Origin of the sequence: Actinoplanes utahensis (assembly GCF_016862455.1) — a bacterium.
Classification (GTDB): domain Bacteria; phylum Actinomycetota; class Actinomycetes; order Mycobacteriales; family Micromonosporaceae; genus Actinoplanes; species Actinoplanes utahensis.
Map to the genome: position 1 here is coordinate 53,965 of NZ_BOMZ01000082.1, position 55,576 is coordinate 109,540.

A 55,576-nucleotide genomic window follows, 5' to 3' on the forward strand; every position below is an offset into this window, starting at 1 on the left:
CGAGTTCCGGTCCGTCGTTCGCGGCCTCCCGCACGGCCGGCACGTCGGCGAGGGTGTCCGGATCGGCGACGGCCCGGTCGAACACCTCGCGGCCCTGGGCGATCAGCCAGCCGCGGAAGTATTCGAAGCCGTCGTCGGAGCAGCCGCCGTTCAGGTGGTAGGCCGCCGCCCACAGATCATGCCGGTAGGACACGGCCATCAGCTCCCACGACGCCCGGGCCAGTTCCGCGACGTGCGGTGCCGGGAGCCGCATCAGCAGCTCCAACGCGCGTTCGGCCACCTGCCCGGCATCGGTGGCGTCGTCCACCGACGATCGCGCCGCCTGAACCACATCCCAGAACCCGTCGACACTCACGACTGGCGATCATGACAGACCGGCGGCGTGGATGACGGACGCGAGGGTGGTCGGGGTGGGCCGCTGGTGGACGAAGTGACGCTTCCGCTGGTGCGCCATCGATTCATCGTCGTTGGAGATGGCTGCCCTGCCGCGTACCGCCGAACCGGGCTGACGCTTTTGCGCCCGTCGTCCTTGATGTGGCCTCCACGTCGTCACTACGTCCGGCTGGTTGTCACTGCTGTCTCAACGGCGTCGCGACAGCAGGGACAACCAGCCGGACGGCATCTCCGGTCGGCTGTTGATCGAGGAGGCCGATCACGGAGCGACTCGCCTCGCCGCCATTTCGGCGCCGGGGCCGAGGCTCCGGCCGCCGATCTAGGTCGCCGGGTTTCCGGCCAGCAGCGCGAGCGTGGTCGGGTGGGGGCCGAAGCCGGCCCAGTCACGGGCGGAGTGGCCGTGGCCGGCGTCCTCCCGCAGGTCCGGGTCGGCGCCGGCGGCGAGCAGGACGCGGACCGTGTCGTCGTGGCCCCAGCAGGCGGCGCCGCACAGGGGCAGGCCCTCCTCGCCGGTGCCGCTCTCCCGGTTGGGGTCGGCGCCGGCGGCGAGCAGCGCCGCCACGATGGCGGCCCGGTTCTGGACGCTCGCCCGGTACAGCGGGGTGGTGCCGTCCCGGTCGGGCAGGTCCGGGTCGGCGCCGGCGCGGATCAGGCGGGCGACCCGGGCGGGTTCGGCCCAGGCCGCCGCCTGGACCAGTTGACGTTGCAGCTTCTTACGGCGGCGCCGATTCACGTACCCCAGTGTGGCAGTCTTGTTCGGACCGTTGCTTAGGGTGGGCGGATGAGTGAGCTGACCTGGGATCAGGTGCGGTCGTGGCGGATGCGCCGGCAGTTCCTGGACCGGCCGGAGGGTGTCGGCGCCGAGCGGATCGTGGAGCGGCTGTGCGGGGTGCAGGCGCAGGTGGCGTCGGCCGCCGAGCATGCCGTCGCCGCGCGGATCCCCGAGCCGGGCACGGGAGCGGCCGCGGCGGCGCTGACGAGCCGGCGGCTGATCAGAGTGTGGGCGATGCGGGGCACGTTGCACCTGCTCACCGTCCGGCAGGCGGCCGACTTCCTGAGTCTGCTCGCTGCCGCCCGGACCTGGGAGAAGGGCTCGTGGCAGCGTACCTTCGCCACCACCGAGCAGGTCGCCGCGCTCGCCGACGCCACCCGGGAGGCGCTGCACGGCCGGGTGCTCACCCGGGAGGAGCTCGTCGCGGAGATCGTGCGGCACACCCGCGACGACTCGCTCGCCGAGCTGCTCGGCTCCGGCTGGGGCGCGATCCTGAAGCCGCTGGCCTGGCAGGGACTGCTGTGCAACGGGCCGTCCGACGGCAACCGGATCACCTTCACCAGCCCGGCGACGTGGGCCGCGGACTGGCCGGGCCTGCCCGACCCGGATCAGGCGGCGATGCGGGCGATCCCGGCCTACCTGGGCGCCTACGGCCCGGCCACGATGGACTCCTTCGACCAGTGGCTGCTGCGCGGCGCGTCCCGGCGGGCGTCGCTGAAAGGCTGGTTCGCGTCGCTCGTGGCCTCCGGCGAGCTCGCGGCGGTCACCGTGGAGGGCCTTCCGGTGTACGCCCGCAGCGCCGACGTGGATGACATCGGCACCGCGGAACCGATGCCGGACGTACGGCTGCTGCCTGCCTTTGATCAGTTCGTTCTGGGTCCGGGCACCAAGGACGAGCAGATCGTCGCACCGCACCGGCGGGCCGAGGTCAGCCGGGCGGCCGGCTGGATCTCCCCGGTCGTGGTGCACCGGGGCCGGGTCGCCGGGGTCTGGGAGCGGGGCGACACGGTGACCGTCACGCTCTTCCCGGAGGCCGGCGACGTGCCGGAGAAGGAGATCGCGGCCGAGGTCGCCCGGATCGAGGGGATCTGATCGTGGACCGGATCCGGGATGCGTACGCCTCCGTCGCCGACCTCTACATCAGCCTGTTCGGCGCCCCCGCGAAGGTGGACCCGGACGATCTCGACCTGATCGGCCGGCACCTGACGATCCACGACGGTGAGGTGCTCGATCTGGGCTGCGGGCCCGGCCACCTCACCGCCCACCTGCGGTCGCGGGGCGTCGACGCGACCGGGATCGACCTGGTGCCCGAATTCGTCGCCCACGCGCGGGCGGCCCACCCGGACGGCCGGTACCGGCTCGGGTCGATGACCGGGCTCGGCGCCGCCGACGGATCGATCGCCGGCATCCTGGCGAACTACTCGCTGATCCACCTGCCGCCCGCCGACCTCGACGGGGTGCTCGCCGAGTTCCGGCGGGTGCTACGGCCCGGCGGCACCCTCGTGGTCGGCTTCGTCGACGGTGACGAGGTGTCCGCGTTCGATCACAAGGTGACGACGGCGTACCGGTGGCCCGCCGACGAGATGTCCCGGCGGCTGGCCGCGGCCGGCCTCGCCGAGATCGAACGGTTGCGGCGGCCCGCCACCGGAACCCAACGGCCGGCACTCATAGCAGCACGTCGATGTCCGTGAGGATCCGTGCGGTGTCCTCGTCGTCGGTGACCTCGAACGCGGCGAAGAGCGCCAGTTGCAGCTCGGGCCCGGCCAACCAGGCGAGGACCTGTGCGTGCTGGTCGGGACGCCCGTCCCAGAAGGCGTTGACGAGCCGAGGACCCTTGCGGCCGCGCTCGTAGTCGTCGCGCAGCAGGGTCAGCAGGTGAGCCGCCTCCGCCGGCCTGGTCGCCGGGTCGGTGAGGGCGGACAGCCAGGCGGCCAGGTACGGCGTGAGATCGTCCTCGGCGTTGCCGATCGCGCAGAGGACGTCGCCGTTCCGTTCCTCGGCCCACAGCGCGGTCAGGAAGGCCCGGACCGCGTCACGCTCGCCGGGCTGCCATCGGTGCCAACCGGCGTGGTACATCCGGTTCAGCAGCGGCTCCAGGTCGGGCCGGTCGAACCCGTCACCGGCGGCGATCTCCAGCATGCGGGGCAGGAAATACCGCAGGTCGGCGGGGCCGCCGACGTTGAAGATGACGTTGGCGGTGTACGGCCGAAGCGCCTCGACCGGCAGCGACCGCAACGGAACGTCCGCCAGCACCGCCCGCTCCTCCTCCGGGTTGAAGCAGCAGGCGCAGTAGTCGAGGGCGACCGGCCGCGGCACCCGGCTGAAAGCGTCGTACAGCGAGGTGATCGAAGCGGTGAGCGACACGGTCACGGCGCCACAATAGACTGCGTCGCACAGACCGTCGTTCCGCCCGGACCGCCCGGCTGCACCCCCTCGACAGGAGAAGGATCCCCGGTGAGCGAACACCCCACCACCGCCGAGCAGGTCCACGCGTTGCGTACCGAGATGGATGCCCGCATCCGCGCGCAGCGCGAAGCCCCGCTGCCCGGCTGGCTCGCCGGCCGCACCGCACGCCGGATCGTCGCGGTCGTGCCGCCCACCGCGGTCCTGACCTGCGGTCTGCTGACCGCCACCCGGCCCGACGACACGATCGGCACGGTCCTGCTGGCCGTCACCGCGGTCCTCGCCGTCGGAGCTCTCCTGCTGCTGCGCAAGGCGGTCCGGCTGCTCGACAGCGTCCCTGACCGGCTGCTCGGCGAACGCGAGATCAGCGAGCGGAACGCCGCGCACCGCCGCGCCCACGGGCTGACGATCGGCCTGTTCACCCTCCTCACCCTGGTCGCGATCGCCGACGGGGTGATGGGCCGGTCCGGCGGGACCCCGCTGATCCCGGGTGACAACTGGATCCAGGTGCTGGTCACCGCGACGCTGGTGGCCGGCATGATCCCCGCCGCCGTCATGGCCTGGGGCCGGACCGAGCGGTCCGAAACCTCCTGACGATCGGGAGACCCGCCGGTCCGGTCACGGCCGGCGGGGCTTGCGGCGGCTCGCGGGGGTACGCCGTGCGCACCGCTCCGGCACTCACCAGTGACCGGCGGCGCGGTCGTAGGCGACCCGGCCGTCCGGCACGAACAGCCACCGCTCCCGGGCCTCCCGCAGTTCCGGCTCGGTCAGCCAGCCGTGCCAGGCCACCGCCTCCGGGTCGGGACGCAGCCGGCCGAGGTCCGTTCCCGGCACCCGGGCCCCGTACACGGCGAGGTGGTACGACCCGGTCCGGCCGTGGCACAGGAACGTGACCAGATGCCGGACCGGCAGGTCCAGCCCGGTCTCCTCGGCCAGTTCCCGGCGGGCCGCCGCGGTGTACGTCTCGCCGGCCCGCACCGCCCCACCGAAACTCGTCTCGTAGTGACCGGGGAACCGGCCGGCGTCGTCGGGCCGCCGGTGCACCAGCACCCGGCCGTCGTCGTCACGGCAGATGGTCGTGGCGATCCGGTGCAGCCAGCCGTTCCGGACGGCATCCCGGCGCGACACCACCTCCAGCACCCGATCGTCGGCGTCGACACGTTCGACGTATTCGGTCGGCTCATCGTCTCCCGGCGCCCAGCCATCGCCGCGTCGCCGCCCGGTCCCGGTCATCGGTGCAGCGACTCCCGGAGGAAACCCAGCATGTCGGCGCGGCGCCGCCACGGATTGCGGTAGACCGGATCGCCGCCGACCCGCAGCCGCAGCGCCTCCCGGACGATCGGGTGCCAGCGGTCCCCGTACGTCACCTCGGCGAACGCCGCCGCCTCGGTCTTGCTGGTGATCCGCCCGGCGGCGAGGGTGTGCCGCAGCCGGGCCACCCCGAGCACACCCCAGGTCGTCGCCCGACCCGACAACCCGGCCGGCGACCGGGTCGTCCGCGCCGCCCACGGCCTCCAGTAGTCGTCGAGGTTGCGGCGGGTCGTCGCGGCCAGCGCCGGCCAGTCGGTGTGGACCATCCCGTCGAGCGTGGGGCCGCGAACCGCCACCCCGCCCTGCGCCAGCACGTGCCAGGTGACGAGGTTCCGCTCGAAGTCCGACCCCTCCCGCACCCGCCACTCCTGCACCGCGACCCCACCCGGCAGTGTCCCCGGATCCGCCCGCAGATCGTCCCCGCTGACGTAGAGCCCGTCGAAGTACGGCTTGCGCCCGTGCCGCCGCCGCAGCTCCCGGTGGATCTCCCGAACCGTGCCGGGCTCGGCCGGCCGGCCGGTCACCGCGACGAAGTCGATGTCACTGACCCCGGCCCGGTAGTCCCCGAGCGCGATCGACCCCTGCAGGTACAGACCCTCGACCAGGGCGGGATCGATCCGGTCGGCGATCTCCAGATAGCTCGCGCACACGGCCGTCACACGGTGATCCAGTGAAGTGGTCATCGGCGGGAGCGTATCCGCCCGGCGTTCATACCGGGGGGGCGCGGACCCGGCGGCGTCGGCCTCCGCGGGGAGAGCAGGCCGGTGGTGGTCTGGCGAGGGGCGGCCGACGGCGTACCGGATCAGGGTTTTGGAAGTGCCCGGAAAGCGGCGGCGAGAAGCCAGGCGCAGTAGACGGTGATCATGAGGCGTTCGCCGAGGCCGTAGGCGATCGGCTCACCGATCAGGCGGGAGATCGGTGGGCGGTTGGTCAGGGTCAGCAGGAAGAGCAGCAGCGCGAACGGGGTGGCGTAGCCGAGGATCCGGAGCATGCGGTATGCGGGCGGGGTGGTCCGGGTGATCAGGACGGCGGCTGCCGGCAGTGCCAGGAAGGCGATCGCGCCGGCGGTGAGGTGCACGGTGCCGGCGGTGGTCAGGGTGACCGGGCGGCCGGGTGGCGCGGGGTCGGTGGGGACGGCGGCGACCACCAGCATCGCCAGGCCCCAGACGGTCAGCGCGATCAGGGCGGGGCGGGTGATCAGCGGGGCCAGGGCGTGCGCGACGGCGAGTGAGCCGAGCCCGATGCCGAGGCCGGCCAGGGGGAGGAGCCGGCCGTAGGGCTCGTCGACGTATTCGCTGATCGTCCGGCCGATCGGGTCCAGGCCGGTGGGCAGCAGATGCAGGGCGGTCACCGCGGCGAGGAAGACGGTCACCCCGCCGGCGCCGGCGAGGGCGGTGACGCTCCGGGAGATCCGCATCGGGGGATTATCCGTGATCGATGCGTCTAATGGCAGCCCGTGATCTCCGCGGCGAGGCCGGCGAAGGTGGCGCGGTCGTCGGCGGGGAGGTCCGCGACGATCTCCGGTAGGCGGGCGCCGACGTCGGCGTGGAGGGCGTCGCCGATCTCCTTGCCCAGCGGGGTGCTGGTCAGGTCGCAGGCGCGGCGGTCCTGGGCGCAGGAGACCCGCTGGACCAGGCCGCGGCGCTCGGTGCGGTCGATCAGGCCGCTCAGTCCGGGTTTGGCGAGGCCGAGCAGGTGGGACAGCTCGCCGAGGCGGCGTGGCCGGTCCTTGACCAGGCACAGCAGCTGGGCCTGGGCGACGGTCAGGTCGTGATCGGCGCAGATCTGCGCGTAACGCCGCTGGATCATGGTGGACAGGCACACCAGGGTGTTGCCGAGTCCCGGGATGTCCGTCATGTGCTCCACCCTACCTTGCGTTACTTCGTGCCGCGAACTAACTTGGTTCGCGCCACGAACTTTATCTGAGGGGTACGGCCATGGCTGACGCATTCGACTCGTACGATCTCGCCGGCACGAAGCTGGCCAACCGCATCGCGATGGCGCCGATGACCCGAAGTCGCGCCTACGGGCCCGGCGCGACGCCGACCGAACTGACCGCCACCTACTACGCGCAGCGCGCCTCCGCCGGCCTGATCATCACCGAGGGTGTGCAGCCGTCGGTCGTCGGCCAGGGCTACGACGACACCCCGGGCCTGCACTCGGCCGAGCAGGTCGAGGCGTGGCGCCAGGTCACCGGCGCGGTGCACGCCGAGGGCGGCGTGATCTTCGCGCAGCTGATGCACAGCGGCCGGATCGGTCACCCGAGCCTGCTGCCGGACGGCCTGATCCCGGTCGCGCCGTCACCGGTCCGGGCCGCCGGCCAGCTCTACACCCACGACGGCCCCAAGGACTTCGTCGTCCCCCACGAGCTGACCGAGGACGAGATCACCGCGACCATCGCCGACTTCGTCACCGCGGCCCGCAACGCGATCGCGGCCGGGTTCGACGGTGTGGAGATCCACGGCGCCAACGGTTATCTGGTGCACCAGTTCCTGGCGTCCGGCGTCAACCGTCGCACCGACGGCTGGGGTGGCAGCGTGGCGGGGCGCATCCGGTTCGGCGCGGAGGTCGCGGCGGCGGTCGCCGATGCGATCGGCGCCGACAAGGTCGGTTTCCGGATCTCTCCCGACAACCCCTACAACGACATCACCGAGGAGGGTACGGAGGAGGTCTACACCGCCCTCGTCGCCCGGCTCGCCGCGACCGGCCTGGCCTACCTGCACATCGTGGAGAGCCCCGACCGGGAGCTCACGCGCAGGCTGCGGGCCCAGTGGCCGGGCACGTTCATCGTCAACCCGGCCACCTACCCGGACGTCACCGGCCCGGACGCACTCGCCCTGATCACCGACGGTCTCGCCGACCTGGTCTCGTTCGGCGCGCTGTTCCTGGCCAACCCGGACCTGCCGGCCCGGCTCGCGGCCGGTGGCCCGTTCAACACCCCGGACCGCGCGTCGTTCTTCGGCGGCGACCACCGCGGCTACACCGACTACCCGGCCCTCAGCGCCTGAACTACCACCACGGTGGGAGGCGGGGTCAACCCCGCGTGGGACGACGATGCCGGCTCCGGTCGGTACGGTCGGTGATCAGGTGTCCGGGGAACGGGCGAGGGGGCCGTTCCCCGGACACCCCGGTCCGCCGGACCGGCGTCTACTCTCGACGGCATGACACCCCGCGAGGCGGAACAGAAGCTGCTGGGTGACGGCTGGACCCCGGGCGGCGCCGGCGACTGGGCCATCGCGCTGCGTTCACCCGACGGCACGAGAGCCGCCCGGATCAGCCCGTTCGACCCGACCGGGCCGTACTCCGCGGCGTTGTACGCACAGGCCGCGCACACCCGCCAGGTACCCGTCCTGTACGCCCACCGGCGCCTGACCGGCGGCGGCGACCTGCAACTGCTGGAATGGCTCACACCCGTCCCCGAGCCCGACGCCGCCGCCTTCCACCGGGCGCTCGCCGCCGGCGCGCCGGAAGTCGCCGAACTCGCCGCCATCGTGCGGCGCGTCCATGCCCAGGCACGGTGCGAGCTGCCCTGGTGCGGCCCGCTGGACCGCAACCCGGCCAACGTGATGCGCGCCGCCGACGGCCGGCTCGTGGTCCTCGACCTGTTCTACGCCGACGGGCCCGCCCTCTACGCGACCGCGGCGGCCGACCCCGACCGGGTGGCCGCCCTGATCCCCGAGGCCGAGCGCCGGTTCATGACCGAGATTCCGATGGCCTCCTCCGGCCCCTGGGACCCGGCGGCGCGGGAATCGATGCGCGCCGCGCTCGCCGCCGCCGACGCCCGGCGAGCCGCCGTCCACCCGACACGTCAGACCTGAGAGGCATCCTGGTGCGCAACGTCTACCTGGTCACCCATCCGGAGGCGACCCATCATGTCGACGACCTCGTCGGCGGATGGTTCGACTCCGACCTGACGGACCGCGGGCTCACGCACGCCGCCCGGATCGCGGAGGCGCTGGCCGGCCTGCTTCCGGCGGACGGCCCGGTCGAGGTGCACTCGTCGGACCTGCTGCGGACCCGGCGTACGGCGGAGATCGTCGCGAAACGGCTCGGGGCCGACGTGGTGCTGGACGCCGATCTGCGGGAGAAATCCTACGGGGAGGCCGGCGGCCGTCCACAGGCGTGGCTCGACGAGCGGTTCATCCCGCCGCCCGCGACCGGTGAACGGATGCGCCACGACGAGGGGGTGCCGGGCGCCGAGACCAAATGGGACCTGGCCGTACGGGCGTACCGGGCGCTGGACCGGATCCTGCGGTCCAGCGCGGAGAACCAGGTCGTGGTCGCGCACGGCGGCACGGCCACGTTCCTCGTCGCGGCCTGGATCGGCATGCCGATCGACGCGGCGGGTCTCGTGAACTTCCGCTTCTCGTCCGGCGGGATCACGTCGCTGCGTGAGGACGATTTCTTCCACAACCGAGGCGTCGTACGCCTCGACGACACCACGCACCTGGACGTCACACTCGCCTGACCACCACACCGGGTGACTCGATGCGGACGTCACGCGCGATGATCATCATCGGCACGGTTCCGGCGGCCGTCTCGGCGTCCCACGCGAACAGCCGATACTCGTCGTCGCCCGTGACCTGCCCGGCGAAGCCGCGCTCCGCCGGGGTCGGATCCCGGAAGACCGGATGGTGGAAGAGATCCGCGCAGGACACCCAGGCGACATCGCTGAACGTCACCTCGACACTGTGGTGATAGGTCAGGTCGTTGTCCGCCACCAGCCGGAGCGCGGCCACGTCCCACCGCTCCACCTGCCAGTCCCACCAGCGATCGTTCAGCTCCCGTAGATCATCCATCGAACGATCATCCGACAATCGGCCCCCAAGAACCTGGGCTGGGACAGCCCGCCCAACGGTTCACCCGACGGCTCACCCGGCCGCATGACGGTTCGGGAATGGTCTTCACGGTGTGGTGGCCGCGCGTACGACGGGAAATCCGTGCCTGCGAGCTGCGACGACGAGAATCAGGGCCGGCGTCAGAAGCAACAGGACACTGATGGGGAAGGAGTCCGCGCCCAAGGAGCGGAGCAGAAGACCGCCGATCATTCCGCCGGCGGCCATGGCGACGTTCCAGAGCGTGACGAGCATGGCTTGTACCGAGTCGGCAGCTTCGCCCGCGGCATCCGCGGCCGCGGTCTGCAGCAAGGTGGGGACGCCGCCCCATCCGAGGCCCCACAGCACGGCCGCGGTATAGACGAGGGCGTCACTGTCGGCCAGGACAGCCAGCAGCTGCAGCGATACCAACCAAGAGCACACTGACGACGGTCAGCCCGGGCCAGCCCGGTGGAGGATCGGGGATCGGCGGGCCGCCGTGGAGTTCGGTGGGGTCGGGGGCCTCGAAAAGATCACGGCCGTACGTGACCTCGGTGTCGGAGATCGGGAACGTGGTGTGCGGTGCGGTCGCCTGGCGGTGGGCGATCCGGGCCCGCTGGACGTCCGCGCTGACCGGCAGATAGATGATCGGGCAGGTGGCGCCGGCCGTGGCCGCCAGCCAGCGCAGGGCGGAGCGTTCGTCGTGGCTCCAGAGACCGAAGTCGAGGACGACGCTGGTGCCCAGGCGCAGCGTCTCCAGGGCGACCCTGATCAGCAGGCCCTCCAGCAGATCCCGCTTGCCGTCCGGCTGGGTGCCGTCGAACAGCGGGATCATCCACTCGTCAGGGGTCAGGCGCAGCGCCCGGTGCGTTCGCGCGAGAGCTTCGGCGCGGGTGGTCTTTCCGGCGCCGGGCAGCCCGACCAAGGACCAGGACGGCAGCCGGCGATGGGTGACGGGACAGTGCCGTCACGATGACCGGCCGCCGGCGGCGAACGCGGCCATGTCCTCGGCGGTCGTCGGCAGGCCGTAGCCGCCGACCATGCCCATGAAGTTGCCGAAGGAACCGAAGTCGCCCCACTGCCAGGTCGACGGGGAGGCGGCGAGGGCCCGGACCAGGCGCTGCTGGCGGTCGGTGAGGTCGGCGAACCGGGTGCCCGCGGCGACCCGGCCGGCGGGGAAGGCGTGACGCAGCGCCTCCTTGACGACCGGCATGGCCGCCGGGCCGTCGACCGAGGGAATCCGGGTGAGCAGCGTGTCGAACGCCGTGCCGGCGTGGGCGTCGCCGAGCTGGCGCAGCGCCAGAGCGGCGTAACCGGACAGGTCGCCCTCCAGGTAGGGGATCCCGCGGCGGGCTCGGTGGTCGCCGGCGGCCCAGGTGTGCAGCTCGGCCACGGCGGCCGGCTCGGTGTCCGGGCCGTGCAGCGCGGCCAGCGCGACAGCCGCGCCCCAGCGGGGCAGCTCGCGAGCTCCGGCCACCGCCGCGCGCAGAGCGGCCGGCGAGCCGGCGTCGGCGGCGCCGAGCAGACCGAGAGCGACCAGTGCGGAGGCCGCGACCGTGTCGGACGGGTCGGTGGCGGCGACGGTCAGCGGGCCGATGCTCCCGGCGGCGTCCTCGGGGAACCAGGCCACCGCGTACGCCGCGGCGGTCCGCACCGCGGGATCCGGGTCGGCCAGCAGCTGCCGATAGAGCGGGACGCCGGCCTGGACCGCCTGGTAGGCGCACAGGTCGATGTAGGCGTACATCCGCTCCTGGTCGTCCTCCTCCAGGGAGTCCTGGTACTCGTAGTCGCCGGAGTCGTCCTCCTCGCCGGTGGGCAGCGGCTTCCCGGCCAGCACCGCCTCGCCGCCGGCCGCCCGGCGCCGCAGGTCGGCGATCGGGAACGGATGCGGCAGCAGGGACTCGTCATAGCTGACCGCCAGGGCCGCCAGCAGGTCCAGGAGCCCGGCCCGGTCCGGGGTGGACGGGTCGGCCAGCAGCTCGATCAGGAACGGCACGGCGAACGCGGTCGCCTGATATCGGGTGCCCTGGTGGAAGATGTTGCCGTAGGAATCGTGATAGGCCTGCTTGCGCACCGCGGGGTCGGGGGACCCCAGCGCCCGGATCTGCTCGGGAACGTCGGCCGCCGATCCGTAGGCGTGTGTCAGCTCGGCCCACGGCACCTCATCGAGTCTCTCCAGCACGCCCCGGACCCTAGCGTCACCCCCTGACATTTCCGATGAGCCCGAGCAGCAGGGCCTCGGCGGAGGACCCCGGCCTCGGCCCGGAACCGTTCCTCCGGATAGTCGACGGTCGCGGCCGTGTGCCGGGTCAGCCCGGGGACCGCGACCGCCCCGTCATCGTCGTGCAGGGTGCTGAGCAGCCGGGTCAGCACGGTCCGCGCATCGGGCGCCGGTCCGCCGAACATGCCGCTGTGCACCGCCGCGCGCAGTGGCCGGACCTCGACCAGGAGACTGACCGTGCCGCGCAGCGACGTGGTCGGCGCGGGCCGGCCGATGTCCCAGTTGTCGGAGTCGGCGATCACGATCACGTCCGGGTCGAGAACGTCGGCGTTGTCGGTCAGCAGCCGCTCCAGGGAGGCCGAACCGTACTCCTCCTCGCCCTCCACGAACACCGTCACGCCGACCGGAAGATCGTCACCTCAGGCCCGCAGTGCCGCGACGTGCGCCATCACCCCGGCCTTGTCGTCGGCGGCGCCACGCCCGTAGAGCCGGCCGGCACGTTCCACCGGCGCGAACGGGGGAGTGGTCCACAGCCCCGGATCGCCGGCCGGTTGGACGTCGTGATGGGCGTAGAGCAGGACGTTCGGCCGGCCGGGCCGCCATCCGGTGACCGCCGGCTGCCCGCCCGAGCGGGCGATGCGGACCTGCGGACCACAACCTGCCGACAGCGTTGCGACGTACGCGGCCGAGCGCTCCAGAACGCGGTGGTCGAACCCGTCGAACGCGGTCCCCGGGATGCGGATCAACTGTTCCAGGTCGGCGCGGACCCCGGGCGTCTCCCGCTCGATCGCGGCCCGCAGACGGGTGCTGTCGGTCATGCCTCAGCGGCTACCCGATCAGCGCCGGATCAGTCAGCGCACGAGCAGCGTGTAACTGGGCGCGAACCCGGTGCGGCAGCGGAACGACACCCACACCCGGCGGGCGACACCGTCCGCGCCGACCTTGCGACACTCGGCGGACGCGTCGGCGACCTCGGTGAAGGCGGCGGTGTAGACCTGGGTCTCGTGTCTGGCCGGCCGGGTCCGCGGCTGGTAGGTGACGATCAGGTCGTCCCCGGCGAACCCGGACCGCACCGAGTACGACCGCCAGACCCCGGCCTGCTTCCCGGACTGGCCGATCACCCCCGCACGCCCGAAGTCGTACGTGCCGAGCAGCGCGGTGACGGTCCGCGCCGGCTTGGCCTGGACGGCGGTGCCCGGCGCGAGCACGGCAACGGAGGCGGCGACGAGTGCCGCCTTCTTCAGGATCGTACGCATGGACTGCCTCTCCTCCGGTCGCCGGAACATCAGCGACATGAGGAATAACCCGGACTTGCGCCCTCAGGTTTCGGCCCTGCGCTGGTCTCCTGACATCGGCCTCGGGGGCTCGCTGAGCAGCGCCCTGAGCGCGTGCGCCAGCTGCGCCGGTCGCTCGACGGGACCGAGGTGACCGCCCGGGAGCTCGGTCAGGGGCAGGCCGAGGCGGGTGGCGAGCGCTGCGGCGGCCCGGTACGGCAGTTGGCCGCGGGAGTCGATGCCGGCGGCCGGGACGAGGCGTGCGGAGGATGCCGCGAGCGCGGTCAGATCGGGTTCGCTGGTGGTGAACGGGATCAGGATGTGCTCCAGGAACAGCGGCTGGAGGGCGGTGAGGCGGGTGAACAACTCCCGCAGTTCCGGGGTGGGTGGTTCGGGCCGCGTGCCGGCGTAGCCGTCGAGCCAGTCGCCGGGGTGGTGCAGCGTGGCGGGGGTGGCGCCGGGGCCGGGGGCCGTCATGGCGGCGGTCATGAGCTGGGCCGCGGCGGCCGGGCCGTCGGTGCGCGCGGCCGCCCGGACCGCTTCGAGGGCGCTGCGGTGACGGGCGGCGTCGGGCAGCAGGGCTGTCACCGGTGGCTCGTGGACGACCGCGAGGCGAACGTGCCCGGGGTGGCGGGCGAGGAGTTCGAGCGTGGTGATGGCGCCGGCGCTGAAGGCGAACACGGCCGGTGGCTCGTCGAAGAGCTCCGTGATCAGGGCGCGGGTGTCGTCGGCGTGGATCCTCGGGTGCTGGTCCGCGGTGATGCCGCCGGGTCGCGCCGCCGAGGCGACGCGGCTGGACATCGCGACGACTCGGTAGCGGCCGGCCAGGTGTGCGGTGAGCCGGTCGAGGACACCGGCGTGACCGGAGCCGCCGGGCAGGAGCAGCAGGGGCGGGCCGTCACCGCGCTGGTCGTAGTCGATGGTGGTGCCGTTGACGGTGAGCGTGGCGGTAGGGATGGGTCTCTCCTGTCTAGATGTCGGACCAGTGGGTCAGGGTGTGGTGGAGAGCCTCGACCGCCCGGTGCCACGAGGTGTCCAGGCTGTGGTCGGCGGTGAAGCCGCCGGTGGCCTCCAGATCGCTGAAACCGTGCAGGGTGCTGCGCAGCAGCCGGACCGCGTCGGTGGCGTCCGGTTCGGACAGGTCGTAGCCGCGCAGCAGCGCGTAACAGACGTCGATGATGCGCGCGGCGTCACCCGACGCGGCGAGCCGATCCGGTGGGACGGGGTGCCGGGTCGCGGCGTAGCGGCCGGGCCGTCCCATGGCCAGGGTGCGGTAGGTGTCGGCGAAGGCGGTGAGGGCGGTGTGGCCCGATCGTCCGGCGATGGCCTCGCCGAGCGCGTCGGCCCATTCGCCGAGCGCCAGCATCGCCACCCGCTCCCGCAGGTCGGCAAGGCCGCCGATGTGGGTGTAGAGGCTGGCGTCGCGGACGCCGGAGCGCTTGGCGAGCGCCGACAGGGTCAGATGGTCGAAGCCGATCTCGTCGGCGAGGTCGGCGGCTGCGGAGACCAGAGCGTCCGGGGTGAGTCTCTCGCGGGGCATGGCCGTCCGCCTTCCTAATGATCCTAGGGAAGGTCCTAACATACACAGGATTCTCGTGAGCGGCTGCGGGTATGCGGTGTCCGACGACCGGTCCGAGCGGAAGGTGGCAGTGATGGGCGAGGAGCGGAAGGTTCACGGCGAGGACGCGGGCAGCAGCACCGACCAGCACGTCACCGGAGCCGAGGAGACCGAGGCGAGCCCGGTGGACACCGAACCCACCGCGGACACGCCCGCGCACGGCAGTGGCAACGCCGGGATCGACGTGATCCGGGAAGGGCGGGAACGTCTCAGCTGAGCCGGTCGGCGGCGCGCTGGACCGCCCAGGTGAGCAGGGCGGGTGCGGCCAGGGACAGGGCGGCTGCGGCGACCGTCAGGGCCACCGCGGTGAACGTGGGAGTGGGGGCGCCGGCGATCGCGTAGCCGCACACCAGAAGGACGTTCTCCGGAACCGGTTCGGGGATCTGCCGGTGCAGGATCGCCAGGTCGTCGGGAGCGTACAGGGCCGGGAGCAGGGTCAGGACAGCGCCGGCGATCAGGGCGGCACGGGTCGCCGGGCCGCTGACCGTGCGGGTCACGGCTGCGGCGGTCAGGGCGCCGGCGGCGATCACGGTCAGCAGGCCGGGGGAGATCGCGACGACGCGGTCCAGGTCCTGCGGGCCGGAGAGGATCACGAAGAGGCCGAACACCGCGGCCGGTAGCGTCAGCAGTGCCAGGGTGCGGGCGCGCCGGGACCCGGGCAGCACGAGCACCGCCACCACGGCGGAGCCGGCCGCGCCGAACCGCAGCAACTCGGCCAGCTGGCCCCACCAGAGCTGGTCGCGCCAGTACTCGGCGAACGGGCCGGTCGTGATCGGGCAGCCGTTGGCGCCGCGCGGCGGCGGGCCGGGCGACGGGATCCAGGTGGCGATGAGCTGCACGGCGGCGGAGGCGGCCGGCAGCAGGGCGACGGCCAGCAGGGCGAGGCGCAGCGGCCGTGGGGCGGACCGGCCGGCGACCGCGACGACCGCGGCCAGGATCAGCATGGCCGCGGTCTCCGCGCCGTACCGGATCTCGGGTCCTTCCAGCCCCGCGCCGATCGCGGAGAGGGCGGCGGCGAGGCCGAAGGCGGCGATCAACGGGTGCACCGGAGCATCATGCCGACAAATCGATCAGCGTGCCGCCCTTCGTGCCCGGTAGGCGCTGGCCTTCGCCCGGTTCTGACAGGTCAGGCCGCAGAATCGGCGGGAGGCGTTGCGGGTGGTGTCCAAGAAGACACGCGCGCAGCGCTCGGCTTCGCAGGCGCCGAGCCGGGCGGCCTGGCCGACACCGATCACCATGGCGATCGCGGTGCCCATGTCGGCGGCCCAGGCGTCGACGCGGGTGGCGTCCGGGCGGTGGAACGCGAGGACCGGTGACTGCCCGGGGTGACCGTGCAGGTTGGGGACCGCGCCGTGCCGGGCCAGGAGGTCGTTGAGCCGGGTCACGGCGGCGTCGAGGTGCTCGCCGGCGCCGAAGACGGGACGCAGCGCGTCGGCGACGGCCGCCAGTTCGCCGATGTCGTCAGTGGAGTTGATCAGGGTGACAGCCTGCTCGATCCACCGGCTGACGTAACTGTCTATTTGGGATTGACCAGTGATGTGCCCGGGCTCTATCGTCACTGTCATAGCGTACATAGACAGTGAGGACGATGGCGATGCCCACACTCGCGCGGTCCATGTGGCACCAGATCGAGCCGGTGCACGCGACGCTCTACTTCAGCCCACAGGCGTTCGAGGAGGCGGCGGCGCTCGGCTACGACGTCACGTCCCGCTGGCCCAGCTACTTCGCGTGGCGCACCGCGCCCCTCGGTGCGGCCGGCCCGCACCTGGCCGCCGCCACCTACTACAGCTTCAGCCCGGCGACGATCGCCGGGCACATCCCGGCGATCTGGGACACGGCGGCGCCCGCGAAAGTCCTCGAGGCGCGGTGGCGCGCGGTGGACCGGACCCTCCGGGCGCTCCATGACGGCGACCTCAGGGAAGCCGCCGACCTGGCCCGGCGCGCCGCGGAGAGCATCGATGTGGCGCATCGGCCGCTGGCCGCGGCCAACCTCGACCTGCCCTGGCCGGACGAGCCGCACGTCGCGCTCTGGCACGCCTACACGATCCTGCGCGAGCACCGCGGCGACGGCCACCTGACCGCTCTGCGCGCCGCCGGCCTGGACGCCTGCGAGGCGCTCGTCTCGTTCGCCGCGGTCGGCGCCGCGCCCGTCGCCGGGTTCGCCGGGCGCGGATGGAGCCCGGACGAGTGGGCGGCCGCCCGGCAGCGGCTCGCCGGCCGTGGGCTCCTCCACGCCGACGGCACCGCCACCCCGGCCGGTCAGGAGCTGCGCGACCGGGTCGAACGGCACACCGACGAGCTGGCCGCCGCGCCGTGGCGGGCCCTCGGCGACACCCGCGCCGCACGTCTCGCCGAACTCAACCGGCCCCTGCTCGGCGCCGTCTTCACCGCCGGGGCGCTGCCGGCCGGCAGCACCCTCGGCATCGGCGCCGTCAAGGTGTAGGCGTTCAGGTACGCCCGTCGCGTTCCTGCGCCTGCCGCAGCGACTCGGCGTACCCCACCCAGTCGGCCAGCCGCACCGGGAGACCCGCCGCCTTCAGCACCTTCACCACGGCGGGATCGTCGTCGACGACCACGGCGATCATCCCTTCGCGGGCCAGGGCGCGCAGCCGGTCGTGCTTGTACTCCCGGGCCGGCCGCCGGTCGTGGTCCGGCCGCATCAGCAGGCGGCCCGCCGGCAGCCCGTTCCGGGCGAACCAGGTCTCGGTGACCCGGCGCAACCGCTCCGGGCGGCCGGTCAGCCACACCACGCGGTGATCGGCCGCATACCGGTGTACCAGCTCGACCCCCTCGGGCAGGGCCGCATCCCGGTCGGCGGCCGCGAAGAACGCCTGCCAGTTCTTCGGCCGGCGGGCGACATGCCGCAGACGGTGCCGCACATCGGCGACCACCCCGTCCACGTCGAACACGGCGATCGGCGACTCGGACATGTGATCATCCTGCCCGGTGGTCCCGGACCACGGCGATCCGGGACCCGGGCGCGGTCAGCTGACGGTGAGGCCGTAGCCGTCGGTGGTGAACGCGGCCCGGCCGTTCGTGCCGGAGATCTCGTACCCGAACTGGAACTGGCCGAGGGTGACGTCGCCCCACCGGTTGCCGGTGCGCAGCCGGTTCGGCATCGCGAGGACCTCGTGCCCCGGGCTGCGATCCGTACTCTGCTCGACAACGGGGCAGCCGACCGTGGGGTGCTGGAGAGCGCCTGCGAGGAAGCGCTGATGTCGGCGCGTGCACATGGCTGGACCTGCGTGATCGTCACCAATGGCCGCACATCGCAGCAGGAAGCGAAGATCCGCAACACCGGCCTTGACCGACTGGTACACGGATGGGTCGTCTCGGAGGCGATCGGCCACAAGAAGCCCTCCCCGGAGATCTTCCATGCGGCCGCCGAGCTCGCCCAGGTCCTTGAACACGGCTCGATGCGCGCGCTGCTGGTGACAGTCGAGGACTTCACAGCGCAACCCACGTAGGCGACGATCGCGCCCCGAGTCGGGATCCGGGGTCCACGATGCGAAGACGCGGGCGCCGAGGAGGATCCGCTGGTCGAGACCGATATCGCGTACGCGCACGGCACCCTGCGCGATGGGGCAGTCGTGCCGCGCCTGGCTCGGCGACGGTGCGCTGGGTGTGCAACCACGACGACGAACGTGCCACCGTGCGCTACCTCGCCGCCGTCGCGATCACCGCTGGGGCACCATCTGGTCGACGATGTAGATCGCCGCGTTGGTGGTGTCGAGCTGCTGGCAGGCCACCCTCGTGTCGTTCACCCGCAGGCGGCCCGCATCGGTGGTGACGACGGCCTGGGTGCCGCCCATCGTGGTGTGCGTGCCGGGTAGCCGGTCCGGTTCCAGACGTTGCGGGACGGCGGCCTGCTTCAAGAGCTGCGCCAGCTCGGCCGGGTCGTCCCACAGCGGGGGGATGCGCTGGAACGGGAACACCGCAAGGAAGCGGTCGGACGTCGCGAACAGGGTCAGAGCGGGCGCCTCGTCGAGCGTTCCCAGGCCGGCCCGGTCGAGCCCGGCTACCATCCCGGACAGGCCGGGGTTGGCGGCGATCGCGGCGGTGACCGGTTTGCCCGCCATCGCGGCCAGGTTGTGCGGGGCGCACGCGTCGGCGGGGGTGGAGCCGGAGGGCAGCGGTTGTGCCGTCACGGTTCCGCCCGGCCCCTGGAACCCGCAGCCGGACAGGGTGACGGTCAGGACTACGGCGAGCGAGGCACGCTTCATTGCTCCATCATGGCGCATCTCCCGAGGCCGGGCAGCTGATGAAATCCTTTGACGTACGTCTATAAAAATTTGTTCTCGTCAATGGCCCTTGGGGGCACAAACGATCTCTCCCCGCTGGCATACTCGGGTCGTCGGCGTCGGAATGTCACGCATTGTAAACGCACCGGCGACGCGGGGCCGGCTCGGCGCAATGATCGTCGGCCGGGTGGAGTAAAAGACGAGGGAGGCAATTTCCGCGGTGCCCGTAGGAGGCGCCGCGATGACGTGCGCGCATCTGCGGAATTCTTATGGGTGTGACTGTTTCGAGGTCACCATCCCCTGCTCCACCGCATTTGCGGACGCATCCATGTATGCATGGTGACTGGAGAGGAACAATCATGCACCGACGAGCGTCAATGCTCGTATGGGCGGCCGTGTCCGGGCTGGTGCTCGCCCTCACGCCCGCCGCGGGGGCGCAGGCGGCACCCGAGAAGAAGACCTACAAGATCATCCCGTACGTCATCTCCGATCCCGACCTGGTGAAGAACCCGCAGCGGGTCGTCACCGAGTTCGCCAAGAGCAAGAACCTCGACGCGCTGGGCATCGCGCCCGCTACCGCGAACGGGCCGTCGAAGTCGAAGCGGCGTGCGGCCGCGCTGGCCGAGCCGGTCAGCTTCGTCACCGACTCGTCGCGCTTCAACGGCGGGAAGAAGCCGGCCGACCCGTACAACTACATCGCCGGCGACGAGTGCGAGGCCAACTACGACCGGGCGTCCGCCGACGCCGGCTGGATCAAGAACCGTTTCTCGTACTGCCAGATCCACCTCGTCTACATGCCCGCCGTCGAGTGCGGCATCTTCCCGCCGAGCTGCAAGGTCGTCGGCAACTTCCTGTCCAGCAACACGCTGGTCGGGCGTGGCAAGATCGGCGCGGCCGAGGTCGCCACGACCACCCGCTGGGCCGAGTTCGACCTGGACGTCGAGATCCTGACCCGGACCGGGCCGTGGCTCGGCGGCGGTGCCCGGCTCGAGGCCGAGCTCGAATGTGACGGCAACTATCTCGACGAGGACTTCCCGCAGACCGACGCCAACGCCTGCTTCGCGGGGTTCACCCAGGACAACGACAAGTCGCTCAACCAGTGGATGGCCGACGACGACGCCGAACTCACCCTGTACTCGCAGGCGTCCTCCCCGTCGGCCGGCGCCGGCGAGCAGATCGGCACCGGTGTCTTCCACGTCGAGTACGACTTCGACCTGCCCTGGTACATCGAGTTCCTCGACACCGAAAGCCCCGAGGGCGGCATGCGGTTCGACACCGCTTGGTACCTCAACGTCGCCAACACCGACAAGCTCGGCTCGGTCTTCGACCGGGCGGTACCGGGACTGTCGCTCAACGAGACCGATCCGTCCGTCGAGGGAGCGGCCCGCCACATCGAGGACGCCCGGACCAACCCGGCCGCGACCGTGCCGCTGAAAGCGGACAAGGTACTGCACGGCGCCACCCCGGGCGACCCGCTGCACCGCCTGGCCGGCGCCAAGAGCGCTGCCCTGCGGACCCGGGCCACCCGTAACCGCACGGTGTCGACCAACTTCTGCAAGACGGTCGCCATGCCGGCGAAGCCGGACACGGGCGGCCCGTTCGACTGCGACGAGTACGCGATGGCCTCCACCTACGAGGGGTCGGCCCGTTCGGAGTACGAGGGGGCGCAGTACGAGCTCGATTACTCCGTGCGCTGGGTGAACAGGAGCCAGAACCAGGAGGCCGGCCGGCGGATCGGCCGCTGGTACGAGGTCGACCGCATCCTCGACAGTGAGCGGTTCTTCATCACCACCACCGACACAGGCCCGGTGCCGGTCCCGGACCCCAACCCCGAGGACCCGGACCCGGACGACCCGGGACCGATCGAACCGTGAGAAAAAGGCCGGGGCCCGGCACCGGGCCCCGGCCTCTCCTACGCCCGCCAGAACTGCACGAGGACCGACGCCCAAGGCAGCTCGTCCGGCTCGGGCGCCGGCTCGTCGCGCCAGGCCAGCCGCATGTGCCACGGCCCGGGCGACGGCAGCCGGTAGACGCCCGGGGTGGCGCCCGCGGCGATCTGGTCGAGCGCCAGTTCGCCGCTCTGCCATTCCTGCACGATGACGTCGCTGCGGTGCCATGCACTGGCGTCGAACTCGGCCGGCCCGTCCCAGGTCTCGAAATGCATTTCCGCGTGGACGATCGTCTCTTCGCTCTCCAGATAGACATTGCCGGCACAGGTGCTGAACCAGTTGTTCACCTCGTTCGGCGAGACTGGCTTGTCCGGTCCGTCATACCCCTCGTCGGCGATGCCGACCAAGTTGTAGTCGACAATTGCCGAAACAGTCTTTTCCTCGATCTTCTGCGCCATCGCTACTGTCTACCAAAAGTTCGCCGAAAAGGGGAGCTACGGCTTGAGCCCGAGTCCAGCTGCGGCAACGTGGCGGCGCGAGGCCGGGGAAGAACGCGTAAAGGGCCGAGATGAGTTGCTCGGAAGCCAGAAGCCCGGCCGGGTGACTCAGACTCTTTCCACGGTGGGCGACCGGAGCGTCGTGAAGAACGCCCGCGAGGCGCGGGAGGTGAACCGGTCGGCCCGGGCCGTACTGACATTCGATGTCGCGACGCACTGACATTCACCGGCTCTGGTTCACTTCCGGCGGACTCATCGCGCGCGGTGACGACCGGTCCGGGGCAGATCGCGCGTTATCTGCGGCAGATCCGGATGGCCTCCGGCGAGGCGAGCGACTCGCCACGTCTCCGGTGCGCTCGCGGGCCCGGTGGCCAGCCGATCGATAGGATCCGTCGGTGTCATCCGTTGCCTCGCTCTGCATAGTCAAGGGCAGCGACCTGCCGGCGATCGTCAGCGCGGCCGGCTCGGCGCGTGCCGGAGAAGTGGTCCACCAATTCGGTGAGGAGATCGGCGAGGAGTACGGCTGGTCCGGCTATGTCTGCTGAACGTCCTGGAGAGCTTGGAAACGCTGGACGCGGCAGTGATCATGACTGCTCGGGCTTTAGACCGTGCAGGCGGTTGTTGTAGAAGATCAGTGGCCCGCCGTCGGTCGAGCGGCGGAGAGCGTGGATACGCAGCAGTGTGAGCACGTGGTCCCCGGCGTCGACTTCAGCCGCCACGCCAACCCGGAAAGTTGTCCTGGCATGTTCCAGGAAGACCGCTCCATGGCTGGAGACCCAGGAGACTCCGTCGAACCTTTCGGCTGCGGGACGCGAGAGTCGTGCGAGGTCGGCTTTGTGGTGTTCGCCGAGGACGCTGATGCCCCATTGTGGGGCGCGGCGCAGCAGCGGCCAGGTCGTCGAGGTACGCGCGAAACTGAGTGCGGCCAGCGGTGGGTCCAGAGAAATCGAGCTGAATGAGTTCGCCGGCATACCGGTCGGGCGTCCGTCGACGAGCGCGGCGACCACTGTGATGCCGGTGGCGAAGCCCGCGAACGCGTGGCGCAATTCCCTCGCAGCCGGGGGCGCGCTGTCGGCTGCTGGAGCCGATGCGCTCAGGTCTGTGCTGCCAGTCATGTCGATAGCCTCGAAATCCGTCACTCACTGCGCCCGGCCGGAGCAACTTGGAGGTGGCCGGCCGGGCGCAGGCTGGAGCGTGGGTCAGTTGTAGATGAGCCGGTTGACCCGGACCAGGAAGTCCTTGCCGAGGTCGCTGGTGGGGTCGCCCATCAGTTCGGCGATGACGGTCATCGCCAGGTCGCGGCGCTTGGGGGAGCGTTCGGCGATGGCTTTGCCGAGCGCGCTGAGCATCTGTTCGGCGGTGAGGTCGGTGCAGTAGACGGGACTGCCTGGCTGCTGGCGCCACGAGTCGGTGATGGTGCCCGCGTCGAAGCCCTCGAAGCCCGTCTGGTCCACCAGCGACATGCCCAGGGCCCGGTCGTCGTCATCGTCGGCGGCGACGGGGATCGCGATCCGGCCGGGGGTACCGCTCGGGCTCGTGTAGGCAACGAAGGACTGTGCCGTGATGGCGTTCCATGCCTTGACGACGGATCGGCCGAGGTGCTCCTCGACCCAGCGGCTCTCGACCTGCCCGCGGTCGAGGGCCGCGATGTGCCCGTCGCGGGCGGGGTAGTAGTTCGAGGTGTCGATGACGACGGCGTCAACGGGCAGGTTGATCAGTAACGGCTTGAGGTCGGGCACCCGGATGAGGGGCACCGAGGTGATGAGAACGTCCACGTCTGCGGCGACCTGACCAGCCGACACCGCTTGGGCGCCGGTGGCGAGAACCTTGGCGGGGATCGTCTCCGGCCCGCGGGAGTTTGCGATCTTGATCTGGTGGCCGTGGTCGCTCAGCCGCGGGGCCAGCACGCTGCCGATGCTGCCGGCTCCCATGATGCCGATCTTCATGAAGTTCTCCTCCTGCGTGTCGTTCGTGTGCGCGGTGCTCTGCGGTTCGACGCCTTCACACCCCCACGACCAAGGCGATCAGCGAGAGCCAGGGGAATCTGGTCCTGGCTCAGGCGCAGCACGTGAACGGTCGTCGGACATCCGCGGCATTACCGGAGTCCGGTCATTGCTCGGCGCCGGTGATGCGTGGGTCGAGTCCGTACTGGTGGGCCACGCCGAGGTTCGCGCGCAAGGTCGTGCCCCGGTAGTCGGTGGGGTAGATGCCGCGTTCCTGCAGGATCGGCACGACCTCGTCGACGAAGGCGTCGACGCCGTCCTCGTAGATGTCGGGTGTCACCCAGAAGCCGTCGGCGGCTCCCGCCTCGAACCACTCCTGCAGGTGATCGGCGTGCAGCCTCCCCGGGCCCACGACCGTGGGGTGGAAGTCGATCACGCCATGGGCCAGGACGTCGCGCGGGGACCACCCCTGGCGTGCCACCGCGAGAGCGTTCGACGAGCGCGGGTCCCTCGGTGAGGCGTGCGCGGAGGCGAGCTGCTCCGGCGTGAAGGGCTTGTCGTACCGGTCCGGGTGGATCTGGATCCCGAGCATCGCGGCGAGGTGGGGCAGGCGGGCGTCGATGACGTCGCCCGCATACCTGAGGCGACGGTCGAGGCCCTCCCGCACAGTCGGTGCGACCGTGGTCATGATGCCGGGAATGTATTTGATCTCGTCGGGGTCGCGGCCGGCTTCGCGTGCCGCGTTGCGCACGAGCTCGCGCTGGGCGCGTGCCTGTTCGATCGTCCACACCTCGGCGATGAAGCCACTGGCGTAGCGGCCCGCGATTGACAGCAGGTGCGGGCTGGGGCCGCCGGCGGTGAAGACGACGGGCTGCCCCTGTTCCGACGGCGGAATCCCCAGAGGGCCTCGCGAAGCCAGGTATCGGCCCTGGAGGTTGACCGGTAGCAGCTTCGACGGGTCGATGAAGCGGTTCGCCTTCTGATCCTTGACCCACGCGTCTTGCTCCCAGCTGCCCCAGAGCGCCTGGACGATCTGGATCGCCTCGTGGGCGCGCTGGTAACGCTCGTCGCGGTCGGCGACGGGCCTGCCGTAATTGGCGGCGACGGTCGGATCGCTCGTCGTGACGGCATTCCAGCCGGCGCGACCGTGGCTCATGACGTCGAGGGCCTTGAACTGGCGTGCCGTGTTGAACGGCTCCTGGAAGGTCGTCGACCCGGTGGCGACGAAGCCGATGTTCGTGGTCTCGCGCGCCACGGCGGCCAGCTGGATCAGGGGGTCCATGAGGTTGCTGATCGTCGAGTGCTCGACGTCGGCGCGCACGGCGGGGAAGTCGGGGGTGAAGAGGAAGGCGAACTTGCCGCGCTCGGCGGCTCTGGCATGACGCACGGTGGCGTCGACGTCGGCGTAGGTCCCGGGGTCGACGTGCGGGGCACGCCAGGCGCCGTGCAGGCCACCGTATCCGTCGATCAGCCCCATACCGAGAATCAGCTGCTTGTTCGTCATGGTCACCGGGCCACCGTCTCGCCGTCGACCGGCGCGGTCTCCACCGGGCCGTCGGCGTCCGGACTCGGTACCCGACGGATGAAGAGGACGCCCACCAGCACGAGCAGGCCGATGACCCAGGCGGTCAGAAAGGCGGCGTGTCCGGCCGACTCGGCCTGGGCCGTGCTGAGCACGCCGGCGTCGCGGGCGCCGGAACCGATGGTGTAGGCGGAGATGAACACTGCTCCGAAGGCGGCGCCGGCGAGCTGCTGGATGGTGGCGAAAGCCGCGGAGCCGTGCGAGAACAGCTCCGTGCGCAGGGCGCCCATCGCCACCGTCGTCAGCGGCGCCCACATCGTGGCCATGGCGCTGGTGAACACCAGCCAGGCGAGGATCAGCGTGACGACGCTCGTGCTCTCGTCGACGCGGCTGAGGAACCACAGGACGGCCAACCAGACGATGGAAGCCGGGATGACCAGCGGGCGGGGCCCGACGCGGTCGTACACCCGGCCACTCAGGGTCGCCATGATCGAGATAGCTGCGCCGCCCGGGATCAGGAAGAGACCGAGCTGCAGGGTGCTCAGCCCGACGACGTTAGTCAACACCAGCGGCAGCACGACCAGCAGGCCGATCCCGTTGCCCGCGACGAAGACCATCACCAGGATCGGCAGGGTGAACGACCTCTGCAGGAAGATCCGCATGTCCAGGAACGCGCTGTCGCGGCGCTGCAGCGGGATCTGCCGGAGGACGAACGCCACCAGGCCTGCCAGCCCCACCGCGATCGGCAGGTACGGCGAGATCGAGGTGTGCCCGGCGGACGCCTCGCCGAGCAGGGACAGCCCGTAGACCAGGCCGCCGAACCCGACCGCGGACAGCAGCAGCGACAGCAGGTCTAGAGTCACCGGCTCCGGGGTGGTGATGTTGCGCAGCTTCCACGCCCCCAGCGCCAGGGCGGCGATGGCGATCGGCAGCATCAGGATGAACAGCCAGCGCCAGCTCAGTGCGGACAGCACAAGACCGGACAGCGCCGGGCCGAGCGCCGGCGCCACGGACGGGACGGCCGTGGTGATCGCCATCATCCGGCCACGGCGAGCGGCTGGGACCAGGCTCATGGTCGTGGTCATCAGCAGGGGCAGGAAGACGGCGGTGCCGGACGCCTGGATGATCCGGCCAGTCACCAGGACGCCGAACGTCGGCGCGATCGCGGCGAGCGTCGTCCCGACGATGAACAGCGACAACGCGACCAGGAAGATCGTGCGCAGGTGGAACCGCCGCATCACGAAACTGCTGGCCGGTATCAGCACGGCCATGGTCAGCAGGAAGCCGGTCGTGACCCACTGCCCGGTACTCGGGCTGACTCCGAAGTCCGCGATCAGCGTGGGCAGGGCGACGCCCAGGAGCATCTCGTTGAGGAAGACGATGAACGTCGAGACCATCAGGACCCCGATGACCAGGGCGACGCCCGGCGGGAGCCGGTCGCCGGAGGGGACTGTCGGTGCCGGGGCGGCGACGTCATGTTTCGGTGGGGTGCTCATGTGTGCTCGCTGTCTCGGGAAGCCGGAAGAGGAGGATGGATCGGTGCGACGTGCACGAGTCGCCGGCGCTCAGCAGTCAGGTCCGGGCCGGACACGACGGGCAGTCAGGTCCGGGCCGGACACGTCGGGCAGTCAGGTCCGGGCCGGACACGTCGGCGCCCGAAGGGCAACCGGGTGGGTCGCGGCCGGGCCCGGGTGATCACGGACCCGCGATCGCCTACGAGGATGGCGCTGCTTCCCGAATAGCCGCCGATCGTCGCGGCCATGACCGCAGCGCCCCGTCGCCAAGCCCACATGGGTGCGCCGCATCGTCTGCGGTATCCCGCTCGGCGGGCGGCGTTGGGGGTGGTTGCTGGGCCGGGCCATGCGACCATCGTGCAACCTTCACACTGATGTGAAGGTCAACTCTGAGCGACGAGGGGTCACTCACACCACGTCAACCTTGACATGACTGTAGGGTTGCACAGGTGCTGAGGAGGTGGGCATGAAGATCGGTGAACTGGCCAAACGCACCGAGGTCCCGACACGCATGCTGCGCTACTACGAAGAGCAAGGGCTCATCACGCCGCGACGGCAGCCGAACGGCTACCGAGAGTACGACGAGTACCTCGTGGACCGGGTGAAGAAGATCCGCGGCCTGCTCGACTCCGGCATCCCCACGCGCATCATCGGCGACATGCTGCCGTGCCTCAACCAGCCCCAGGAGATCGTCGTCGCCGATCCCGACCCTGAACTGCGCGAGATGCTCGTGCGTGAACGCGACCGGATGACCGAGCGCATCGCCCTGCTGGAGCACCACTGCCACGCCCTCACGAAGTACATCGCCGCCATGGACCGATCCCTGGCCGCCACGACCCAGACCCGCCTACCGCAATGAACCTCGACCCTAGGACGACCGAATGACCTTGCTCGACCTCAACCCCGACCAGCTGCTCTCCACCACGCGGGCGGTCCGCAAACGCCTCGACCTCACCCGGCCCGTGCCCGACGACACGATCCGCGAATGCGTGGCGATGGCCCTGCAGGCCCCCTCCGGATCGAACATCGTGACCATGCGGTTCGTCGTGATCCGCGACGAGGCGAAACGCCGCGCGGTCGGCGACGTCTACCGCGAGGTGTACGCCGGCTACAAGGCCTCACCGTATTACGCCGGTAAGCCCACCGGCGACGACACCCGCGACGCCGTGCAGCAGCGGGTGGCCAGCTCCGCCGACTACCTGGGCGAGCACATGGGCGACGCACCGGTGCTGGTGCTCGCCTGCAACGAAGGCCCCAACCGAGAGCAGGCCGTGGCCGGCATGAGCAACGTCATCCCCGCCACATGGAGCTTCATGCTGGCCGCCCGGGCCCGCGCGCTGGGCACCGCGTGGACGTCCATGCACCTCGCCCGCGAACGGGACGTGGCCGACATCCTGGGGCTCGACTACGAAACGGTCGCGCAGGCGGTGCTGACACCGGTGGCGTACACGAAGGGCACGGATTTCCAGCCGGCCGGGCGACCCGCCCCGGACGAGGTCATCCGCTGGATCTGAGGCCTGCCCGTAGGCCATCACCTGGCCGGCCTCGTGGCACGTGCACAGGTTGGCGGTTTGCCCGGCCTGGAGCTAGACAGAGCGGACGGAGCAGGCACTATCCGGCTCGCCGAGGTCACCGGCAGGCAGCGGACCGGCTACTGCTCGTCTGCCGCGTCCGGGTCACGCAGCGCCCGGTAGGTGCGTCCGTTCAGGTCGGGCAGGGTGAACGTGTAGTGGCCGTGGACCTGGATGTGGTGGCGCACGTACGGCGAGAGCCGGGCGACGTCGGCGTCCAGCACCGGGTAGCCCTGGGCACGTAGCCCGGCCAGGGCGAGGTCCAAGTAGACGGTGTTCCACAGGGTGATGCGGTTCAGCACGAGTCCGAGCGCGCCGAGCTGGTCCTCCATGCCGTCGTGACAGGCGCGGTGCAGTTCGCCGCGGCGGCCGTGGAAGACGTGCCGGGCCAGGTCGTGGCGGCCCTCGTTGAGGTTGCGCATTCCCTTGATCTGACGCCGGTACGGTTCGTCGTCGACGAACGCCAGCACGTGCCGGGTCTTGAAGATGCGCCCGTAGCCGGCCATGGCCTCGCCGAGCTGGGTGAGGGGCGGTCCGCGACTTGGACTGCCTCCGGTGCGCCGGTGCGCGCGCCCTCGGCATAGGCGCCGCCGCGGTCACGGCAGATGACCTGGACGCCGGGGGCGTGCCCACGCCGCAGCGCGAAGTCATCGACGCCCAGCACCCGTGGACCCCCCTTCACCTCAGGCGCCGGCATCGTCCGCAGCAACGTTGAACGGCTCACCCTGATCGCCAAGCGGGCCGCCGGCCGGACTCCCGGACGGCCGGCCAAGGCAACCTCGATGGTCTGCCACTGCCGGCGCAGCGCCACGCTCGCTCGGGCATAGCGCGCCGTCAGGCCCGGCACCTGTTCGGCGAAGGTGCGCAGTGAGCACTCCGGTGCCACGCACACGAACCGCCGTACCCGCAGGTGGATGGTCACCCGGCGGCCACCAGCCGGTAGTTCCGCCAGCCGGCGCTGGTAGCGGGCGTGCACCCGCCGTGATGCAGTACCGCATCCCGGGCACGTCGCCGAGGCCGCAATCGCGCGCGCTCGTACGTGGATGCCCTGTTCGCCGTCGCTGACCCTCTCCACCCGCACAGCAGCCCGCCAAGGGAACACCACATCGGCCAACGTCGTATCGATCATCCGAAGATCATGAGCGAACGTCACACCGAGTCAGGAGTCCACCAAAATGGGCCAGAGCCCATTCACCTGTCACTCGACACGCTCCTCCCGACCATCCCCCGGCTGGTTGTCACGGCTGTCTCAGCGCAGCGCCGCTGCCAGGTCGGCGGCGATCTCGAAGGTCGGTGCCGCCCGGACGGTCTCGTCCGGGTTCAGTGGGATGTGCCCGGCGCGGGCCAGCATCTGAGTCGCGGTCTCCCGGTCGTGGAGGGTCATCGCCAGTTCGGCGCGGTACACCAGGACCTCGACGTGGGTGACGGGGTCGTCGTCGGCCTGCGGGCGAGCCAACGTGCTGTCGAGGATGCGGACCGCCTGGGCCACGTCGCCTTTGGAGTCGGCCAGCACGACGGCGTTCGCCAGCGCTTTGGCGAGTCGTCCGGCGGGTGCGGGTTCGGGCGTGGGGGTCGTGGTGGCGGGCTTCTGGAAGACGCGGATCCAGTTGCCGCCCGGGTCGATGACACTGAACCCGCCCAGCCCGTCGACGTTCTTTCGCGCCCGCGGCCGGGTCATCCGCGGCATTCCGGACACCAGGACCTTGCCGTACGCGGCCCGCATGCCGGCGGCGAAAGCCCGGTGCAGTTCCGCGATGTCCGGGGTGAGCACGATGCAGGAGCCGTAGGACTGCTCGGGGGCGAAACCGGCGATCCCGAAGAACTGCAGGTTCAGGTCCTCCCGTTGCAGTGCCATGCAGGAGTAGGGCTTGTGCTGCTTGTAGGTGGTGCTGAAGCCGAGAACCCGGTAGAAGTCCTCGATGTCGTCGATCGACGCGCAGGGCAGCAGGGGAATGGTCACCTCGTTGGTCATGGCTCCTTCCTAGGCGTCGTGGACGCCCCGTCGCACATGGAAATATCCGATCATCGTCTGGCGTCGTCCGATCAGCCGATGCAACCGCACTCGGCATGCCGCCCGGCCGAGCCTGCGCCACCTGTGGCGGACCTCGAGCCCTCCGAAACGGCGATGGCTGCGGTCCCGGCGGGACGAGATCCGGTACGGGCACCGCCGGCTCACCGAAGAACCCTCGCCCGGGACACCGCCGGCTTCCGTACCGGCCGATCCGTGCGGCTCCCCGTGAGGAGAACGGGGAGGCGGGCGCGTCACTGCAGGGCGGGATGCCGTAACGCCGACGTGGCGGCGAGTCCCGCGCCCTGCAGAGCGGCGGTGCACGGGTCGGCGGCCCGGCGCACGTTCAGGCCCACGGTGACCGTCAGCGCCTCCGGCAGCTCCGGGTGCAGGGCGCCGTCACCGATCAGCAGCAGGCCGCGCTCGCGAGCCCGGCTCACGCCGTCGCCGGCGGTGGCCGCCAGGTCGGTGACGTGCCGGGCGACGACGTCGGCCAGGAGACCGGCGGTCAGGTGGTCGCCGAGATCGCCGGTGCCGATGTCGGCACGGCGGGCCGCCACGACGCGGCCGTGATCGAGCAGGGCGGTCTCGGTGATCCGGGTGCCGACATCCGCGATCAGCAGCATGCCGGTGGCCGCGCCGGAACCGATCGCGGCGGCGCGCACGGTGTCGATGAACATGATCCGGCGAGGCGCGAACGCGCTGTCCAGCACGCGGCGCATCAGCGCCTCGTCGGTCTCGGTGGAGAGCACCGGCCGGCAGGCGACCACCATGTCGGCGCCGGACAGCGGCTGCGGGTACCGGCGGACGAGCCCGGCCAGCAGGTCCGCGCAGGCGGCGACGTCGGCGACCCGCCCGCGGCGGACCGGGCCGCCGCCGCTGGGGCCGCTCACGATCCCGCGACCGGTGGCCCAGACGCCGGCGGTGCTGCTGCCCAGGTCCACCGCGACGGCGACCGGTGCGGACGGCCCGGCCGAGGCCTTGGCGCGGCGGGCGGGGGAGGGCGTGTCGAGGGGCTCCGGCATGCCGCCCACGATAGGGCGGCCATCGTGCCGCCGCCAGGCGATATCTACCAGGTCAGGGCACTGACGTCCGCGCGGGGCGTGGTCGCCGCGGGGCGACCGTCGGGGGGCATGCATGACATGCACCGGGGGGGAGGGCGGTGCGGAAACGCCCGGGGTGACCGTCGGGGGGCATGCATGACGTGCACCGGGGGACGGCGGTGAGGGGACGCCCGGCGTGGCCGCCGCGAGTCAGGGGGCCCTGCGTGGCCCGTACCGGATCAGGGGGTTTGATCGGGAAGGCAGTCTCGCGGGGCACTCCAGCCGAGCAGACCGGTGGCGTGGGCGAGGCGGCTGCCGACCACGAGACCGCCGTCGTCGTGGATGTGGCAGCTGTACATGGCGTTGTCGTGGTGGCTGTTGCGCATCTTGACGACGTTGAGGAAGCGGCCCATCTCGGCGCAGTGTTCCAGGTAGCGGACCTGGATGACGTTGTGGAAGAGGTACATCAGGCCGGTCAGCGGGTCCTCGACCCGGCCGAACAGGTGCGTCTCGCTCGTCACCCAGAGGGAGGCCCCGGCGGCCCGGACGATGCTGAGCATGCTGCGCAGGTAGGCGGGGAAGCGCTGGGCCTCGCGGGCGGCGTGGGCCATCTCGGCCAGGCTGTCGATGATGACGCGGCGGATCGAGCCGTCGCCGAGGCTGTGCCGGATGATCGACGCGAGGACGTCCAGGTCCAGGTCGAGCGCGCCCACCGGGACGTGCGCGATGACCAGCTGGTCGCGTTCCCGGGCGGCGCGGAAGTCCCAGCCGAACCGGCCCGCCATCTCCTCCAGCTGCTCCAGGGTGTCCTGGAAGGTGACGTAGAGGCAGCGCTGCCCCTGCGCGAGGCCCTCGGCGAGGAAACCCAGGCAGCCGATGGTCTTGCCGACGCCGGTGGGGCCGAGCACGACGGTGCCGTCACCGTCCGGGATGCCGCCGCCCATCAGCGCGTCCAGGCCGCGGATGCCGGAGGAGACCCGGGGACCGCGGCCGGGCATGTCGGTGGGCAGGAACGATTCGATGCGGGGATAGACGCGTACGCCGTCGTCGGTGATGTGCATGGTGTGGGTTCCGCCGAGCGGGCCGGTGCCGCGCATCTTGGCGACCCGCAGGCCACGCCGGTCGACCGGCTCCCGCACGTGGTGCGACAGCAGCACGATGCCGTCGGCGAGCGGGAACTCGATGCCGGACGGCATGTCCTCCTCGCCGTACTCGCCCAGAAGCAGCAGGACCGCGCCGCTGTGCGCGACCCGGCTGGTCAGGTCGTACAGGGCGGTGCGCAGCACCTGATCGCTGACGAAGTCGCGCAGCATCATGGTGCTGTCGATCACCAGCAGCGCCGGCTCCTCCTCGACGGCCTTGTGCACCACCTCGTTGATCAGCGGGTCGATGTCGGTGGCGCCGTTGTCGCGCAGCATGTCACCGAGATGCACGTACTCGACCAGGGAGCCCAGCGCTCCCGTATCGAAGAACGAGAAGCCGCGCAGATGCTCGACCAGCTTGGCGTGCGGTTCGGACAGCGTCGTGTAGTAGACGGCCCGGTGCTCGGCGGTGGCGGCGGCGAAGCAGATCTGCTGCGCCAGGACGGTCTTGCCGGTGCCCGGCGGACCGGCCACCACCACCACCGAACCCCGGCGCAGGCCACCGCCGAGAATCAGGTCGAGATCCGGCTGGCCGGTGCTCAGGTACGTCACTGCCCGTCACGTCCTTCCCGGAGCAGGCGTTCGGCGGCCGCGACCAGGTCGGCACGTTCCCACGGTTTCGCCAGGGCGGCGTCGGCGTCCACGGCGAGCTGCCAATCCGAGCTGACCGAGAGGATCGGGATGGTGGCGGTCGCCGGGTCGGACCGCAGCCGGCGCATGAACTCCACCCCGCCCATCACCGGCATCATCACGTCGGTCACCACGAGGTCGGGCCGGGTCTGTCGGACGGTGTCGAGCGCGATCGCGCCGTTGCCGGCCTCGACGACCTGGTGCCCGGCCCGGGTGAGGATCCGCCGCATCAGGAACCGCAGGTCCGGTTCGTCGTCGACCACCAGGATCGTGCCCACCAGTTCCCGTCCCGGTCCGGCGCCTCTTAGTTCCCCGAGCCTAGCCGTTTTAGGGCATTATGACAGCATTTCGGCAGCTAGGGGACGTGGTGGAGCTGCCGTCTGGCCAAGAGGTACCCGTATGCGGGCTCGCCGGCCTCGGGCGGGGTGGCAGCCGGCGGTGCCCGGCGGAGAGATCAGTGTGATTCCTGATAGGCGCGCAGGGTCCGGGGGCCGAAGGCGTCGGGCAGGACGTCCTCGATGGTCTTGACGCCGCTGACCGTGTCGAGCAGCATCCCCGGCGCGGAGTGCTCGTAGAGCAGCTGCCGGCACCTGCCGCACGGCATCAGCGTGTTCCCGTCCCCGTCGACGCAGGCGAACGCGACGAGAGTGCCGCCACCAGTCATGATCAGGTCGGACAGCAGGGAGCATTCGGCGCACAGGCCGAGGCCGTAGGAGGCGTTCTCGATGTTCGCGCCGGTCACGATGCGCCCGTCGTCGGCGAGCGCCGCGGCGCCCACCGGGAACCCGGAGTACGGCGCGTACGCCTTCGCCATCGCCGCCCTGGCCTGGGACCGCAGGTCGTCCCACACCTCGCCTGGAATCGAAGTCATGGGTACCAGCTTCGTACGCCGGCGACGGTCCCGGGCCCTTTTCCCACCTCGCGCCCGGGCCCGGGAAAGCCGTCGCCGACCGCTCTCACAAGGTGACGGGCAGCTCCCACAGGCCGCGGATCAGGACTCCGGGGCGCCAGCGCAGGTCGTCCGGGTCGGCGGCCAGGCGCAGATCCGGGAAACGGTCGAGCAGGCCGGTGAAGGCGATCTGGGCCTCCAGCCGGGCCAGCGGGGCGCCGAGGCAGTAGTGGATGCCGTGTCCGAAGGCCAGGTGCGCGTTCTGCGCACGCTCCAGTCGCAGCTCGTCGGCGTCGGGGAAACGGTCGTCGTCGCGGTTGGCCGACAGCAGGGAGACGACCACGGGATCGCCGTGGCCGATGGTGACGTCCCCGATCGGGATGGTGTCGGCGGCGATCCGGAACGTGGAGGTCTCGACCGGTCCCTCGTACCGCAGGAACTCCTCGATCGCACTGGGCAGCAGGTCGCGCTGCGACCGCAGCCGCTCCCACCGCGTCCGGTCGCGCAGCAGCAGCCAGGCGCCGTTGCCGATCAGGTTCACCGTGGTCTCGTGCCCGGCGATGAGCAGCAGGAACACCATCGAGGACAGCTCGTCCTCGGTGAGCCGGTCCTCCGCGTCGCGGACCTGGATCAGGCCGCTGAGCAGGTCGTCGTCCGGGTTCTTGCGGCGGTCGGTGAGCAGCTCGCCGATGTAGCCGATCAGCGCGTCGATCGAGGTGCGCAGCCGGTCGCCGGCGAGCGCGCCGGCGACGATGTCGTTGGACCAGGCGCGGAAGGCGTCCCGGTCGGCGGCGGGCACGCCGAGCAGCTCGCAGATCACCTGGATCGGCAGCGGGAACGCGAACGTGTCGATGAGGTCGGCCTGCTCCCGGCCGTCGAGCGCGTCCAGCAGCCCGGTGGTGATCTCCTCGATCCGGGGGCGGAGCTCCTCGATGCGGCGGGCGGTGAACGCGGCCGACACGAGACGGCGCAGCCGGGTGTGGTCGGGCGGGTCGGCGGCGAGCATGTGCCGGGTGATCGCGGCCCCGGCGTCGGCATGGGTGACACCGGCCGGGATGCGTTTGGACAGACGCGGGTCGGCGAGCAGGCGGCGGGCGTCGTCGTAACGGGTCACGAGCCAGACCCGCACCCCGTTGGGCAACTGCACGCGCCGCACCGGGCCGGTGCGGCGCAACTGGGCGTACACCGGGTGGGGGTTGTTCGTGAACGCCGGATCGGTGAAATCGATCATTCGGGACCTCCAGGCCGCAAGTAACCGAATCACGACGATACGCGTCGATGACTCTCCTGTGGGGACGCCTCACGGACCGTGATGACCCACATCAGGATGAAGGCGGCGGCGAAGAACACGCTCATCGCCACGGCCATCGGCACCAGCGTGTCGTACCCGAAGACGCCGGTCAGCGGGGTGACCGCGGCCGCCGTGACGAAGGTCAGGCCGCCCTGCAACGCCGACGCGGTGCCGGCCGAACGGCGGCCCGCCTCCTGGGCCAGGGCGGTCGCGGCCGGGATCGCGAAACCCATCCCGCCGACCACCGCGCAGAGAAGCGCCCACGGTACGGCCAGCGGCACGGCCGGCGCCCCGGCGAGCGCCACCACCAGCAGCCCGGCCGCGCCGACCGTGGACACGGTGATGCCGATCGCCCGCAGCCGGACCGCGCCGGCCCGCACCACCAGCAGCCGGAACAGCAGACTGAACAGGGCCATCGCGGCGGCGTTGGTGGCGAACACGACGGTGTACCGGGTGGCGCTGATGTCGTAGACCGAACGCAACACGAACGCCGACCCACCGATGTAGGTGAAGAACCCGGCACTGGCCAGGCACTGCAGCGCCACGTGACGCATGAAGCCCCAGTCGCGCAGCAGCCCGGCCATCCGGACGCCGAGCGACCGCAGACCGGCCGGATGGCGCCGCGCCGGCGGCAGCGTCTCCGGCACACCGCACACGACGGCGACCGCCATCAGCACACCGAGCAGCGTCAGCGCGGCGAAGACGGCACGCCAGGTGCTGTGCGCCAGGATCACCCCGCCGACGGCCGGGGCGATGATCGGCCCGAGGAAGGTGAACGACGAGATCAGGCCGAACGTGGCGGCGGCCCGGGCGCCGTGATGGGTGTCGGTGACGACGGCGCGGCCGAGCGCGACCCCGCCGCCGGCGACGGCGCCCTGCACGAGCCGGGCGGCGACCAGCAGCACCCCGTCGGGGCTGAGCCCGCACACCGCCGACAGCACCGCGAACGCCACACTGCAGGCGATGAGCAGGCGGCGGCGCCCGTACGCGTCACTCAGCGGCCCGAGCAGGAACTGACCGGCGGCCATGCCCACGATGAACGCGGTCAGCGTCAGCTGGGCGACCGTCGCGCTGGTGTGCAGGGACCGCTGCAACTCCGGCAACCCGGCGATGTACGTGTCGGTGGCGAACGGGCCGACACCCATCACCAGGATCAGGGCGATCAGGGCGGGCCGCCTGGTCGGTGACGTCACAGCGGCTCCTCGGTTCGTGCACGCGTCCGGGTGGACCCTATCCTGGTGGTCGATCGACGGCGCGCGGCCACCAGTCGTCCGGCCCGGTGGTGCGGATCTCCTCGAGCAGGGTCCGGCCGACCTCGGTCTCGATCGACGCCGCGAGGTAATCGAACCAGCGTCGCTGCAGCTCCGGTCGTTCCGCCAGGCTCTCCCGCACGTGCAGGACCGACTCCAGGACGTCGGCGTCCCGGGCGATCAGGGCCTCCACCGAATCCTGCGCCAGCCACTGCGCGGCCCGCCCGCGGATCAGCTCCCGGGCGGCCGGTGGCAGCGCCGCGGTCTGGTCCTCGATCACCTGCCGGAACGGTTTCGGCTCGTCCAGGTAGCGGCGGGTCAGGTGGTGCATGTCGCCGAGCCGGGCCTCCGGCAGATCGTGCAGCAGCGCCAGCGCCGCCGCCCGGTCCGGGTCGGCGCCGGCCATCGCGGCCATCGTCATCGCGATCAGCGCGGTGCGGAACGAGTGGTCGGCCACCGACTCCCGGTTCGCCATCCGGGCCAGCGCCCAGCCGCTGCGCGTGGTCCGCTTGAGGGCTCCGGCCTCGTAGAAGAAGTCCGCGGTGCTCATCGGCCCCACCGTAGCCCCTGTCACCTGCCGCCGGTCGCGGGCGGGTGGACCCGCAGATCGCCGTAGCGGGACAGGGCGGCGGGCAGGTCGGCGGCCCGGCCGCGCAGGGTGCTGTCGAGGAAGGCGGCGCACGTCTCGGTGGTCGTCCGGACACTCCCGGCGCGGCCGAGGGAACCCACCAGGGCGGGGACCGGCGGCAGGTAGAGCGGCGCGTCGGTGAAGGTCAGATGCGCGCTGCCCGGCACCGTGAGCCGGTACCCGGTCGCCGTGCCGCGGTCCAGCACCGACGACAGCCGGGTCAGGTACTCGGTGTCGGCCCGGTCCGCGATCTCGTGGGTGACGGCGAGCACCGGGCGGCGCAGCGGGCCCTGGTCCGGCTCGGGACCGCCGTCGAGGTTGACGACGGCGGTGAACCGGGTGTCCTGTTCGGCGGCGCGCATGGCGGCGGCCCCGCCGACGGAGTGCCCGGTCGCGGCCGCGCGTGTGGTGTCGAGCCGTCCGGTGAACGGCCCGGCGAGCCGGCCGGAGTCGAGCCGGCCGAGCTGGGTGAGCACGAAACGCAGGTCGGCGGCGCGTACCGAGACCCAGCCGGCCCGGCGGCGGGCGTCCTCGCCGGGGTCGCCGGCGGAGGAGACCCGGGTGCGGACGGTACGGCCGTCGGCGAGCACGACCGCCGCCGCGTCGTACGGGTGGTCCACCGCCGCGACGACGTAACCCCGGCTGGCCAGGTCCTCGGCCCACGCGGTGTTCTGGGTGCGCGGCCCGCCGAGCCCGGGGGAGAACAGCACCACCGGGAACCGGCCCGCCGCCGGCGCCGCCTCGAACACCGCGTGACTGTGCGCCCGCACCGGCCCGTCCAGCAGGAACGCCGGCGCTCCCAGATAGCCGGCCGTCCCGGCGGCGACGGTGTCCGCCTCACGCCGGGTCCGGCCGAGGTACTGCGCCGGCGGCCCACCGGCGGCGGCCGGATACCACAGTTGCACCACCACGGTGCGCCGGTCCGCGGTGCCCGGGGTGGCCGGCTCGTCCCGATCGGGATCGGTCCACTCCAGCACGGTGGTGCCGACCGCGGACGGCCCGGACGGCTGCGGGAACTCCGGCACCGGCAGCGCCCGGCCCGCGCCCGCCCCGGTGGCGACGAGGCCGAGACACACCACGGTGCCGGGCAGGGCCAGCCGGCGGCGGGCCCGCCGGCCGGGCCGGCCGCTGCGCCGGCGGTACCACCATCCGGCGGCGAGTCCCGCCGCGACGAGCAGGTCGGCGGCCAGCACCACCAGCAGCTGCCAGCGCGGGTCGGGCAGGGCCAGGGCGGCGCCGCACACCACCACGGCCGCCCCGGAGAGCGCGGCGGGGCGGCGGGCGGCCGGCGGCAACCACCGGCTCAGCACCAGGACGAGTGAGCCGAGAACGACGGCGAGTTCAGTCACGACCAAGATCGTGGTACGCCCGTACTGAGAGTCCGCTGAGGACGCCCGGCCGGCGACGGAAACGGCGCTGACCCGCACCGGCCGGAGGGCGGCGGCCTTGCGATGATCGACCGGCTGATGTCCGGGCGGTGCGGCGGTGGCGTCCCCGTGTTCCGGGTCCGGCCGTGGGGCCGGCGCTCCACCGGGTGGCGGGAGGGGATCCTGATGACGGAGACCGAGGTGAGGTGGCGGTTCCGGAGGGTGGCCGGGCGGCACGGGCCGGTGCGCACCCGGGAGTACCTGCCGGCGGTGCGGCGGCCGGATGCCGAGGTGGTCGTCTGGGCGCACGGGGGCGCCTACGTCGGCGGCAACCTGCGGATGGCCGAGTCGCACGCGGTCGCGATGGGCATCGCCCGGACCGGGCGGCCGGTCGTCGCGGTCGACTACCGGAAGGTGTCGATGCTGCCGCTCCTGCTGCCGAAACGCCGGATCCGGCCGCACCGCAACAACTTCCCGGTGCCGGTCGAGGACGTGCTGGACGCCTATCTGGACACCGCCGGCCGCTATCCGGGGCATCGGCACGTGCTGGGCGGGGCGAGCGCCGGCGCGAACCTCGCCGCCTCCGCGACGCTCCGTGCGGGGGAGCGGCGGCCGGCGGGCCTGATCCTGGCGTACGGCGCCTTCCACGTCGAGCTGCCGCCGATCTCCGCCGCGTTGCGGGCCGGCATCGACGCCTCGGCGGTCAGGCGGCAGTTCACCGCTGAGGTGTACCGCCGGATCACCCTCAACTTCGTCGGGGTGGAGTCGTTGCTCGAGGATCCGGCGCTGGCTCCGGGGACGGCGCCGGTCGACCCGATCCCGCCGACCCTGTTCGTCGACGCGGAGGCCGACACGCTGCGGGCGTCCAGTGAGCGGTACGCCGAGCGGCTGCGGGCCGAAGGCGTTCCGGTGTCGGCGAGTTTCGTGCCCGGCAGCGCCCACGGCTTCCTGAACAAACCGGCGACCGAGCACTTCCGGCAGGGCCTGGCGCTGATCCGGGAGTGGCTGGACGAACCGGCCCGGCGTTGAGCGGTCGCTCAAAGCGCTCTATCCTGCATTTGAGCGACCGCTCAACAAGGGAGCCGCAATGAAGATCGTCATTCCCGGTGGAACCGGGCAGGTCGGCACGATCCTGGACCGTGCGCTGACCGCCCGAGGGCACGACGTCGTGGTCCTGACCCGCTCGCCCCAGGGCCGACGGCAGGTCCACTGGGACGGCGTCACCCACGGCGACTGGGTGAAGGAGATCGACGGCAGCGACGTCGTGATCAACCTGGCCGGGCGCAGTGTGAGCTGCCGGTACACCCCGGAGAACCTCGCCGCCATGATGAGCTCGCGGGTGGAGTCGGCGCGGGTCGTCGGCGAGGCCGTCGCCGCGGCGGGCCGCCCGCCCCGGGTGTGGCTGCAGATGAGCACCGCCACCATCTACGCGCACCGGTTCGACGCGGCGAACGATGAGCGCGACGGGGTGATCGGCGGCCACGAGGACGGTGTGCCCGGCTACTGGGCGTACAGCATCAGGATCGCGCAGAACTGGGAGGCCGCCCAGGAACAGGCGACGACCCCGCACACGCGCAAGGTCGCGCTGCGGTCCGCCATGGTGATGAGCCCCGATCGGGGTGGCGTCTTCAACGTGCTCAGCCGGCTCACCCGGCTCGGGCTCGGCGGGCCGGTGGCGGGCGGCCGGCAGTTCGTCTCCTGGATCCACGAGCACGACTTCGTCCGGGCCGTCGAGTTCCTGATCGACCGGGACGACCTCGCCGGAGCCGTCAACCTGGCCGCGCCGGCCCCGCTGCCGCACCGGGAGTTCATGCGGGATCTGCGGGCGGCCTCGCGGATGCCGGTCGGTCTGCCGGCCACCCGGCACATGGCCGAGATCGGCGCGTTCGTCCTCCGGACCGACACCGAGCTGCTGCTGAAGAGCCGGCGCGTCGTCCCGGGCCGCCTCCTCGACGCCGGGTTCACCTTCGAGCACCCGCGGTGGCGGTCCGCGGCCGCGGACCTGGCGGCCCGGCGGCGCCGCACCGGCTGACCGGACCGGGCCGTCTGCCGCCCCCACGGCCGGGCGGCCCGGCCCTTCGCCAGCGGCGAGTACGGGGTCAGGCCGACACCCTGGTCGAGGCGCATCGGGATCATGTCCCGTTCCTCCTCCCGCTTGAGCACGCTGTACTGGTCCTGCATCGCCGAGAAACGTCGTCCACCCGTTGACCACGGCCGCGTGCTGCGCCTTCGCGAACTGCCACGCCCACATCGACGACGCGCCCAGACAGCGCACCTTGCCGGCCCGGACCAGGTCGTCGAGGGCCTGCATGGTCTCCTCGACAGGCGTCTCCGGGTCGAACCGGTGGATGTAGTGGACGTCGATGTAGTCGGTGCCCAGGCGCCGCAGCGAGGCGTCCGCCTGCTCCAGGATCGCCTTGCGGGACAGGCCGCTGCCGCCGGGCCCGTCGTGCATCCGCCCGGACGGCGCCGTGCGAGGCTGGGCGGGACAACCGGGCGTGACGTTCCGGGACACCGCGAACGTCCGCGGGCGGTCAGCCGGACGCCGCGGACGTGCCCGGTGGGGTGATCCGGTCGTCGTGCCCGTCGTACGCGTAGTCGTGGTAGGCGCGCGGGTCCTCGAGGGGCTCCAGGTGGGTGAACACCGTACTGCCCGGCAACGCCTCCCGGATCCCCGTCTCGACCTGCTCGGCCAGGTCGTGGCCGCGCCGCACGGTCCACCGGCCCGGCACCAGGACGTGCAGGGACACGAACCGGTGCTGCCCGGACTGCCGGGTCTGCAGCCCGTGGAACCGCACCTCCGCACCCCGGAACCGGTCCAGGACGGCGAGGACCCGCTCCAGATCCGCCGGGTCGAGGGCCTCGTCCAGCAACGCCCGGACCGACTGCGCCACCATCCGGCCGCCGGTGACGAGGATGTTCAGGCCGACGATCGCGGCCACCGCCGGGTCCAGCCGCTGCCAGCCGGTCAGACCCACCAGGAGTACGCCCACCAGCACCCCGGCCGACGTCCAGACGTCGGTCAGCAGGTGTCTGCCGTCGGCGCTCAGGGTCGCCGACCGGTGGCGGCGGCCCACCCGGATCAGCAGCATCCCCACCGCGAGGTTCAGGATCGTCGCCGCCGTCGAGACGGCCAGGCCGATCCCGACCCGTTCGAGGGGGACCGGGGTGATGAACCGTTGCACCGCGCTGACCATGATGAACGCCGCCGCCACGAAGATCATCAGACCTTCGGCGCCGGCGGAGAAGTACTCGGCCTTGCCGTGCCCGTAATGATGGCCGGCGTCGGCCGGGCGGGCCGCGACGATCAGCGCGATCAGTGCGACGACCGCGGCGACCAGGTTCACGACCGACTCGGCCGCGTCCGACAGCAGCCCCACCGACCCGGTGATCAGGTACGCGACGAACTTCAGCGCGATCGTCGCGACGGCCGTGCCGATGGACAGCCAGGCGTACCGCGTCAGGTCGACCGCTTCGCCGTCCGTGCCCGCCACCGATCCTCGCCTCCCCTGGCCACTATTCGGGGAGGAGCATGCGGCCGTCGGGGTCGTGGTCGACGGGGATGACCTCGCGGACGGCGGTGGTGGGGATCGGGCCGTAGATGTGGGGGTACTTCTCGGCGCCCGGCTCGGGGGCCTCGTACTCGATCGGGGCGGTGAGGGTCTCGCTGTCGATGACCAGCACCACCAGGTCGTCGGCGTCGGCGTAGACGAACTCGGCGACGGCGCGCAGCTGGTGCGGCAGGGAGCAGTGGATGAAGCCCTGCTCCTCGAGGGAGACGCCGCGGGTCGACATCCGGTACCAACCGGATTCCAGGGCGGCCTCCCAGGTCGCCCGTTCGGTGATGTGGAGCAGTCGCGTCATGCCGGCGACGGTATCGGATTCGTGATCTCGTTCGCGCGGACGGGAGCCGCCGGGAGAGAAGTCTCAGGTGGGGCGGGGTGCCGCCGACGTCAGTGGCCATGTCCCCTGCACGTTCGTTCCCGCGCCGGCCGCGCCGGCCGCGCCGGCTGGCCCTGCTCGTCGTGATCGGGGCGCTGCTGGGCGGAACCCTCGCGGTCCGGCGCAACCGGGGGAAGCGGGCCGATCGGCGCCCGCAAGTGGGGGAGTGCCCCGGCGACGTGCCGGTGACGGCGGATCCTGAACCAGCGGACCTGCCGCAGCCGGAGGCGCCGGAGCCGGACGTGCCGAAGCAGAAGGCGTCGCGGTCGGAGATCCGGCTGGCCGTCGCCGTCGTGCTGATCTTCACGCTGCTGGTGACCGCGGTGGTGGGGAAGCGGCTGGCGGATACCGACCGCACCGTCGATCCGGACACCGCTGTCCAGACGCGGGAATCGCTGGTGGACCGGACCGGCGTGGCCGTGCGCGACCCCGGCGTACCGGCTGTCACCGCGGCGCCGGAGCCGCCGACCGGGGTGGAGCCGGACACCCTGGCCTCCGACGGCGTGTCCTGTGAGCCGGGCGCCGGCCCGGTCCTGAACACGGTGCGTCCCGTCCTGACCGCCCGGATGGCGACATCCGTACCAGTCAGCTTCGAGATCAAGAAACTGGGTTCCCCCGAGTACGCCGGCGGTGAGCAGACGGCCCGGGACGGCCTCCTGGCCATGTACTTCCGTGGGCCCGACCGGCTCCAGCCGGGCCGGTCGTACCGCTGGCGGATCCACGACGAGGCGGCGGACATCTGGACGCCGTCGTGCGAGTTCACGATCGCCGCGCACACGACCGACTCCCTCGACCTGGACGAGAACCGGCCCGTCACGGTGAGCATGCCGCCGGCGAGGTGGCGCGACGTCGCCGGGGTGCTCGGGCCCGGCTGGCCGCACGGCGACACCCCGTGGTTCTGGTCGGTCGAGGCGGCCGGCGCGCAGGAGGCGGCCGGTGCGGTTCCGGTGTCGCTGCGCGGCTGGGACTGGGGGACGGTGATCGACGCGGTGGCGGAGGCGGCGTCGGCACGCAACGATCCGCATCTGTGGCGGCTCGTCGACGCCCTCTCCACGGAGGCCGGCGGCCCACCTCACCCGACCCTGGGCTACCCGCGGGCTTGAGGACCGTCGCCCGGTGGCGTAGACAGAGACTGTCCTCGATGGGCGGTCAGGGGGTGTCCCATGTGGCGCCGGATTCTGCTCGTGGCTCTCGCCGTGCTGGCCGGAGCGGCGCCGCCCGGCGCCGTCACCGCCGCCGGACCGCGGCCGGCCGACGGGCTGCTGCCGTTTCCCAGCGACCGGTTCACGGTCGCCGACCGCGGCAGCCCGACCGGGCGGCGGGTGCACTTCCCGGCCGGGGCGCTGCCGGCGAACGTGGCCGGGACGCACATCGACCCGGCCGAGTGGAACCGGCAGGACGGGTTCAGCCCGGGCACGCCGATCCTGGTGCACGTGCCGGGGCTCGACCCGGTGGCCAGCGGGATCGCGCCGGTCACCGACATCGGCCGGTCAATGCGGCCGGACGCGCCGATCGTGCTGCTGAACACCCGGACCGGGAAGCGGACGCCGTACTGGGCGGAGCTGGACGCCCACGCGGCCGCCGAACCCGGGCGGCAGCTGCTCGTCATCCGGCCGGCGGTGGCGCTGAGCGAGGCGACCCGGTACGCCGTCGTGCTGCGCGGGCTGCGGGACCGTACCGGCAGGTCGATCCCCGCCCCGAAGGCGTGGGACTTCACCGTCGCGAGCCGGGCCGGGCTCACCGGCCGGGTGCTGCGGATGCGCGACGACGCGTTCGCGGCCCTCGGGCGGGCCGCCCCGGCGTTCACGGTCGGGCAGGTCACCGACTACACCGCCGAGCAGGACGCCCGGATCGCCCGGCAGGTGCGCGGCACGGTCGCGGTGCCGAGCTATCTGACCGGCGCCGGCGGTCCCGGATCCCGGCTGCACTACGGGACGGGCGGAGAGCTGCCGGTGGCGTCGGGAACGACGTACGCCGCCGATTTCGTGTGCAACATCCCGCGCGGGGTGAGCGCGCGGCGGCCGGCGCACCTGTCGCTCTACGGCCACGGGCTGCTCGGCGCGCCCACCGAGATCGACGCCGGGAACGTCAAGGACATGGCGCACCGGTACGGCTTCGCGTTCTGTGCGACCAGCTGGATCGGGCTGTCGGCGGCGGACATCCCGTACGTGACCGGCACCTGGAGTGATCTGAGCAGCTTCCCGTCCGTGCCCGACCGGTTGCAGCAGAGCTTCCTGAACTTCCTCTTCCTCGGGCGCGCGATGGTGGCGGCCGGCGGGTTCGAGGGGCATCCGGCGTTCCGGGACGGGCAGGGGCGGAGCCTGCTGAACCGCCGGGGTGGCCTGCACTACGACGGCAACAGTCAGGGCGGCATCAACGGGGGAGCGCTGACCGCGATCGCCCAGGACTGGACGCGGTCGGTGCTCGGGGTGCCCGGGATGAACTACAGCACCCTGTTGCAGCGCAGCACCGCGTTCGCGCCGTTCCAGCAGCTCCTGGACCGGTCGTACCCGGACAAGGCCGATCAGCAGGTGATCTTCGGGCTGCTGCAGATGCTGTGGGACCGCGGGGAGGCCAACGGGTACGCCCAGCACCTGACCACCCGCCCGCTGCCCGGCACGCCGGCGCACCAGGTGCTGATGCACGTCGCGTTCGGTGACCAGCAGGTGTCCCCGGCGGCCGCGCAGGTGCAGGCCCGGACCATCGGGGCGCGCCTGCACCGGCCCGCGCTGGCGCCGGGCTGGTCGGACGAGGTGACGCCGTTCTGGGGCATCGACCGGATCCGGGCGTACCCGTACCGTGGCTCGGCTCTCGTGGTGTGGAACAGCGGCGAGGCGTACGCGCCGCCACCGACCAACCTGGCGCCCGCCGGCCCGCGGTACGGTCCGGACCCGCACGAGTTCCCGCGCGCCCAGCCGGGCGCCCAGATGCAGAAGGCGACGTTCCTGCTCACCGGCCGCGTGATCGACGTCTGCGGCGGCGCGCCCTGCCCGTGACGTGGCGGCCTCTCGCGTGTCACGACATATGCTGCCATGCCCGATGTGGTGAACTTTGACGACGTGCCGGTCCGGACCACCCGCGGGCCCTGCTTCGTAGTCAAGAAGGAGTACTGATCCGGTGTTCTCTCTCGGTCTGGGACTGGCGAGCCTGATCGCCGGCCTGCCGGTCCTCCCCGTCGCGCAGGCCCTCCCGGTCGCGCCGGCCGTGTTGCGGCTGACCCCGGCGGCGGTCGGCCGCGTCCCGGTCGGCGGCTCGGCCCGGGAAGCGGAGCGGATGCTGCGCCGGGTGCTGGGCACGCCGAACCGGACGTGGAACGGCAAGGGCTGCGAGCTGGACCCCGCGTCGGGACCACGCCGGGCTCTGATCTGGGGTTCGCTGACCGTGAGCCTGGAACCGGCGGCCGGCGCCGGGCGACTGATCGGCTGGACCGTCGGCGCCGGGCGGATCCCGCCACGGGTGCGCCTGCCACACGGCGTCACCACCGCGACGACGGTCGGCGCGGCGAAGCGGGCGATCCCCGGGGCCATCACGCGGTGGGACGAGGTGTTCCAGAAATACTGGATCACCACCCCGGCCGAGCCGTCGATGCGATGGGCCGGGGACCGGGCGGACGGCTCCGGCCGGATCACCTACCTCACCAACGCGTTCGAGCCCTGCGAATAGCGGTTGCGGGCGTCTAGCACAGTCCAGTCGTGGATGACACCATCGCCGTCAGGCATCGCTCACTGGACGAGATCAGAAACGGGCTGCACGTCGTACGGCAGTCCCCGCAGGAAGTCGGCACCCTGGAGCTGGCCGTGCGCCGGCCCACCCCCGGCACCCGGGAGGTGCTCGCCGAAGCCGTCCTGGACCCGGTCGCCGGCCTGGTCGGCGACAGCTGGAGCCGGCGGCCCAACTCCCGCACCCCGGACCGCACCCCGCACCCGGACATGCAGCTGAACGTCATCAACTCCCGGTTCACCGAGCTGATCGCCGGACCGGACCGGGACGCCTGGGCACTGGCCGGTGACCAGCTCTACGTCGACCTCGACCTGAGCGCCGACGCCCTGCCCGCCGGTTCCCGCCTGGCGATCGGCGACCGGGCGGTCATCGAGGTGACCGCCGAGCCGCACAACGGCTGCGCCAAGTTCGCCGCCCGGTTCGGCCGGGACGCCCACAAGCTGGTCTGGACCGACGAGGCGAAGAACCTGCGGCTGCGCGGCCTGAACGCCCGCGTGATCACCGGCGGCACGATCACCCCCGGCGACACCGTCCGGCGGATCGGGTGAGCGCAGCCGGCCCTGCCGCGCGCCCGGTCGATGATCGTCTGTGAGAGGGTCGGGGAGTGACGACGGAGGCAGTGTCGCTCGAGGAGGCCGTGCGCGCGGCCGTCCAGCACGGACACACCGAACTGACCCGTCTGGACGCCGTCACGGCCGAGCTGGCCGGCGTCTTCGAGCGGGAGAGGGACGCCGGGCCGGCCCCGCTCGACGAGATCGTCCGGCGGTTCCCCGAGGAGCTGCGCCGGCATCTCGACCGGGAGCGGGAGTCGCTCGGGCGGTTCAACATCGCGTTCTTCGGGCGCACCGGCGTCGGCAAGAGCACCCTGCTGTCCACCTTCGGCCGGCTCGACGGTGAGTACGTCTCCCCGGGCGACAACGACTGGACCACCGAGGTACGCCCCATCGAGTGGCGGGACTGCCGCCTCTACGACACCCCCGGGATCAACGGCTGGGGCCGTACCGAGAGCCGCGCCGGTCTGGAGGCCAAGGCCCGCCGGGCGGTCGAGATCGCCGACGTGGTGCTGCTGTGCTTCGACACCCAGGCGCAGCAGGAGATGGAGTTCGCGAAGATCGCCGCCTGGATCCGGGACCACGGGAAACCGGTGGTGGCCGTCCTCAACGTGCGCAACCCGATGTGGCGTCACCCGGCCCGGGTCGTCCCGGCGCTGCGCCGCAACCTGTCCGAACCGGTACGCCAGCACGCCGGGAACATCAGCGCCCAGCTCGCCCGGATCGGGCTGCCGGACACGCCGGTCGTCGCGATCCACAGTCAGCGGGCCCTGTTCGCGCGTGCCGCCGTCCCGTTCCGCGGGCCCGGCCAGCTCCAGAAGGGCTTCCACCGGCAGCGCGAGCAGTTCGGCGTCGACTACCTGGACCGCTTCTCGAACTTCGGGACGCTGGAACGCCTCATCGTCAACGCGATCGCCGAAGGGGGCGCCGACCTGCGGCTCGCGGCGCTGCGCGAGGACGTCCGCGCCCGGTGCCGCCGGGCCGCCGGTGAGCTGAGCGACCTGGCGGCGGAGGTCGAACGGGAGGCGGAGGCCCGGGAACGCACGGCCGAGTCGCTGTTCGCGCTGCTCGGATATCCGGACGGCGACGAGCGTACCGAACTGGTCGGGGAATCCGAGCGGGCGCGCGATCGCCCGTACACCGCACCGGTCAAAGGCGCCCTGGACCGCTTCGTCCGTCACCTCGCCGCATCGCATCTCGCCGGATGCCGCCGGCAGGCCAAAGCCGCCGTCGACGAGCTGATCCGGACGGCGTTCGACGAGCGCCGCACCATCGACCAGGAGACGTTCACCGCGACCGTGTTCGACCGGGACGCCGTCGCCGCCGCCGCGGCGGCGGTGTGGGCCGACCGCCGGGCGTTCCTGCAGCGTGAGCTGGCCGTCGCGGTGGACCAGGACACCACCGGCGGCAGCCTGGCGGTGTCCCACGCGGCCACCATCCTCGGCGGCGAGGGCAGCGGGGTGGCCGGCGACGTCGTCCGCGGCTCCGGCATCGTGGTCGGGCTGGGCGCCCTCGCGGTGCCCGCGGTCGCCGCGCTGCTGTCGAACCCGATCGGCTGGGTGATCGCCGCGACCGCCGCCGGCGTCGGGATCGCCGGGCAGATCCAGCAGCACTTCGGCAAGAAGATCACCCAGCAGCGATCGGAACAGGCCCGCAAGGCGAGGGCCCAGGCCATCGCGGACGGGCATCGCGCCGTCGACCAGACCTTCGACGAGGCCGAGGACACGCTGGTACGCGACAGCCGAGCCGCCGCGTGGACGCTGCTGGCCCCCGCGGTCGCCGAGTCGCTGCACGCGGCTGTCGAACTGCGGAGCGCGCACCGCCGGATCGACCGGCTGATCGACGGCGTGCGCGCCTGCGCGGAGACGATCAGTCCCGCGCCCGCGGTCGGCGACGTCATGCACCGGGCACGGCGCCGGACCGGGGAGCTGCTGGGCGAGGACTGGCTGGAGGCCGGGGCCGGCCGGCAGCCGGCGCCGATCGACCCGGCGGTCGAGGAGGCGTACGCCGCCCACCGGCGGCAGGACCGCGACCGGCTGGCCCGGGTGACCGCCGCGGCCTGGGACACGGCCGGCGTTCCCGGGTGGCTCGCCCGGCTCGAGGACGCCGCCCGCCACGACCCGGCCCTGCTCGACATCGTCGCGACCTTCCGGCGGGTCCGCGCGGCCCGGCCGGCGCTCGCCGTGCTCGGCGACTACAACTCCGGCAAGTCGTCGCTGATCCGCCGGATCGTGGTGGACTCCGGCGGGCCGGCGCACACCGGGTTCGACATCCGGGCGATGCCCGCGACCACCGCCGCGACCCGCTACGAGCTGCAGCGGTTCGACCTCGTCGACACTCCGGGCCTGCAGAGCGGCGACGCCGGGCACGACACCACCGCGCTGGAGGCGATCGTCGAGGCGGCTCTCGTTCTCGTCGTCGTCCACATCAACCTGCTGATCGGCGACACCGCCACCCTGGAGCGACTGGCCCGCGGCTCGGAGACGCTCGCCGCGAAGGGCGGCCGGATGGTGTTCCTCATCAACCGGTGCGACGAACTCGGCGTCGACCCGCTCACCGAACCGGAGGACTTCCGCAACCTGCAGGACCGCAAACGCGAGGAGCTGCGCGCCGCCCTCGCCACCCGGTCCGTCGACGTCGGCGCCGACCGGATCCACTGCCTGGCCGGCGACCCGTTCGGCCAGGTGGGCGCCGACACGTCAGCGGGACCCGGCAGCTTCGACTCCACCCGGCTGTGGGACGGCGTGGCCGCCCTGACCGGCGCCATGACGGCGCTCACCGGCGACCACCTGACGGCGGCGGCCACGACCGCCGCCCTCGACGCGGCCGTCACCGCCCTCAAACGCCACCGGCACACCCTCGAGCAGGAACAGAGCGACGGCACGCGGGAACTGCACCGCAGCGAACCGGTGATCGACACGCTGCGGGACGCGGTGAAGGACGCCGTTCTCATCGAGGGCGCGCTGCGCGAGGACGCCCGCCGGATGGTGGACCGGCACGTGGTGGCGGCCAGGTCCGCCGTCGCGCGACTGGACCGCCGGGACGCCCGGAAACTGGAGGACCTCGTCGCGTCCTGGTGGAAGTCCCCGGCGTTCGAAGCCGACCTGGAACGCTACCTCGCCGACGCGGCCCGCAGACTCGACGAGTGGCACAGCGACCACGTCTCCGCGATCGGCCGCGAGATGCGCGCCGCCGAGTTCCAGGTGACCCCCGCGTTCGCCGCCGAGTTCAGCGCGCACGGCAGCACCTGGGGCGAGAGCCTCACCCAGAACGCCGGCAACGTCGCCGGAGCCGCGGCATCGCTGGCCAGGGCCCTCGGCAACCGGGACGCGGTCTACGCGATCGGCAAGCAGCTCGGCCACGACTTCAAACCGTGGGGCGCCGTCCAGGGCGGCGCCACCGTCGCCAAGGCGAGCATCGTGCTCGGGGCGGTCGCCGCGGCCGTGGACGTCGCGTCGATGGTCGGCGACATCCGCAAGGCCGGAAAGCACGAGGACCAGCTGAGGGCGGCGGCACGCGAGATCGACGAGGCCGCCGCCGGGATCGTCGCCCAGATCCTCGACGGCGAGCAGGGCGACGGCCCCGCCGGATACCTCGCCCAGCGCACCCGGGAACTCGAGGCGCTGCTCGACGAACACCTCGAACGCGTCACCTCCGTCAAGAAGCGGATCGACGCGGCGGCCGCCCGGGCCGCGACGGCCACCGCCCTGATCACGGCAGCGGACGCAGGGACCGGCACACCAGGAGGAGACGAGTGACCGTGGTGGACATCGAAGCGGTACGGGATTGGCTGGGCCGGCTTCCCGGCGGCTCCCTGGCCGAGCGGTACACCGGCGAGTGGGACCGGTTCGCGCGGCACGACCGGCCGGTCGTGACGCTGTTCGGGTCCTACGACACCGGGAAGAGCTCCCTGCTGCGGCGGCTGCTCGTGGACGCGGGCGCCGAGGTCCCCGGCTGGCTGACCATCAGCGCCCGGCACGAGACCTTCGAGGTCGGCGAGGTCGAACTCGGCGGCTGTGTCGTCCGGGACACGCCCGGGTTCGCCGTCGGCGCCACCGACGTACGGGCCCGCAACAACACCGGCCGGGCGATGACGGCGGTCGCGCTCACCGACGTCGGCATCGTGGTGCTGCCGCCGCAGCTGGCCACCGCCGAGCACGGCGAGCTGCGCAGAGTGCTCGACCGCGGATGGCCGGCGGGCACGATGTGGTTCGTCGTCTCCCGGTTCGACGAGGCCGGGGCCGACCCCGAGGACGACCCCGAGGGGTACGGGGAACTCGCCGCCCGCAAGATCGGCGAGCTGCGTGACCAGTTCCGGCTCGACGAGGGCACCCGCGTGTTCGTGGTCGCCCAGGACCCGTTCCAGCTGGCCGGACCGGCCACCGGCCTGGGCCGGGAGACCTGGGACCCGTTCCGTGACTGGGACGGCATGGCCGGCCTGGCGGACGCCCTCGCCGCATTGTCCCCGGCGGACCTGCCCGCATGGCGGCGTGCGGCCGCGCAACGCTACTGGACGACGGTCCTCGACGAGACCGTCACCGAACTGCGCGCCCAGCTGGCCGAGTACACCGAACGCGCCGCGGTGGCCGCCACCGGCGTCGCCCGGCGCGACTCGTGGGAGAGCGAACTCGACGCCCTCGACCGGGCCGCCCACGCCGGCCTCGACGGTCTCGTCGAAGACGTGATGCGCCGATCCGGGGAACTCGGCGCCGGCGAACTCCAGACCGAGATCCAGCGCGCGCTCGACGAGTGGTTCACCAGGCACGAGGCGCGCCTGCAGCGGCTGCGGCAGTCGATCCACAAGACCCGGGAACAGGACCGGGCCCGCCCCGACTGGACCGGCTTCGCCGCCCTGGTCGCGACCCTGGAATCCGGCACGGACACCGGGCCCGCCGCGCCCGGCGCCGTCGCCGACCACCTCGACACCGTCGGAACCCTGCTGCTCGGCGCGCTGAAGGTCGCCACCGAGGCGGGCGCGCAGACCGCCGCCAAGAAGGCCGCCGCCACCTGGGGACGGCACCTCGGCACCGCCGAAGCGTTCCTCCCCGTCGCCGTCCACCTGGCGAGACTCGTCGACCAGCACCGCACCGACAGCGCCCACCGCGACCACGACAGGGCCGCCGCCGAGCAGCGGCGGCAGGTCGTCGCCGCGTGCACGAGTCGCGCCCGCGAGGCCTGGCAGCCGTTCGTCGACGACATCCGGGCCGACATCCTCGCCGGGACCGGCGACCAGGCCGGCCTCGACACCACCCTGCACGACCTGGTCACCCGGCTGCGCCAGGCGGTGACCGAGGGCGAGACCCTGCTCGGGCCGCAAGACTGATCACTCCAGGCAGTACTTGTTCTCCCGGGAGGTGACGGTGACGGTGTACGACCCCGTCACGCCGTTGGACGTCTCCTTGACGCAGGTGTCCTTCGCCGCCGCCTCCTCATATTTGTCCTTCGAGAGCTCCCGCATGAGCGCGATATTGAAAGCCGCTCCGGCGCACCAATAGGCCGACCCTTTCCAGCGCAGTTTCTTCACGATTTTGTCGCAGGCCACGCTCGCTCCGGCATCCTTGAGGAGATCCCAGAAGCTCGTATCCTGATTCGCCTCGTTGATGATCTTCACCGCGTGCCGCGAGTAATAGGTCGAACAGGACACGATGCCGCAGTTGTTCTTGAACCACGGTTTCGGTTTCAGCGGCTCACAACCCATGTAGAGGGCGACCCCGTAGTCCTGCTTCTCCTGCTCCGAGGCGCTGTCGCCGGGCTTCGGGGGGCACGGTGCGAGCGCGGCGGCAGCGGCAGGACTCGGCGCGACACCGACGACCGGCATCCCGATCAGGGCCGCGCCGATGAATGCCACGAAGGTGAAAGCCCGATTTCGGCGCATGAATTCTCCCGGTTTTCTGGTTCGCTCCAGGTTCGGAAAACGCTACCGCGGCGCGATATATAGCACCAGATCGGCAATGGAAAAGCACGCTTTCGATAATTGATCATCGTGGACCCGGGGTGTCCGCTTGCCGACCTCGCGAGGATGCGGCGGCCAAAGAGGAGCATCACTGACCCTATGGCCGCTCTCCGGGCGCGGCGGGAGGTGATCAGCATGCCGAGGTGGGGCAGGCGCCGGCCGGAGGACCCGCTCGCGCGGATCCGTGCCGATGAGCTGAAGACCCTGCGTGAACTCCTCGCCGGCCAGGCCGAAGTGGAGCCGCTGTCCCGGGCCGTCGACGACCTGGTGACGGCGGACGGGCCGGCCGCCCGGCACGCGGTCGTGCACCGTCATCCGGAGCTGGCCGGCGCCCGCGGCGCCGCAGGCCGGCGTCGTCGTCACCGCCTATCTGTGGGAGGGCTGCCACCCGGAAGACCTGGAGTTCACGCGAAGTCCCTCATGACCGTCGATGTTCGGGTGCGTTCGGTTGAGCCCAGGCCGAATCCGGCGACGGTGAGTGCTCCGCGAAGTGCGGCGAGGAAATCTTTTGAGGACCGTGTTCCAGCTGCTCAGGGCGCTTGCGTTTCAGTTAGGTTTCCTCGCTGTTCCTTGACAGAAAAAGTTCGACAGTGGATGAATGTGTTTCACCGCGAGCCCGCGAATCGCCTCCGCCGAGCGATTGCCGCGCCGCGTCCACTGGCCGGTCCGTCCACTCGTTCCCCCGCACCCCCGGAAGGAGTCCGATGCGCCACCGCATCACACACCTGCTGTCCGTGCTGGCACTGGCCGCCGGTGGGCTCGTCGCCACCGCCGCCCCGGCAGCGGCCGTCATCCCGAAGACGCCGCCGCTCACCACCCCCTGGACCGGCCAGGTCTCCACCACGAATCCGCTGCCCGAATATCCCCGCCCGCAGATGACCCGGCCGGACTGGCAGTCGCTCAACGGCGAATGGCAGTTCCTCAACCCGGCCGTCACCGACCGCAACGCCGCCCCGCCGATCGGGCAGACCCTGCCGGAACGGATCCTGGTGCCGTACCCGGTGGAGTCCGCCCTCTCCGGGATCATGCGCAACGACGACCGTGACCTCATGTTCTACCGCCGGACCTTCACCGTCCCGCAGAACTGGAACGGCCGGCGGATCCAGCTTCACTTCGGGGCGGTCGACTACGAGGCCACCGTCTGGGTCAACGGCGTCCGGGTCACCACGCACAAAGGTGGCTACGACCGGTTCGAGGTGGACATCACACCGCAGCTCAACGGCGGGACCAACGAGATCGTCGTACGGGTCTACGACCCCACCGACGGCCGCGGCGAGAAACAGCCGGTCGGCAAGCAGACGAACAACCCGTCCGGAATCTTCTACACCCCCACCTCGGGCATCTGGCAGACGGTCTGGCTGGAGCCGACCCCCGTCTCCTCGATCTACTCCACCGACATCTATCCGAACATCGCGAACAACACCGTTCGGGTACGGGTCTTCACGCGCGGAGACGTCAGCGGGCACAGCGTATTCGCCGAGTCCCTCGCCGGCGGCACCGTGGTGGGCAGCGCGACCGGCGGCTTCACCGACTTCACCGTCCCGGTGCCGAACGCCCGGCTGTGGTCGCCCGACGACCCGTACCTCTATCACCTCCGGGTCTCGCTGCGGAACGGCGCCGGGGCCACCGTCGACCAGGTGACCAGCTACTTCGGCATGCGCGAGGTCGGCACCAAGCTGGTCGGCGGGGTGCTGCGGCCGACCCTCAACGGCGAGTTCGTGTTCCAGATCGGAACCCTCGACCAGGGCTTCTGGCCGGACGGGATCTACACCGCGCCCACCGACGCGGCGCTCGCCTTCGACCTGCAGAAACACAAGGACCTGGGCTTCAACATGGTCCGCAAGCACATCAAGACCGAACCCGCCCGCTGGTACCACCACGCCGACCGGCTCGGCCTGCTGGTCTGGCAGGACATCCCGTCCACCCCGGCCTTCGACCAGAACCGCACGGCCGCGCAGATCGCCCAGTTCGAGACCGAGGCCCGGGAGATCGTCGACGAGCACCGGGCGTTCCCGTCGGTCGTCACCTACGTGCCGTTCAACGAGGGCTGGGGCGAGTGGAACCTCGCCGACACCCAGCGGATCACCCGTGACCTGAAGACCTACGACCCGACTCGCCTGGTCGACGCGCACTCCGGCTACAACTGCTGCGTCTCCAAGGGCGACCCGGGGACCGGCGACATCATCGACTGGCACGTCTACACCGGCCCGGACGCCCCGCTGCCGTCGGCGACCCGCGTGTCGGTGCTCGGCGAGTTCGGCGGCATCGGCCTGCGCACCCCCGGCCACGAGCACAGCCCCAACGGGCAGTTCTTCGCCTACGAGCAGGTCGACAGCAACGCGCAGCTCAACGACCGCTACACGGGCATGGTGCGGGACGTGCGGCGACTGATGACGGTCAAAGGCCTTTCGGCGTACGTGTACACCGAGATCACCGACGTCGAAGGCGAATACAACGGCCTCCTCACGTACGACCGCCGCATCCAGAAGGTCGACACGAACCTGGTGCGGGCCGCCCACACCGACCTGATCGCCGCGTCCCGCAACGAGAACGCCGCCGTGCCGCTCACCCTCGGGCACGTCCGGTCGTTCCAGGTCACCAACGCCGGGCTCACCGACCGGCACCTGCGGCACGCCGACTCCCTGGTCCGCACCGACGTGATCAGCGGTGACACGGCACGGCAGGACGCCTCCTTCCGTACCGTCGCCGGGCTGTCCGACCCCCACTGCTACTCGTTCGTCTCGGTCAACCACCCCGGCCGGTACCTGCGGCACGCCGACAGCATCGTCCGCGTCGACGGTGACACCGGCGGCACGTTCGCGGCCGACGCCACCTGGTGCACCCGGCCCGGCCTCGCCCCCGGCGGCATCTCCCTCGAAGCCGCCGACCAGCCCGGCCGATACCTGCGGCACGCCGGCGGCCAGGTGCGCATCGACGCGAACACCGGCGGGACGTTCACCGCCGACGCCACCTGGAACGTGTCGGCGCCGGCGCTGTGGCGGAGTTCGGTGCCGCTGCCCACCGACGTGCGGCGGTCGCTGCGGGTCACCACATGGGGCTTCACCGACCGGTACCTGCGGCACGCCGGTGGGCTCGGCTACACCGAGGTCGTCGACGGTGGCAGCAGCGCCCTGCTCCACCAGGACGCGACCTTCACCGTCCGGCGTGGCCTCGGCGAG

The 55,576-nt window shown here is 71.8% G+C and carries 57 protein-coding genes and 6 pseudogenes (2 of these 63 running past the window's edge); 22 read left to right on the plus strand and 41 right to left on the minus strand.

The window, feature by feature from the left end; translation table 11 throughout:
- On the minus strand, positions 1-355 hold the 5' portion of the coding sequence (locus Aut01nite_RS28420; protein ID WP_043524065.1) for a DUF4240 domain-containing protein. Its footprint begins 170 nt before the window's first position; the window shows 355 of its 525 coding nt (coding positions 1-355); the start codon lies at positions 353-355; its stop codon lies beyond the left edge, outside the window.
- A 357-nt stretch (positions 356-712) separates the two neighbouring features.
- Positions 713-1,126, minus strand: coding sequence for an ankyrin repeat domain-containing protein (locus Aut01nite_RS28425; RefSeq protein ID WP_043524066.1), 414 nt, complete (start codon positions 1,124-1,126; stop codon positions 713-715).
- Between the two features lie 48 nt (positions 1,127-1,174).
- On the opposite strand from Aut01nite_RS28425, the gene Aut01nite_RS28430 reads away from it, so the two are divergent.
- Positions 1,175-2,257 (plus strand): winged helix DNA-binding domain-containing protein, encoded by a 1,083-nt coding sequence (locus Aut01nite_RS28430; RefSeq protein ID WP_043524067.1) that lies wholly within the window; start codon positions 1,175-1,177, stop codon positions 2,255-2,257.
- Positions 2,254-2,856: a class I SAM-dependent methyltransferase gene (locus Aut01nite_RS28435; protein ID WP_043524068.1), complete on the plus strand. Its 603-nt coding sequence runs from the start codon at positions 2,254-2,256 to the stop codon at positions 2,854-2,856. The genes Aut01nite_RS28430 and Aut01nite_RS28435 overlap by 4 nt, the downstream gene beginning before the upstream one ends.
- Here the strand turns inward: Aut01nite_RS28435 and Aut01nite_RS28440 are convergent.
- The gene (locus tag Aut01nite_RS28440; RefSeq protein ID WP_043524069.1) at positions 2,831-3,535 is read right to left on the minus strand and encodes a hypothetical protein; all 705 of its coding nucleotides are present in this window, start codon (positions 3,533-3,535) and stop codon (positions 2,831-2,833) included. The genes Aut01nite_RS28435 and Aut01nite_RS28440 overlap by 26 nt on opposite strands.
- Before the next feature lie 84 nt (positions 3,536-3,619).
- Here Aut01nite_RS28440 and Aut01nite_RS28445 point away from each other — a divergent pair, with 84 nt between their 5' ends.
- On the plus strand, positions 3,620-4,162 hold the full coding sequence (locus tag Aut01nite_RS28445) for a hypothetical protein (protein WP_043524070.1): 543 nt from the start codon (positions 3,620-3,622) through the stop codon (positions 4,160-4,162).
- Between the two features lie 84 nt (positions 4,163-4,246).
- On the opposite strand, the gene Aut01nite_RS28450 is transcribed toward Aut01nite_RS28445, so the two are convergent.
- The 4 genes from Aut01nite_RS28450 to Aut01nite_RS28465 all read right to left on the minus strand — a co-directional run bounded on the left by Aut01nite_RS28450 (position 4,247) and on the right by Aut01nite_RS28465 (position 6,736).
- Positions 4,247-4,801 carry an NUDIX hydrolase gene (locus Aut01nite_RS28450; RefSeq protein WP_052163501.1) on the minus strand — a complete coding sequence of 185 codons (555 nt, stop codon included), beginning with the start codon at positions 4,799-4,801 and terminating at the stop codon, positions 4,247-4,249.
- Positions 4,798-5,562 (minus strand): nucleotidyltransferase domain-containing protein, encoded by a 765-nt coding sequence (locus tag Aut01nite_RS28455; protein WP_043524072.1) that lies wholly within the window; start codon positions 5,560-5,562, stop codon positions 4,798-4,800. The genes Aut01nite_RS28450 and Aut01nite_RS28455 overlap by 4 nt, the downstream gene beginning before the upstream one ends.
- Positions 5,563-5,681: 119 nt before the next feature.
- Positions 5,682-6,296, minus strand: coding sequence for a DUF998 domain-containing protein (locus Aut01nite_RS28460; protein ID WP_043524073.1), 615 nt, complete (start codon positions 6,294-6,296; stop codon positions 5,682-5,684).
- Between the two features lie 26 nt (positions 6,297-6,322).
- Entirely contained in the window at positions 6,323-6,736 is a 414-nt protein-coding gene (locus Aut01nite_RS28465) for a MarR family winged helix-turn-helix transcriptional regulator (protein WP_043524074.1), read from the minus strand.
- An 80-nt stretch (positions 6,737-6,816) separates the two neighbouring features.
- Here Aut01nite_RS28465 and Aut01nite_RS28470 point away from each other — a divergent pair, with 80 nt between their 5' ends.
- The 3 genes from Aut01nite_RS28470 (at position 6,817) to Aut01nite_RS28480 (ending at position 9,347) form a co-directional block, all read left to right on the plus strand.
- Entirely contained in the window at positions 6,817-7,887 is a 1,071-nt protein-coding gene (locus tag Aut01nite_RS28470) for an alkene reductase (protein WP_043524075.1), read from the plus strand.
- 153 nt (positions 7,888-8,040) lie between these two features.
- Entirely contained in the window at positions 8,041-8,697 is a 657-nt protein-coding gene (locus tag Aut01nite_RS28475; RefSeq protein ID WP_043524076.1) for a hypothetical protein, read from the plus strand.
- A gap of 11 nt (positions 8,698-8,708) precedes the next feature.
- A complete protein-coding gene (locus Aut01nite_RS28480; protein ID WP_043524077.1) occupies positions 8,709-9,347 on the plus strand; it encodes a histidine phosphatase family protein in 639 nt (212 codons plus the stop codon).
- On the opposite strand, the gene Aut01nite_RS28485 is transcribed toward Aut01nite_RS28480, so the two are convergent.
- The 8 genes and pseudogenes from Aut01nite_RS28485 to Aut01nite_RS28520 all read right to left on the minus strand — a co-directional run bounded on the left by Aut01nite_RS28485 (position 9,334) and on the right by Aut01nite_RS28520 (position 14,728).
- Complete coding sequence (locus Aut01nite_RS28485; protein ID WP_052163502.1) at positions 9,334-9,678, minus strand: hypothetical protein; 345 nt, start codon at positions 9,676-9,678, stop codon at positions 9,334-9,336. The genes Aut01nite_RS28480 and Aut01nite_RS28485 overlap by 14 nt on opposite strands.
- Before the next feature lie 105 nt (positions 9,679-9,783).
- A complete protein-coding gene (locus tag Aut01nite_RS28490; protein WP_043524079.1) occupies positions 9,784-10,125 on the minus strand; it encodes a hypothetical protein in 342 nt (113 codons plus the stop codon).
- The gene (locus Aut01nite_RS28495; RefSeq protein ID WP_236642628.1) at positions 10,085-10,618 is read right to left on the minus strand and encodes a P-loop nucleotide/nucleoside kinase family protein; all 534 of its coding nucleotides are present in this window, start codon (positions 10,616-10,618) and stop codon (positions 10,085-10,087) included. Before Aut01nite_RS28495 ends, Aut01nite_RS28490 begins: the two co-directional genes overlap by 41 nt.
- 42 nt (positions 10,619-10,660) lie before the next feature.
- On the minus strand, positions 10,661-11,875 hold the full coding sequence (locus Aut01nite_RS28500) for a HEAT repeat domain-containing protein (RefSeq protein ID WP_152628608.1): 1,215 nt from the start codon (positions 11,873-11,875) through the stop codon (positions 10,661-10,663).
- A 65-nt stretch (positions 11,876-11,940) separates the two neighbouring features.
- Positions 11,941-12,732: pseudogene (locus Aut01nite_RS28505) on the minus strand (M20/M25/M40 family metallo-hydrolase); the annotation flags it as partial.
- 33 nt (positions 12,733-12,765) lie between these two features.
- Complete coding sequence (locus Aut01nite_RS28510) at positions 12,766-13,170, minus strand: hypothetical protein (RefSeq protein ID WP_083998744.1); 405 nt, start codon at positions 13,168-13,170, stop codon at positions 12,766-12,768.
- 63 nt (positions 13,171-13,233) lie between these two features.
- A complete protein-coding gene (locus tag Aut01nite_RS28515; RefSeq protein WP_043524081.1) occupies positions 13,234-14,145 on the minus strand; it encodes an alpha/beta fold hydrolase in 912 nt (303 codons plus the stop codon).
- A gap of 13 nt (positions 14,146-14,158) precedes the next feature.
- A complete protein-coding gene (locus Aut01nite_RS28520) occupies positions 14,159-14,728 on the minus strand; it encodes a TetR/AcrR family transcriptional regulator (protein WP_043524082.1) in 570 nt (189 codons plus the stop codon).
- Positions 14,729-14,840: 112 nt separating this feature from the next.
- On the opposite strand from Aut01nite_RS28520, the gene Aut01nite_RS28525 reads away from it, so the two are divergent.
- Positions 14,841-15,023 (plus strand): hypothetical protein, encoded by a 183-nt coding sequence (locus Aut01nite_RS28525; RefSeq protein WP_043524174.1) that lies wholly within the window; start codon positions 14,841-14,843, stop codon positions 15,021-15,023.
- Here Aut01nite_RS28525 and Aut01nite_RS28530 read toward each other — a convergent pair.
- Complete coding sequence (locus Aut01nite_RS28530) at positions 15,016-15,852, minus strand: hypothetical protein (RefSeq protein WP_043524083.1); 837 nt, start codon at positions 15,850-15,852, stop codon at positions 15,016-15,018. The two genes, Aut01nite_RS28525 and Aut01nite_RS28530, sit on opposite strands and share 8 nt — an antisense overlap.
- A 24-nt stretch (positions 15,853-15,876) precedes the next feature.
- Positions 15,877-16,365: a CGNR zinc finger domain-containing protein gene (locus Aut01nite_RS28535; RefSeq protein ID WP_052163505.1), complete on the minus strand. Its 489-nt coding sequence runs from the start codon at positions 16,363-16,365 to the stop codon at positions 15,877-15,879.
- A gap of 29 nt (positions 16,366-16,394) precedes the next feature.
- Here Aut01nite_RS28535 and Aut01nite_RS28540 point away from each other — a divergent pair, with 29 nt between their 5' ends.
- The gene (locus tag Aut01nite_RS28540; RefSeq protein ID WP_043524084.1) at positions 16,395-17,249 is read left to right on the plus strand and encodes an SCO6745 family protein; all 855 of its coding nucleotides are present in this window, start codon (positions 16,395-16,397) and stop codon (positions 17,247-17,249) included.
- A gap of 4 nt (positions 17,250-17,253) precedes the next feature.
- Here the strand turns inward: Aut01nite_RS28540 and Aut01nite_RS28545 are convergent, their stop codons facing one another.
- Together Aut01nite_RS28545 and Aut01nite_RS44435 are read right to left on the minus strand one after the other, a co-directional pair.
- Positions 17,254-17,736: a phosphatase domain-containing protein gene (locus tag Aut01nite_RS28545; protein WP_043524086.1), complete on the minus strand. Its 483-nt coding sequence runs from the start codon at positions 17,734-17,736 to the stop codon at positions 17,254-17,256.
- Between the two features lie 54 nt (positions 17,737-17,790).
- Positions 17,791-17,925, minus strand: coding sequence for a hypothetical protein (locus tag Aut01nite_RS44435; RefSeq protein ID WP_268871694.1), 135 nt, complete (start codon positions 17,923-17,925; stop codon positions 17,791-17,793).
- 12 nt (positions 17,926-17,937) lie between these two features.
- On the opposite strand from Aut01nite_RS44435, the gene Aut01nite_RS28550 reads away from it, so the two are divergent.
- Complete coding sequence (locus tag Aut01nite_RS28550; RefSeq protein WP_052163506.1) at positions 17,938-18,273, plus strand: HAD family hydrolase; 336 nt, start codon at positions 17,938-17,940, stop codon at positions 18,271-18,273.
- A gap of 210 nt (positions 18,274-18,483) precedes the next feature.
- Here Aut01nite_RS28550 and Aut01nite_RS28555 read toward each other — a convergent pair whose 3' ends face one another.
- Positions 18,484-19,029 (minus strand): fasciclin domain-containing protein, encoded by a 546-nt coding sequence (locus tag Aut01nite_RS28555; protein ID WP_043524087.1) that lies wholly within the window; start codon positions 19,027-19,029, stop codon positions 18,484-18,486.
- Between the two features lie 395 nt (positions 19,030-19,424).
- Here Aut01nite_RS28555 and Aut01nite_RS28560 point away from each other — a divergent pair, with 395 nt between their 5' ends.
- Positions 19,425-20,921, plus strand: coding sequence for a NucA/NucB deoxyribonuclease domain-containing protein (locus tag Aut01nite_RS28560; protein ID WP_043524089.1), 1,497 nt, complete (start codon positions 19,425-19,427; stop codon positions 20,919-20,921).
- A gap of 38 nt (positions 20,922-20,959) precedes the next feature.
- On the opposite strand, the gene Aut01nite_RS28565 is transcribed toward Aut01nite_RS28560, so the two are convergent.
- Positions 20,960-21,394 (minus strand): hypothetical protein, encoded by a 435-nt coding sequence (locus tag Aut01nite_RS28565; protein ID WP_152628610.1) that lies wholly within the window; start codon positions 21,392-21,394, stop codon positions 20,960-20,962.
- A 434-nt stretch (positions 21,395-21,828) separates the two neighbouring features.
- Between Aut01nite_RS28565 and Aut01nite_RS28570 the strand changes: the two genes are divergently transcribed.
- The gene (locus Aut01nite_RS28570; RefSeq protein WP_161790604.1) at positions 21,829-21,978 is read left to right on the plus strand and encodes a hypothetical protein; all 150 of its coding nucleotides are present in this window, start codon (positions 21,829-21,831) and stop codon (positions 21,976-21,978) included.
- 39 nt (positions 21,979-22,017) lie between these two features.
- Here the strand turns inward: Aut01nite_RS28570 and Aut01nite_RS28575 are convergent, their stop codons facing one another.
- From Aut01nite_RS28575 to Aut01nite_RS28590, 4 genes and pseudogenes are all read right to left on the minus strand, one after another.
- The gene (locus tag Aut01nite_RS28575) at positions 22,018-22,572 is read right to left on the minus strand and encodes a flavin reductase family protein (protein ID WP_083998728.1); all 555 of its coding nucleotides are present in this window, start codon (positions 22,570-22,572) and stop codon (positions 22,018-22,020) included.
- Positions 22,573-22,632: 60 nt separating this feature from the next.
- A pseudogene (locus Aut01nite_RS28580) lies at positions 22,633-23,385 on the minus strand (NADPH-dependent F420 reductase); the annotation flags it as partial.
- A 157-nt stretch (positions 23,386-23,542) separates the two neighbouring features.
- Positions 23,543-24,880, minus strand: a complete 1,338-nt coding sequence (locus Aut01nite_RS28585; RefSeq protein WP_043524092.1) for an NtaA/DmoA family FMN-dependent monooxygenase — start codon at positions 24,878-24,880, stop codon at positions 23,543-23,545.
- 2 nt (positions 24,881-24,882) lie between these two features.
- Positions 24,883-26,394 (minus strand): DHA2 family efflux MFS transporter permease subunit, encoded by a 1,512-nt coding sequence (locus Aut01nite_RS28590; RefSeq protein ID WP_063958742.1) that lies wholly within the window; start codon positions 26,392-26,394, stop codon positions 24,883-24,885.
- Positions 26,395-26,878: 484 nt separating this feature from the next.
- Between Aut01nite_RS28590 and Aut01nite_RS28595 the strand changes: the two genes are divergently transcribed.
- Positions 26,879-27,271, plus strand: a complete 393-nt coding sequence (locus tag Aut01nite_RS28595; RefSeq protein WP_043524093.1) for a MerR family transcriptional regulator — start codon at positions 26,879-26,881, stop codon at positions 27,269-27,271.
- A gap of 22 nt (positions 27,272-27,293) precedes the next feature.
- Positions 27,294-27,926 (plus strand): nitroreductase family protein, encoded by a 633-nt coding sequence (locus Aut01nite_RS28600; protein WP_043524094.1) that lies wholly within the window; start codon positions 27,294-27,296, stop codon positions 27,924-27,926.
- A 137-nt stretch (positions 27,927-28,063) separates the two neighbouring features.
- Here the strand turns inward: Aut01nite_RS28600 and Aut01nite_RS28605 are convergent.
- The 11 genes and pseudogenes from Aut01nite_RS28605 to Aut01nite_RS28650 form a co-directional block, all read right to left on the minus strand.
- Positions 28,064-28,498 (minus strand): annotated as a pseudogene (locus Aut01nite_RS28605) (Tn3 family transposase); the annotation flags it as partial.
- Between the two features lie 383 nt (positions 28,499-28,881).
- A pseudogene (locus tag Aut01nite_RS43785) lies at positions 28,882-29,112 on the minus strand (transposase family protein); the annotation flags it as partial.
- A gap of 120 nt (positions 29,113-29,232) precedes the next feature.
- Positions 29,233-29,955 (minus strand): DUF8817 family protein, encoded by a 723-nt coding sequence (locus tag Aut01nite_RS28610; RefSeq protein ID WP_043524095.1) that lies wholly within the window; start codon positions 29,953-29,955, stop codon positions 29,233-29,235.
- Positions 29,956-30,245: 290 nt separating this feature from the next.
- Positions 30,246-31,016, minus strand: coding sequence for a rod shape-determining protein (locus Aut01nite_RS28615; protein ID WP_152628611.1), 771 nt, complete (start codon positions 31,014-31,016; stop codon positions 30,246-30,248).
- 257 nt (positions 31,017-31,273) lie between these two features.
- Positions 31,274-32,728, minus strand: a complete 1,455-nt coding sequence (locus tag Aut01nite_RS28620) for an RAD55 family ATPase (RefSeq protein ID WP_043524096.1) — start codon at positions 32,726-32,728, stop codon at positions 31,274-31,276.
- Positions 32,725-33,084: a response regulator gene (locus Aut01nite_RS28625; RefSeq protein ID WP_043524097.1), complete on the minus strand. Its 360-nt coding sequence runs from the start codon at positions 33,082-33,084 to the stop codon at positions 32,725-32,727. The genes Aut01nite_RS28620 and Aut01nite_RS28625 overlap by 4 nt, the downstream gene beginning before the upstream one ends.
- 176 nt (positions 33,085-33,260) lie before the next feature.
- Positions 33,261-33,677: a cytidine deaminase gene (locus tag Aut01nite_RS28630; protein WP_043524098.1), complete on the minus strand. Its 417-nt coding sequence runs from the start codon at positions 33,675-33,677 to the stop codon at positions 33,261-33,263.
- 85 nt (positions 33,678-33,762) lie between these two features.
- A complete protein-coding gene (locus tag Aut01nite_RS28635) occupies positions 33,763-34,926 on the minus strand; it encodes a cytochrome P450 family protein (RefSeq protein WP_043524099.1) in 1,164 nt (387 codons plus the stop codon).
- 29 nt (positions 34,927-34,955) lie between these two features.
- Positions 34,956-36,179 (minus strand): multidrug effflux MFS transporter, encoded by a 1,224-nt coding sequence (locus Aut01nite_RS28640; RefSeq protein ID WP_052163508.1) that lies wholly within the window; start codon positions 36,177-36,179, stop codon positions 34,956-34,958.
- Between the two features lie 37 nt (positions 36,180-36,216).
- On the minus strand, positions 36,217-36,786 hold the full coding sequence (locus tag Aut01nite_RS28645; RefSeq protein ID WP_043524100.1) for an HD domain-containing protein: 570 nt from the start codon (positions 36,784-36,786) through the stop codon (positions 36,217-36,219).
- Positions 36,787-36,806: 20 nt separating this feature from the next.
- Positions 36,807-38,213 carry an alpha/beta hydrolase family protein gene (locus tag Aut01nite_RS28650; protein WP_236642630.1) on the minus strand — a complete coding sequence of 469 codons (1,407 nt, stop codon included), beginning with the start codon at positions 38,211-38,213 and terminating at the stop codon, positions 36,807-36,809.
- A gap of 204 nt (positions 38,214-38,417) precedes the next feature.
- Here Aut01nite_RS28650 and Aut01nite_RS28655 point away from each other — a divergent pair, with 204 nt between their 5' ends.
- Together Aut01nite_RS28655 and Aut01nite_RS28660 are read left to right on the plus strand one after the other, a co-directional pair.
- The gene (locus Aut01nite_RS28655; RefSeq protein ID WP_063958747.1) at positions 38,418-39,260 is read left to right on the plus strand and encodes an alpha/beta hydrolase; all 843 of its coding nucleotides are present in this window, start codon (positions 38,418-38,420) and stop codon (positions 39,258-39,260) included.
- Positions 39,261-39,318: 58 nt separating this feature from the next.
- A complete protein-coding gene (locus Aut01nite_RS28660; protein ID WP_043524101.1) occupies positions 39,319-40,263 on the plus strand; it encodes a TIGR01777 family oxidoreductase in 945 nt (314 codons plus the stop codon).
- Between the two features lie 92 nt (positions 40,264-40,355).
- Here Aut01nite_RS28660 and Aut01nite_RS45145 read toward each other — a convergent pair.
- From Aut01nite_RS45145 to Aut01nite_RS28675, 4 genes and pseudogenes are all read right to left on the minus strand, one after another.
- A pseudogene (locus Aut01nite_RS45145) lies at positions 40,356-40,412 on the minus strand (hypothetical protein); the annotation flags it as partial.
- Positions 40,413-40,506: 94 nt separating this feature from the next.
- Positions 40,507-40,686, minus strand: a pseudogene (locus Aut01nite_RS44915) (aldo/keto reductase); the annotation flags it as partial.
- Between the two features lie 79 nt (positions 40,687-40,765).
- Entirely contained in the window at positions 40,766-41,725 is a 960-nt protein-coding gene (locus Aut01nite_RS28670) for a cation diffusion facilitator family transporter (RefSeq protein ID WP_043524102.1), read from the minus strand.
- 22 nt (positions 41,726-41,747) lie between these two features.
- A complete protein-coding gene (locus Aut01nite_RS28675; RefSeq protein WP_043524103.1) occupies positions 41,748-42,095 on the minus strand; it encodes a DUF952 domain-containing protein in 348 nt (115 codons plus the stop codon).
- 98 nt (positions 42,096-42,193) lie between these two features.
- On the opposite strand from Aut01nite_RS28675, the gene Aut01nite_RS28680 reads away from it, so the two are divergent.
- The 6 genes from Aut01nite_RS28680 to Aut01nite_RS28705 all read left to right on the plus strand — a co-directional run bounded on the left by Aut01nite_RS28680 (position 42,194) and on the right by Aut01nite_RS28705 (position 51,767).
- Entirely contained in the window at positions 42,194-43,276 is a 1,083-nt protein-coding gene (locus Aut01nite_RS28680; RefSeq protein WP_043524104.1) for a hypothetical protein, read from the plus strand.
- A gap of 60 nt (positions 43,277-43,336) precedes the next feature.
- Positions 43,337-45,169: a hypothetical protein gene (locus Aut01nite_RS28685; protein ID WP_043524105.1), complete on the plus strand. Its 1,833-nt coding sequence runs from the start codon at positions 43,337-43,339 to the stop codon at positions 45,167-45,169.
- A gap of 121 nt (positions 45,170-45,290) precedes the next feature.
- Positions 45,291-45,836: a hypothetical protein gene (locus Aut01nite_RS28690; protein ID WP_043524106.1), complete on the plus strand. Its 546-nt coding sequence runs from the start codon at positions 45,291-45,293 to the stop codon at positions 45,834-45,836.
- A 29-nt stretch (positions 45,837-45,865) separates the two neighbouring features.
- Complete coding sequence (locus Aut01nite_RS28695; protein ID WP_052163510.1) at positions 45,866-46,441, plus strand: MOSC domain-containing protein; 576 nt, start codon at positions 45,866-45,868, stop codon at positions 46,439-46,441.
- Between the two features lie 56 nt (positions 46,442-46,497).
- Positions 46,498-50,202, plus strand: a complete 3,705-nt coding sequence (locus Aut01nite_RS28700) for a GTPase (RefSeq protein ID WP_052163511.1) — start codon at positions 46,498-46,500, stop codon at positions 50,200-50,202.
- A complete protein-coding gene (locus tag Aut01nite_RS28705; protein WP_052163512.1) occupies positions 50,199-51,767 on the plus strand; it encodes a GTPase domain-containing protein in 1,569 nt (522 codons plus the stop codon). The genes Aut01nite_RS28700 and Aut01nite_RS28705 overlap by 4 nt, the downstream gene beginning before the upstream one ends.
- On the opposite strand, the gene Aut01nite_RS28710 is transcribed toward Aut01nite_RS28705, so the two are convergent.
- A complete protein-coding gene (locus tag Aut01nite_RS28710; RefSeq protein WP_152628612.1) occupies positions 51,768-52,319 on the minus strand; it encodes a hypothetical protein in 552 nt (183 codons plus the stop codon).
- 782 nt (positions 52,320-53,101) lie between these two features.
- Between Aut01nite_RS28710 and Aut01nite_RS28715 the strand changes: the two genes are divergently transcribed.
- Positions 53,102-55,576, plus strand: partial view of an AbfB domain-containing protein gene (locus tag Aut01nite_RS28715; protein ID WP_043524108.1) — the 5' portion only. Its footprint extends 306 nt past the window's final position; only the first 2,475 of its 2,781 coding nucleotides appear in the window; its start codon is at positions 53,102-53,104; the stop codon falls past the right edge of the window.

Bases quoted from the DNA above. Each gene is read 5' to 3' on its own strand.
- Aut01nite_RS28430 (WP_043524067.1), top strand. From the start codon at position 1,175: ATGAGTGAGCTGACCTGGGATCAGGTGCGGTCGTGGCGGATGCGCCGG.
- Aut01nite_RS28450 (WP_052163501.1), bottom strand. From the start codon at position 4,801: ATGACCGGGACCGGGCGGCGACGCGGCGATGGCTGGGCGCCGGGAGAC.
- Aut01nite_RS28455 (WP_043524072.1), bottom strand. From the start codon at position 5,562: ATGACCACTTCACTGGATCACCGTGTGACGGCCGTGTGCGCGAGCTAT.
- Aut01nite_RS28460 (WP_043524073.1), bottom strand. From the start codon at position 6,296: ATGCGGATCTCCCGGAGCGTCACCGCCCTCGCCGGCGCCGGCGGGGTG.
- Aut01nite_RS28465 (WP_043524074.1), bottom strand. From the start codon at position 6,736: ATGACGGACATCCCGGGACTCGGCAACACCCTGGTGTGCCTGTCCACC.
- Aut01nite_RS28470 (WP_043524075.1), top strand. From the start codon at position 6,817: ATGGCTGACGCATTCGACTCGTACGATCTCGCCGGCACGAAGCTGGCC.
- Aut01nite_RS28475 (WP_043524076.1), top strand. From the start codon at position 8,041: ATGACACCCCGCGAGGCGGAACAGAAGCTGCTGGGTGACGGCTGGACC.
- Aut01nite_RS28485 (WP_052163502.1), bottom strand. From the start codon at position 9,678: ATGGATGATCTACGGGAGCTGAACGATCGCTGGTGGGACTGGCAGGTG.
- Aut01nite_RS28510 (WP_083998744.1), bottom strand. From the start codon at position 13,170: ATGCGTACGATCCTGAAGAAGGCGGCACTCGTCGCCGCCTCCGTTGCC.
- Aut01nite_RS28520 (WP_043524082.1), bottom strand. From the start codon at position 14,728: ATGCCCCGCGAGAGACTCACCCCGGACGCTCTGGTCTCCGCAGCCGCC.
- Aut01nite_RS28525 (WP_043524174.1), top strand. From the start codon at position 14,841: ATGGGCGAGGAGCGGAAGGTTCACGGCGAGGACGCGGGCAGCAGCACC.
- Aut01nite_RS28540 (WP_043524084.1), top strand. From the start codon at position 16,395: ATGGCGATGCCCACACTCGCGCGGTCCATGTGGCACCAGATCGAGCCG.
- Aut01nite_RS28545 (WP_043524086.1), bottom strand. From the start codon at position 17,736: ATGTCCGAGTCGCCGATCGCCGTGTTCGACGTGGACGGGGTGGTCGCC.
- Aut01nite_RS44435 (WP_268871694.1), bottom strand. From the start codon at position 17,925: ATGCCGAACCGGCTGCGCACCGGCAACCGGTGGGGCGACGTCACCCTC.
- Aut01nite_RS28555 (WP_043524087.1), bottom strand. From the start codon at position 19,029: ATGAAGCGTGCCTCGCTCGCCGTAGTCCTGACCGTCACCCTGTCCGGC.
- Aut01nite_RS28560 (WP_043524089.1), top strand. From the start codon at position 19,425: ATGCTCGTATGGGCGGCCGTGTCCGGGCTGGTGCTCGCCCTCACGCCC.
- Aut01nite_RS28565 (WP_152628610.1), bottom strand. From the start codon at position 21,394: ATGGCGCAGAAGATCGAGGAAAAGACTGTTTCGGCAATTGTCGACTAC.
- Aut01nite_RS28585 (WP_043524092.1), bottom strand. From the start codon at position 24,880: ATGACGAACAAGCAGCTGATTCTCGGTATGGGGCTGATCGACGGATAC.
- Aut01nite_RS28590 (WP_063958742.1), bottom strand. From the start codon at position 26,394: ATGAGCACCCCACCGAAACATGACGTCGCCGCCCCGGCACCGACAGTC.
- Aut01nite_RS28595 (WP_043524093.1), top strand. From the start codon at position 26,879: ATGAAGATCGGTGAACTGGCCAAACGCACCGAGGTCCCGACACGCATG.
- Aut01nite_RS28600 (WP_043524094.1), top strand. From the start codon at position 27,294: ATGACCTTGCTCGACCTCAACCCCGACCAGCTGCTCTCCACCACGCGG.
- Aut01nite_RS28610 (WP_043524095.1), bottom strand. From the start codon at position 29,955: ATGACCAACGAGGTGACCATTCCCCTGCTGCCCTGCGCGTCGATCGAC.
- Aut01nite_RS28615 (WP_152628611.1), bottom strand. From the start codon at position 31,016: ATGCCGGAGCCCCTCGACACGCCCTCCCCCGCCCGCCGCGCCAAGGCC.
- Aut01nite_RS28630 (WP_043524098.1), bottom strand. From the start codon at position 33,677: ATGACTTCGATTCCAGGCGAGGTGTGGGACGACCTGCGGTCCCAGGCC.
- Aut01nite_RS28635 (WP_043524099.1), bottom strand. From the start codon at position 34,926: ATGATCGATTTCACCGATCCGGCGTTCACGAACAACCCCCACCCGGTG.
- Aut01nite_RS28645 (WP_043524100.1), bottom strand. From the start codon at position 36,786: ATGAGCACCGCGGACTTCTTCTACGAGGCCGGAGCCCTCAAGCGGACC.
- Aut01nite_RS28655 (WP_063958747.1), top strand. From the start codon at position 38,418: ATGACGGAGACCGAGGTGAGGTGGCGGTTCCGGAGGGTGGCCGGGCGG.
- Aut01nite_RS28660 (WP_043524101.1), top strand. From the start codon at position 39,319: ATGAAGATCGTCATTCCCGGTGGAACCGGGCAGGTCGGCACGATCCTG.
- Aut01nite_RS28675 (WP_043524103.1), bottom strand. From the start codon at position 42,095: ATGACGCGACTGCTCCACATCACCGAACGGGCGACCTGGGAGGCCGCC.
- Aut01nite_RS28680 (WP_043524104.1), top strand. From the start codon at position 42,194: ATGTCCCCTGCACGTTCGTTCCCGCGCCGGCCGCGCCGGCCGCGCCGG.
- Aut01nite_RS28685 (WP_043524105.1), top strand. From the start codon at position 43,337: ATGTGGCGCCGGATTCTGCTCGTGGCTCTCGCCGTGCTGGCCGGAGCG.
- Aut01nite_RS28710 (WP_152628612.1), bottom strand. From the start codon at position 52,319: ATGCGCCGAAATCGGGCTTTCACCTTCGTGGCATTCATCGGCGCGGCC.